Annotated in this window: 57 protein-coding genes and 1 pseudogene (2 of these 58 running past the window's edge); 40 read left to right on the forward strand and 18 right to left on the reverse strand. The window is 37.4% G+C overall.

From position 1 onward, the window contains the following. Window positions 1-722, forward strand: partial view of an AEC family transporter gene (locus ACK2M2_RS05090; protein WP_419346390.1) — the 3' portion only. The gene continues 202 nt to the left of window position 1, outside the view; the window shows 722 of its 924 coding nt (coding positions 203-924); its start codon lies beyond the left edge, outside the window; it ends in the stop codon at window positions 720-722. A 101-nt stretch (window positions 723-823) separates the two neighbouring features. On the opposite strand, the gene ACK2M2_RS05095 is transcribed toward ACK2M2_RS05090, so the two are convergent. Beyond that, window positions 824-1,612: a tetratricopeptide repeat protein gene (locus tag ACK2M2_RS05095; RefSeq protein ID WP_419346392.1), complete on the reverse strand. Its 789-nt coding sequence runs from the start codon at window positions 1,610-1,612 to the stop codon at window positions 824-826. Window positions 1,613-1,949: 337 nt separating this feature from the next. Here ACK2M2_RS05095 and ACK2M2_RS05100 point away from each other — a divergent pair, with 337 nt between their 5' ends. Then, window positions 1,950-2,195 carry a hypothetical protein gene (locus ACK2M2_RS05100; protein ID WP_419346393.1) on the forward strand — a complete coding sequence of 82 codons (246 nt, stop codon included), beginning with the start codon at window positions 1,950-1,952 and terminating at the stop codon, window positions 2,193-2,195. A gap of 51 nt (window positions 2,196-2,246) precedes the next feature. Here the strand turns inward: ACK2M2_RS05100 and ACK2M2_RS05105 are convergent, their stop codons facing one another. Continuing rightward, a complete protein-coding gene (locus ACK2M2_RS05105; protein WP_419346464.1) occupies window positions 2,247-2,567 on the reverse strand; it encodes a low molecular weight protein tyrosine phosphatase family protein in 321 nt (106 codons plus the stop codon). Between the two features lie 142 nt (window positions 2,568-2,709). On the opposite strand from ACK2M2_RS05105, the gene ACK2M2_RS05110 reads away from it, so the two are divergent. After that, window positions 2,710-3,888, forward strand: coding sequence for a PQQ-dependent sugar dehydrogenase (locus ACK2M2_RS05110; protein ID WP_419346395.1), 1,179 nt, complete (start codon window positions 2,710-2,712; stop codon window positions 3,886-3,888). Window positions 3,889-3,939: 51 nt separating this feature from the next. Here ACK2M2_RS05110 and ACK2M2_RS05115 read toward each other — a convergent pair whose 3' ends face one another. From ACK2M2_RS05115 to ACK2M2_RS05125, 3 genes and pseudogenes are all read right to left on the reverse strand, one after another. Continuing rightward, window positions 3,940-5,397, reverse strand: a complete 1,458-nt coding sequence (locus ACK2M2_RS05115; protein ID WP_419346465.1) for an ATP-dependent nuclease — start codon at window positions 5,395-5,397, stop codon at window positions 3,940-3,942. Between the two features lie 311 nt (window positions 5,398-5,708). Then, window positions 5,709-5,859: pseudogene (locus ACK2M2_RS05120) on the reverse strand (hypothetical protein); the annotation flags it as partial. Between the two features lie 56 nt (window positions 5,860-5,915). Further along, window positions 5,916-6,638, reverse strand: coding sequence for a YgfZ/GcvT domain-containing protein (locus tag ACK2M2_RS05125; RefSeq protein WP_419346397.1), 723 nt, complete (start codon window positions 6,636-6,638; stop codon window positions 5,916-5,918). A 236-nt stretch (window positions 6,639-6,874) separates the two neighbouring features. Between ACK2M2_RS05125 and acnD the strand changes: the two genes are divergently transcribed. The 21 genes from acnD to ACK2M2_RS05230 all read left to right on the forward strand — a co-directional run bounded on the left by acnD (window position 6,875) and on the right by ACK2M2_RS05230 (window position 24,697). Beyond that, a complete protein-coding gene (gene acnD, locus ACK2M2_RS05130; protein WP_419346398.1) occupies window positions 6,875-9,493 on the forward strand; it encodes a Fe/S-dependent 2-methylisocitrate dehydratase AcnD in 2,619 nt (872 codons plus the stop codon). A gap of 75 nt (window positions 9,494-9,568) precedes the next feature. Next, on the forward strand, window positions 9,569-10,993 hold the full coding sequence (locus tag ACK2M2_RS05135; RefSeq protein ID WP_419346399.1) for a hypothetical protein: 1,425 nt from the start codon (window positions 9,569-9,571) through the stop codon (window positions 10,991-10,993). 94 nt (window positions 10,994-11,087) lie between these two features. After that, on the forward strand, window positions 11,088-11,318 hold the full coding sequence (locus ACK2M2_RS05140; RefSeq protein ID WP_419346401.1) for an antitoxin: 231 nt from the start codon (window positions 11,088-11,090) through the stop codon (window positions 11,316-11,318). Beyond that, on the forward strand, window positions 11,318-11,737 hold the full coding sequence (gene vapC / locus ACK2M2_RS05145) for a type II toxin-antitoxin system tRNA(fMet)-specific endonuclease VapC (protein ID WP_419346403.1): 420 nt from the start codon (window positions 11,318-11,320) through the stop codon (window positions 11,735-11,737). The genes ACK2M2_RS05140 and vapC overlap by 1 nt, the downstream gene beginning before the upstream one ends. Before the next feature lie 193 nt (window positions 11,738-11,930). Then, window positions 11,931-12,068, forward strand: a complete 138-nt coding sequence (locus tag ACK2M2_RS05150) for a hypothetical protein (protein WP_419346405.1) — start codon at window positions 11,931-11,933, stop codon at window positions 12,066-12,068. A 231-nt stretch (window positions 12,069-12,299) separates the two neighbouring features. After that, a complete protein-coding gene (locus ACK2M2_RS05155) occupies window positions 12,300-12,536 on the forward strand; it encodes a zinc ribbon-containing protein (RefSeq protein WP_409510876.1) in 237 nt (78 codons plus the stop codon). Window positions 12,537-12,646: 110 nt separating this feature from the next. Continuing rightward, window positions 12,647-13,225 carry a DUF4126 domain-containing protein gene (locus ACK2M2_RS05160; protein WP_419346467.1) on the forward strand — a complete coding sequence of 193 codons (579 nt, stop codon included), beginning with the start codon at window positions 12,647-12,649 and terminating at the stop codon, window positions 13,223-13,225. Between the two features lie 116 nt (window positions 13,226-13,341). Then, complete coding sequence (locus ACK2M2_RS05165) at window positions 13,342-13,551, forward strand: hypothetical protein (RefSeq protein ID WP_419346406.1); 210 nt, start codon at window positions 13,342-13,344, stop codon at window positions 13,549-13,551. Window positions 13,552-13,907: 356 nt separating this feature from the next. Further along, window positions 13,908-14,369: a hypothetical protein gene (locus tag ACK2M2_RS05170; RefSeq protein ID WP_419346408.1), complete on the forward strand. Its 462-nt coding sequence runs from the start codon at window positions 13,908-13,910 to the stop codon at window positions 14,367-14,369. Window positions 14,370-15,300: 931 nt separating this feature from the next. Next, window positions 15,301-15,765 carry a hypothetical protein gene (locus tag ACK2M2_RS05175; RefSeq protein WP_419346409.1) on the forward strand — a complete coding sequence of 155 codons (465 nt, stop codon included), beginning with the start codon at window positions 15,301-15,303 and terminating at the stop codon, window positions 15,763-15,765. A gap of 806 nt (window positions 15,766-16,571) precedes the next feature. Further along, window positions 16,572-17,414, forward strand: a complete 843-nt coding sequence (locus ACK2M2_RS05180) for a GGDEF domain-containing protein (RefSeq protein ID WP_419346411.1) — start codon at window positions 16,572-16,574, stop codon at window positions 17,412-17,414. A gap of 109 nt (window positions 17,415-17,523) precedes the next feature. Then, on the forward strand, window positions 17,524-18,189 hold the full coding sequence (locus ACK2M2_RS05185) for a pseudouridine synthase (protein WP_419346412.1): 666 nt from the start codon (window positions 17,524-17,526) through the stop codon (window positions 18,187-18,189). A gap of 132 nt (window positions 18,190-18,321) precedes the next feature. After that, complete coding sequence (locus tag ACK2M2_RS05190) at window positions 18,322-18,696, forward strand: ribonuclease E inhibitor RraB (protein ID WP_409510882.1); 375 nt, start codon at window positions 18,322-18,324, stop codon at window positions 18,694-18,696. A gap of 154 nt (window positions 18,697-18,850) precedes the next feature. Next, window positions 18,851-19,210 carry a DUF488 domain-containing protein gene (locus ACK2M2_RS05195; protein ID WP_419346414.1) on the forward strand — a complete coding sequence of 120 codons (360 nt, stop codon included), beginning with the start codon at window positions 18,851-18,853 and terminating at the stop codon, window positions 19,208-19,210. Window positions 19,211-19,311: 101 nt separating this feature from the next. Then, window positions 19,312-19,656, forward strand: coding sequence for a zinc ribbon domain-containing protein YjdM (locus tag ACK2M2_RS05200; protein WP_409510884.1), 345 nt, complete (start codon window positions 19,312-19,314; stop codon window positions 19,654-19,656). A gap of 119 nt (window positions 19,657-19,775) precedes the next feature. Beyond that, the gene (locus tag ACK2M2_RS05205; RefSeq protein WP_419346415.1) at window positions 19,776-20,447 is read left to right on the forward strand and encodes a hypothetical protein; all 672 of its coding nucleotides are present in this window, start codon (window positions 19,776-19,778) and stop codon (window positions 20,445-20,447) included. 213 nt (window positions 20,448-20,660) lie between these two features. After that, the gene (locus ACK2M2_RS05210) at window positions 20,661-21,002 is read left to right on the forward strand and encodes a YegP family protein (RefSeq protein ID WP_419346417.1); all 342 of its coding nucleotides are present in this window, start codon (window positions 20,661-20,663) and stop codon (window positions 21,000-21,002) included. A gap of 262 nt (window positions 21,003-21,264) precedes the next feature. After that, complete coding sequence (locus tag ACK2M2_RS05215; protein WP_419346419.1) at window positions 21,265-21,738, forward strand: YybH family protein; 474 nt, start codon at window positions 21,265-21,267, stop codon at window positions 21,736-21,738. 228 nt (window positions 21,739-21,966) lie between these two features. Next, window positions 21,967-23,142, forward strand: a complete 1,176-nt coding sequence (locus ACK2M2_RS05220) for a low temperature requirement protein A (protein ID WP_419346421.1) — start codon at window positions 21,967-21,969, stop codon at window positions 23,140-23,142. 12 nt (window positions 23,143-23,154) lie between these two features. Continuing rightward, a complete protein-coding gene (locus ACK2M2_RS05225; protein ID WP_419346423.1) occupies window positions 23,155-23,559 on the forward strand; it encodes an NUDIX hydrolase in 405 nt (134 codons plus the stop codon). A gap of 58 nt (window positions 23,560-23,617) precedes the next feature. After that, the gene (locus tag ACK2M2_RS05230) at window positions 23,618-24,697 is read left to right on the forward strand and encodes a DUF1176 domain-containing protein (protein WP_419346425.1); all 1,080 of its coding nucleotides are present in this window, start codon (window positions 23,618-23,620) and stop codon (window positions 24,695-24,697) included. A gap of 71 nt (window positions 24,698-24,768) precedes the next feature. On the opposite strand, the gene ACK2M2_RS05235 is transcribed toward ACK2M2_RS05230, so the two are convergent. From ACK2M2_RS05235 to ACK2M2_RS05245, 3 genes are all read right to left on the reverse strand, one after another. Next, window positions 24,769-25,701 carry a tRNA dihydrouridine synthase gene (locus tag ACK2M2_RS05235; RefSeq protein WP_409510891.1) on the reverse strand — a complete coding sequence of 311 codons (933 nt, stop codon included), beginning with the start codon at window positions 25,699-25,701 and terminating at the stop codon, window positions 24,769-24,771. 128 nt (window positions 25,702-25,829) lie between these two features. Beyond that, a complete protein-coding gene (locus ACK2M2_RS05240) occupies window positions 25,830-25,964 on the reverse strand; it encodes a hypothetical protein (protein WP_409510892.1) in 135 nt (44 codons plus the stop codon). Between the two features lie 266 nt (window positions 25,965-26,230). Further along, window positions 26,231-27,040, reverse strand: a complete 810-nt coding sequence (locus ACK2M2_RS05245) for a cytochrome C assembly family protein (protein WP_409510893.1) — start codon at window positions 27,038-27,040, stop codon at window positions 26,231-26,233. A 142-nt stretch (window positions 27,041-27,182) separates the two neighbouring features. On the opposite strand from ACK2M2_RS05245, the gene ffh reads away from it, so the two are divergent. Together ffh and ACK2M2_RS05255 are read left to right on the forward strand one after the other, a co-directional pair. Beyond that, the gene (gene ffh, locus ACK2M2_RS05250) at window positions 27,183-28,592 is read left to right on the forward strand and encodes a signal recognition particle protein (RefSeq protein ID WP_409510894.1); all 1,410 of its coding nucleotides are present in this window, start codon (window positions 27,183-27,185) and stop codon (window positions 28,590-28,592) included. A gap of 129 nt (window positions 28,593-28,721) precedes the next feature. After that, a complete protein-coding gene (locus tag ACK2M2_RS05255) occupies window positions 28,722-29,309 on the forward strand; it encodes an RBBP9/YdeN family alpha/beta hydrolase (RefSeq protein WP_419346427.1) in 588 nt (195 codons plus the stop codon). Window positions 29,310-29,436: 127 nt separating this feature from the next. Here ACK2M2_RS05255 and ACK2M2_RS05260 read toward each other — a convergent pair whose 3' ends face one another. Continuing rightward, window positions 29,437-30,183 carry a type III pantothenate kinase gene (locus ACK2M2_RS05260; protein ID WP_409510896.1) on the reverse strand — a complete coding sequence of 249 codons (747 nt, stop codon included), beginning with the start codon at window positions 30,181-30,183 and terminating at the stop codon, window positions 29,437-29,439. A 37-nt stretch (window positions 30,184-30,220) separates the two neighbouring features. Next, the gene (locus ACK2M2_RS05265; RefSeq protein ID WP_409510897.1) at window positions 30,221-30,976 is read right to left on the reverse strand and encodes a biotin--[acetyl-CoA-carboxylase] ligase; all 756 of its coding nucleotides are present in this window, start codon (window positions 30,974-30,976) and stop codon (window positions 30,221-30,223) included. Window positions 30,977-31,005: 29 nt separating this feature from the next. Between ACK2M2_RS05265 and ACK2M2_RS05270 the strand changes: the two genes are divergently transcribed. The 5 genes from ACK2M2_RS05270 (at window position 31,006) to ligA (ending at window position 39,351) form a co-directional block, all read left to right on the forward strand. After that, window positions 31,006-31,815 (forward strand): sulfite exporter TauE/SafE family protein, encoded by an 810-nt coding sequence (locus ACK2M2_RS05270; RefSeq protein WP_419346429.1) that lies wholly within the window; start codon window positions 31,006-31,008, stop codon window positions 31,813-31,815. A 172-nt stretch (window positions 31,816-31,987) separates the two neighbouring features. After that, window positions 31,988-32,683 (forward strand): GntR family transcriptional regulator, encoded by a 696-nt coding sequence (locus ACK2M2_RS05275; protein ID WP_409510899.1) that lies wholly within the window; start codon window positions 31,988-31,990, stop codon window positions 32,681-32,683. 27 nt (window positions 32,684-32,710) lie between these two features. Beyond that, entirely contained in the window at window positions 32,711-36,163 is a 3,453-nt protein-coding gene (gene smc, locus ACK2M2_RS05280) for a chromosome segregation protein SMC (protein ID WP_419346431.1), read from the forward strand. Window position 36,164: 1 nt separating this feature from the next. Further along, window positions 36,165-37,220, forward strand: a complete 1,056-nt coding sequence (locus ACK2M2_RS05285) for a cell division protein ZipA C-terminal FtsZ-binding domain-containing protein (RefSeq protein ID WP_419346432.1) — start codon at window positions 36,165-36,167, stop codon at window positions 37,218-37,220. Between the two features lie 103 nt (window positions 37,221-37,323). Then, on the forward strand, window positions 37,324-39,351 hold the full coding sequence (ligA, locus tag ACK2M2_RS05290) for an NAD-dependent DNA ligase LigA (RefSeq protein ID WP_419346433.1): 2,028 nt from the start codon (window positions 37,324-37,326) through the stop codon (window positions 39,349-39,351). Between the two features lie 92 nt (window positions 39,352-39,443). Here the strand turns inward: ligA and ACK2M2_RS05295 are convergent, their stop codons facing one another. Beyond that, on the reverse strand, window positions 39,444-40,517 hold the full coding sequence (locus tag ACK2M2_RS05295; protein ID WP_409510903.1) for an SDR family oxidoreductase: 1,074 nt from the start codon (window positions 40,515-40,517) through the stop codon (window positions 39,444-39,446). 408 nt (window positions 40,518-40,925) lie between these two features. Between ACK2M2_RS05295 and ftn the strand changes: the two genes are divergently transcribed. Then, entirely contained in the window at window positions 40,926-41,390 is a 465-nt protein-coding gene (ftn, locus tag ACK2M2_RS05300; protein WP_409510904.1) for a heteropolymeric bacterioferritin subunit Ftn, read from the forward strand. Window positions 41,391-41,555: 165 nt separating this feature from the next. Here ftn and ACK2M2_RS05305 read toward each other — a convergent pair whose 3' ends face one another. Beyond that, window positions 41,556-42,566 carry an AraC family transcriptional regulator gene (locus tag ACK2M2_RS05305; RefSeq protein WP_409510905.1) on the reverse strand — a complete coding sequence of 337 codons (1,011 nt, stop codon included), beginning with the start codon at window positions 42,564-42,566 and terminating at the stop codon, window positions 41,556-41,558. A 210-nt stretch (window positions 42,567-42,776) separates the two neighbouring features. On the opposite strand from ACK2M2_RS05305, the gene ACK2M2_RS05310 reads away from it, so the two are divergent. Together ACK2M2_RS05310 and ACK2M2_RS05315 are read left to right on the forward strand one after the other, a co-directional pair. Next, the gene (locus ACK2M2_RS05310; RefSeq protein ID WP_419346436.1) at window positions 42,777-43,895 is read left to right on the forward strand and encodes a CaiB/BaiF CoA transferase family protein; all 1,119 of its coding nucleotides are present in this window, start codon (window positions 42,777-42,779) and stop codon (window positions 43,893-43,895) included. A 283-nt stretch (window positions 43,896-44,178) separates the two neighbouring features. Next, the gene (locus ACK2M2_RS05315) at window positions 44,179-45,174 is read left to right on the forward strand and encodes a DUF2804 domain-containing protein (protein WP_419346438.1); all 996 of its coding nucleotides are present in this window, start codon (window positions 44,179-44,181) and stop codon (window positions 45,172-45,174) included. Between the two features lie 138 nt (window positions 45,175-45,312). Here ACK2M2_RS05315 and ACK2M2_RS05320 read toward each other — a convergent pair whose 3' ends face one another. Next, window positions 45,313-46,188 (reverse strand): metal-dependent hydrolase, encoded by an 876-nt coding sequence (locus tag ACK2M2_RS05320; RefSeq protein ID WP_419346440.1) that lies wholly within the window; start codon window positions 46,186-46,188, stop codon window positions 45,313-45,315. Window positions 46,189-46,243: 55 nt separating this feature from the next. Continuing rightward, window positions 46,244-47,125: a metal-dependent hydrolase gene (locus ACK2M2_RS05325; RefSeq protein ID WP_409510909.1), complete on the reverse strand. Its 882-nt coding sequence runs from the start codon at window positions 47,123-47,125 to the stop codon at window positions 46,244-46,246. Between the two features lie 145 nt (window positions 47,126-47,270). On the opposite strand from ACK2M2_RS05325, the gene ACK2M2_RS05330 reads away from it, so the two are divergent. Then, a complete protein-coding gene (locus tag ACK2M2_RS05330; RefSeq protein ID WP_409510910.1) occupies window positions 47,271-48,314 on the forward strand; it encodes an AraC family transcriptional regulator in 1,044 nt (347 codons plus the stop codon). A gap of 85 nt (window positions 48,315-48,399) precedes the next feature. Here the strand turns inward: ACK2M2_RS05330 and ACK2M2_RS05335 are convergent, their stop codons facing one another. Next, a complete protein-coding gene (locus tag ACK2M2_RS05335; protein ID WP_419346442.1) occupies window positions 48,400-49,737 on the reverse strand; it encodes a Na+/H+ antiporter NhaC family protein in 1,338 nt (445 codons plus the stop codon). A 372-nt stretch (window positions 49,738-50,109) separates the two neighbouring features. On the opposite strand from ACK2M2_RS05335, the gene trpA reads away from it, so the two are divergent. The 4 genes from trpA to ACK2M2_RS05355 are packed head-to-tail and all read left to right on the forward strand — an operon-like array spanning window position 50,110 to window position 54,102. Then, entirely contained in the window at window positions 50,110-50,913 is an 804-nt protein-coding gene (gene trpA, locus ACK2M2_RS05340) for a tryptophan synthase subunit alpha (RefSeq protein WP_419346443.1), read from the forward strand. After that, the gene (gene accD / locus ACK2M2_RS05345) at window positions 50,910-51,806 is read left to right on the forward strand and encodes an acetyl-CoA carboxylase, carboxyltransferase subunit beta (RefSeq protein ID WP_409510913.1); all 897 of its coding nucleotides are present in this window, start codon (window positions 50,910-50,912) and stop codon (window positions 51,804-51,806) included. The genes trpA and accD overlap by 4 nt, the downstream gene beginning before the upstream one ends. Next, window positions 51,803-53,104 (forward strand): bifunctional tetrahydrofolate synthase/dihydrofolate synthase, encoded by a 1,302-nt coding sequence (gene folC, locus ACK2M2_RS05350; RefSeq protein ID WP_419346444.1) that lies wholly within the window; start codon window positions 51,803-51,805, stop codon window positions 53,102-53,104. Before accD ends, folC begins: the two co-directional genes overlap by 4 nt. Beyond that, window positions 53,095-54,102 carry an SPOR domain-containing protein gene (locus ACK2M2_RS05355; RefSeq protein WP_419346445.1) on the forward strand — a complete coding sequence of 336 codons (1,008 nt, stop codon included), beginning with the start codon at window positions 53,095-53,097 and terminating at the stop codon, window positions 54,100-54,102. Before folC ends, ACK2M2_RS05355 begins: the two co-directional genes overlap by 10 nt. A 23-nt stretch (window positions 54,103-54,125) precedes the next feature. On the opposite strand, the gene ACK2M2_RS05360 is transcribed toward ACK2M2_RS05355, so the two are convergent. The 3 genes from ACK2M2_RS05360 to ACK2M2_RS05370 form a co-directional block, all read right to left on the reverse strand. Next, window positions 54,126-54,650, reverse strand: a complete 525-nt coding sequence (locus tag ACK2M2_RS05360) for a dual specificity protein phosphatase family protein (protein ID WP_419346468.1) — start codon at window positions 54,648-54,650, stop codon at window positions 54,126-54,128. A 164-nt stretch (window positions 54,651-54,814) separates the two neighbouring features. Beyond that, window positions 54,815-55,630: an MBL fold metallo-hydrolase gene (locus ACK2M2_RS05365; RefSeq protein ID WP_419346446.1), complete on the reverse strand. Its 816-nt coding sequence runs from the start codon at window positions 55,628-55,630 to the stop codon at window positions 54,815-54,817. A 224-nt stretch (window positions 55,631-55,854) separates the two neighbouring features. Continuing rightward, window positions 55,855-56,499: a peroxiredoxin gene (locus ACK2M2_RS05370; RefSeq protein ID WP_419346448.1), complete on the reverse strand. Its 645-nt coding sequence runs from the start codon at window positions 56,497-56,499 to the stop codon at window positions 55,855-55,857. Window positions 56,500-56,836: 337 nt separating this feature from the next. Between ACK2M2_RS05370 and secA the strand changes: the two genes are divergently transcribed. Continuing rightward, window positions 56,837-57,671: the start of a preprotein translocase subunit SecA gene (secA, locus tag ACK2M2_RS05375; RefSeq protein ID WP_409510918.1), read on the forward strand. The gene runs 1,904 nt beyond the window's last position; 835 of the gene's 2,739 nt are visible here — the first part of the coding sequence; the start codon lies at window positions 56,837-56,839; its stop codon lies off the right edge, out of view.

Here is a 57,671-nt window from a genome sequence, read left to right on the forward strand (position 1 = left end):
CAGGCATGACTTTTTTATTATTCTGCTTAACATTTTGGGTTGCAAAGAAAGTTTTCAAAAATACCAATCAGGCACATACTGCGATTTTTTCGATGGGTGCTTGTATGTCAAATACAGGGCTGATTGGAACCGCAGTGTTGAGCCTATTAATGGGACACCAAGCCACTACTTATATCTCATTGGTCGTAATTATTGAAAGTGTATTGCTGATTCCTGCTGTTTTAATTCTTGCCGAAATGGGGTTGCAAAAGCAGTCCGATTTATGGTCTGTTATAAAAAGTACCGCACGTACTTTATTGACTAATCCATTGTTTATTGCAGTGATTTTAGGAATCGGTTGTGCAACCTTAAAGATTCCATTACCTAAATATTTAGATCAAGTACTTGGTATGTTAGGACAAGCAGCATCACCTTTGGCATTGTTTGCGATTGGTGGTAGTTTGGCTGGGTTAGGAATTCGCTCTATTAATGTACAAAGCATTTGGTTAGTCTTTTCTAATAATATGCTGATGCCATTAGGTGTGTATTTAGGATTATCTGCTGTGGGTGTGAGTCAGGAAATGCTGTATGCAGGTACGTTAATTGCTGCAATGCCAATGCCCACATTATTTGGCATATTGGGACAGGGTTACGGCTTAAGAGAAGAAGTGTTAACCCCATTGATGCTCAGTACAGTGGTGGGTTTTATGGTGGTTAGTAGTCTAATTGCGTTGTGGTGGTAGTTTATTAAATCTAATATTCAAGAGTCATAAATAAGTATCATAAAAATGGCTCATTATCATGTTTGATACTGAGCCAAATAAATCAGTCATTTTCAAGATTTTTATTTTTTCGGTGCAGGCTGTTTGGCTTGCTCGGCAAGCAGTTTATTGACGACATCTAAAGATTCTTTCGCTTTTGGAATATTATCTTTTGCCAAAGCAGTATAGATCTTTTTCGCTTCAGGTAAGTTCTGTTCAATAATATTGCCATTAGTCATCATATTTGCCACAGCCATGAGCGCAGGCACATAGCCTTTTGTCGCAAGGTCACGAATGGCATTCAAGCCTTGTTTTACCAAAGTTTCATTTTTGGTTTTATAACCTTGAGTGATGTCATATAGCGCTTTGGTATGAATGGCCTGTGAATTGCCTTTTTTAATGAGCGGATCAATTCTTTGTAGTGCTTCTTTGTCTTTACCTTCTGCAAAAGCCATGACTGCAAGTTCAAGTGTTGCATCATCAAAACCTTGTGAAGATGCTTTTTCTAAGTAGGTCTTAGATTTTTTCGCATCTTTGGTAAGCCCTAATTCACCTGTAGCATAGCTTTGAGCCAAAACATAACTTGCGACTGAATAGCCTTTATCTGATGATTCTTGATAAAGTTTGAGTGCTTTACCATTATTCTTTGCTGTGCCTTGACCCATTTGGATCATATATGCCTGATTGTACATGGCTTGGGCATTGCCTGCTTTTGCCATAACATCTAGTTCGGTATAAGCCGCCGTGTAATTTTTTGCTTGTAAATACTGTTGAACTTTGGCAAAGGCAGGATCAAGTCCACTTTGATCAGGTGCTGCAAATGCAGAAATTGAAGTGAGTGCAAGAAGTGATGCGATCAGAATTTTTTTCATCGTTGTAATAACCTTATTGTGACTGCGACATAATTCCATTTATGTAGTGGAACACATGTTTTAGATAGATTTTAATCATAATTTGAAATTTATGAATGTAAACATCTCAATTGTATTTGTTGATGCATTTATGTGATTTAGTTATTGAAAATACGTAAACTTATGAATATTACAATGAAACTGAACAACCTAAAATTATGAATTTCTTTCTTAATTTATATTCATTTTGAATATACAAATAAACAGTATTTTTAGACTGATTAAATTTTTCGATAAGGCTTTGCAGATGAGTTGGAATTTGTTTAAATCGCAGACTAAATGAAATTTGAGAAGATGTATGTTTATTAAAGGCATTAAGCGTAATTATTTAAGAGTGCTTGAAGATGAAAGTATTGCCGATGAAGACAAAATTGATGCTTTGCTGATGAGACTTGGTGGTGAGTTTTTAGTCAGTAAAGAAGACCGTGTTTATATTTTTCAAAAGGGTGAAGTCACTGCAAAGTTTGATGCCAAACATGCCCGTGCATACCAATTTAAAGACTATTTATGCAAAGACATGAATAAGTTATTTCATGGATTTTGATGGGAACATTTTTAAATATTCTGATTGAATATTTTGCTTAAAAATATAGATTTAATCGATATAGCTTTGCATAGATTGTTTGAGTATTTCGATTAAATCTTCATCCATATACTGATAATCATCAGGAATATCTAAAACAATAATTTTCTTATGTAATAGCTCTTTAGGAAATTTTTCTTTAATCCATACTTTATGTTTTTGTTCCATGACACAGATATAATTTGCCCAAGCAATGTCTTTAACGGTTAAGCAATGTTTTGCATGACGACTCGTTCCTGCAGAACGAGTATGAATACCATAACCCACTGCAAAAATACGCTCTGCTGTTGGACTTCGCCATTGATTACGGCTACAAATAAAAAGATAGTTAATGAGGATTTCTCACAATTTATTGTTTGTGGATGATTGTTTTTAAATATATTCTTTAAAATATATTTCAGCCAAAAGTATTTCATTTATATCACATCAAAAAGCTATTTTTTGTAAGATAAGATGAGTCGGGACGGATTTAAAAATGATAAAAATACTGTCGATTTTATGCATAGGTTTAATTTGCTCAACAGCAAGTTTAGCAGAGCAACCTAAGCTTATTCCGCATCCAATAAAATTAAAAAATGGAAAGTATTTTTCTTTAAATCTTCCAATAAACTACGACATCATTCCTGCGGCAGAAGGCTTAAAACGAGTACGTTTTTTTGCTAAAGCACCCGATGGTAGAATGTTCGTCACAGATATGTACGATTTGTCTGATAATAAAAAAGGCACTGTTTACATTTTAGATGATTGGAATGCTACAACAGGAAAATTTGGTAAAGTTATTTCCTATATGACAGGTTTAAAAAATCCTAATTCTGTGCAGTTTTATACAGATACCAATGGACAGGACTGGTTATATATTGCAGAAACGCATCAACTCACCCGAAGAAAATTTAACAAAGGTGAAATAAAACCAACAAGTACGGCGGAGATACTAGCGACTTTTCCTGATTATGGACTTAGTTATAAATATGGCGGTTGGCATCTGACACGAACCATCGCAGTCGGTGGTAATGGTAAAATTTATGTTTCAGTTGGATCTAGTTGCAATGCTTGTGTAGAGAAAGAAAAAGTTCGGGCAAGCGTTTTAGAAATGAACCCTGATGGTTCAGAACAAAAGATATATGCTTCGGGTTTACGCAATGCTGTGGGCTTGAAATGGGTCGGTAAATTTTTATTTGCCACCAATCAAGGGGCAGACCATTTAGGGAAAAATAAACCTGATGAAACCTTTTATGCGCTGAAACGTGATGCGGATTATGGTTGGCCGTCATGTTATTCGTCGAATGGTAAAATTTTTGCAGACCCAAAATTCAAACGTGCCTCAGGCTGTAAAAATATACCATCGCCTTATGCTTATTTTCCATCACATTCGTCAGCACTTGGTTTTGATTATTTTGATGATCCGAATACAGATGACACAATCAAAAATGCTTTTTTAGTCGCTTTGCATGGTTCAACTGATGAATCGATCGGGCATGGATATAAAATTGCCATTATGCGCAAAGGGCAAAAACTTGAAACATTTATGGATGGATTTTTAGTGGGTAAAACAGTGAATGGGCGACCAGCAGATATTTTTCGGATTGATGCAAATTCCTTTTACTTTTCAGATGATCGGGCAGGGGTTATTTATTATGTGAGGCGGAAAGAATAGTTATAAAAAAGCCAAAGCTTTTTAAACTTTGGCTGATTAATGAGAATAGATTTAAGAATTACACTTTTCAATATGTTGAAAAATATGCTCACAGAGTTGTTTCGCTTTTGGTGTTAGTTGCCAATCAGGATTTTCATCAAAATCCTTAATGATTTCACGGCAGAATTTTAATTTATCCTTAATTGTTCCTACGCCTAAACCATCGGAAAAAGCTGTTTTATTAGAGGTTGATTTTGGTTTTTTAATTGCTTGGTCAAGGAGTTTCCCGATACCAAACTCACTGTGATCAAAGTAGTTTTCATCAGTAATATTATCAATTAATAATATGTCATAACTTTTTTTAGTATCCTTGTTTATTCTCGCGAATTTAACTTTAGCTACATTAATAATTGAATCTTTGGGTAAGGTATTTTCTGTTTCTTTACATTTAAGAATGTAATAATTTTCTTTTTTTAGTTCTTTCTGTAATGCTTTGACACGTTCGGGTCTAGTTTGAATATCATCATCAGCAATAAGTAGCATTTCACTTGCTACGGCTTTTGCGCTGAGTCCTTTATCATCGAGATGATCTGTATAATCATCACTAAATGACCAATGAGTTAAGTTGCTTCCTGCATACTCCACAAATGTATAGTGATAATTTGGCATAAAACGACGATATTTTTTATAAAGCTCAGGATCAGAGTCCTTTAATTCAGCTAAATATTTTTCCATATATTTAGTGATATATAAGCGGTCTATAATACCTTCAACCCAAATTGTACAATTGGCTAAATAAACAGAAGAAGGCTTTACACCCAATGAAGCGAGTAGGTCGCGATCTCGGTCACAGCGATAAATTTTAAAATCAAATTCCTTTGAATTTTCTTTAGGCTCTTTTACAAATTTTTGTATGATAACTTGATCTGATTCATCAGCCATATCTAAAAGATGGTTGGAATGTGTAGTAAAGAAATAATAGTGATTGGTTTCATTTAGATAGAAGTTCATGAGTTGACGAACCATACCTGCGTGCATGTGAAGTTCAGGTTCTTCTATAAAAAAAGCATAAGTTTGCTTATTCCCATATTCATCATACTTTTTAATATATGTTTCATAGGTCAGAATGATTGCTTGTTGTAGTCCATCTCCAAGCTCATAAATAGGGCGCTGTTTATCTTCACCTATTTTGATATTCACTACATCTTGGTCATGTTTAGGGATAAGCGTAACAGTTTCATTATCAAAGAAATATTGGCTTAATTTTTCTTCATATTTTTTAATAATTTCACGTTGTTCGGGTTCGCCAAGTAAATGAATTTTGAGTTCATGATATAGGCATTTACCTGTAATGATATTTTTTGAATCAAATTTTTGGCTATTAGAGAAGTAATCTTTTTGTGCTCTTTCTATATATGGTTGCTTATTTACTGTTTCTGTAACAGGGCGCATACCTCTTAAAATAGGAATATATAGATTTTTATTTTCAGGGAGTTTTTTAAAATTAACTAATTCAGAAATTTCGGTAATAGCATCCTTAAATAGTAGATCTCGATTTGGCTTCTTTTTATAAATTATAAGTTCATCGTGCAGTTCTTTTAGAGCAGTGATGTACTTGTTTTTATCATATTTACTTAAATTTAGCTTTTGTAATATTGTTCTTATAATGGCTTCGTCTTTATTTGGAGTTGTCGACGTTAGATCACCTAGAGTATATGAAGAAAAATTGTCCCTACTTTGGATTGTCCGAACAGCACCTGATAATTTAGAGATTAAATTATCTTCTATATTGGTTTTAAATAATGTCAAAGAATAATCAGAAATTTATTTTTCATTTAAAACAAGATTTCTCAAAAAACGACTCTTCCCAGCATTATTTTTACCAATAAAAAAATTCAGTCGTTTTATTTCTATAATTTGGTCATAATCTTGTTCATTATCAGAACTATAACCATCTAAATTTTCTGCCCAATAGTATAATTTTCCAGTCATAAAAAAGCCCCTAAACTTAGAGGCTAATGTATCACAACATTTTAAAATTTATAGAGTTATTGCGGTCTAGCCACCTCACCACTCAAATACTTAGGCAAGTCTAAAACAGTGACTTCTAACTCTGCCAAAGCATCAGGACGAGCCACCACAAGGGCAATAAAACCATCCTCAAAAGCAGCACTATTCACCACTTGAATACCTTTGTGAAGTTGGTCACCCAAAGCAGGCACATCACCTGAACCCTGAATCACATGCAACCATGCTTTAGGCTTCGCTTTAAACCATAAACGTGCAATAACTTCCTGACCCAAATAACAACCTTTGTCATATTGAATCCCTTCACGTTGATGCAAACGAAGCTCTTGAGGTTGAAACAAACCTTGCGTGATTTGAGTGATAAAAGCTTGCCCATTTTGAATGGCTGATACTTCCCAAGCAGTAATATCGGTCGTTTCTGCTGAAAAATTAGTCGTATCATCAACGAGTGTTGGAAAAACTGAACCCATGAGTTCTAGTTTCATTTTAGCGAAAGCACCATACTTTTTAATGTGTTTAGAAAACTCATCTGCTTGGTCGGCAGTTGTGACAATTTCGAAGTGTTCAGGATTGACCTTTTTTAGCCACAAACCGAAGTGGATACGACCTTTCAGATCACAAATAGCGGTATAACGCGTGACATTTTCAGCCAATGCTTCTGTATTTAAAGTGACCTGTCCTTGTAGAAATTTTTGTGCATCCACACCAATTAAAGTGAATGAAGAGAAAGCCAATTCGCTCATGAAATACTCACTTATCTAAAATCTAATACTAAAGAATGAATTCTATTTTCCGCTATTTTTCAGAAAAAAGCACATTTAGTGTAAATATTCCAATCAAGTTGTTACCAAATATTTCCAAACCCCCTGTTTTTATATCTAACTATATGAAAAATAAACGATTTGGGAAATGGCTTTTCGACAGTGTAGTATTCAGCCATTAGACATGCTGTACATAATGATGCAAGAGGCACAAAGTAATGAATAACAACTACCGTAAATCTCTGACAGATACCCAGCTCGAATACTTCGATGTGCGTCAAGCCGTAGAAGACATCCAGCAAGGCGCATACGCAAAACTTCCATACACATCAAAAGTATTGGCTGAACAATTGGTTCGTAAATGCGACCCAGCCATTCTTGAACAATCTTTAAAAGAACTGATTAACCGTAAACAAGACCATGATTTCCCTTGGTATCCTGCACGTGTAGTGTGTCATGACATTCTTGGTCAAACTGCACTTGTTGACCTTGCAGGCTTGCGTGATGCAATTGCAGAACAGGGCGGTGACCCGTCTAAAGTCAATCCAGTTGTGCCAACACAGCTTATTGTTGACCATTCTCTCGCTGTAGAGTTTGGTGGTTTTGACCCAGATGCTTTCGAGAAAAACCGTGCGATTGAAGACCGCCGTAATGAAGACCGTTTTCACTTCATTGAGTGGACTAAAACAGCTTTTGAAAATGTCGATGTAATCCCTGCGGGCAACGGCATCATGCACCAAATCAACTTGGAGAAAATGTCTCCAGTAATTCAAAATCGTGATGGTTTAGCATTCCCAGATACTTGTGTAGGTACAGACTCGCACACTCCACATACAGATGCACTTGGCGTGATCTCAATTGGTGTAGGTGGACTCGAAGCTGAAAATGTAATGCTCGGTCGTGCATCATGGATGCGTCTTCCAGACATCATCGGTGTAGAATTTGTGGGTCAGCGTCAGTCAGGCATTACGGCAACAGATATCGTTTTAGCATTAACTGAATTTCTACGCAAAGAACGTGTAGTTGGTGCATACCTCGAATTCTTCGGTGAAGGTGCAGACAGCATGTCAGTGGGTGATCGTGCAACGATTTCCAACATGACCCCTGAATATGGCGCAACAGCGGCTATGTTCTACATCGACCAAAACACTATTGATTATTTAACGCTAACAGGTCGTGAAGCGGATCAAGTTAAACTTGTTGAAAGCTATGCCAAAGAAATTGGTCTTTGGGCATCTGATATGACACAAGCGGAATATCCACGTGTATTACGTTTTGATTTATCGCAAGTAACTCGTAACATTGCAGGGCCGTCAAACCCACATGCGCGAGTGTCTACGGCTGACTTAAAAGCCAAAGGTATTGCAGGCAATTTAGAAGCGGCTCAAGCAGAAGAAGCAGCAGGCTTAATTCCTGATGGTGCGGTAATCATCGCAGCAATTACCTCGTGTACCAATACTTCAAACCCTCGTAATACAGTGGCAGCAGGCTTGCTTGCACGTAAAGCCAATGAACTTGGTTTAGTGCGTAAACCTTGGGTGAAATCATCATTTGCACCGGGTTCTAAAGCAGCTGCTTTGTACCTTGAAGAAGCAGGCGTACTAACAGATTTAGAAAAACTTGGTTTTGGTATCGTGGCGTATGCATGTACCACTTGTAATGGTATGTCAGGCGCATTAGACCCTGTAATTCAAAAAGAAATTATCGATCGTGATGTGTACGCAACTGCAGTACTTTCAGGGAACCGTAACTTCGATGGTCGTATCCATCCTTATGCAAAACAAGCATTCTTAGCTTCGCCTCCGCTTGTTGTAGCGTATGCGATTGCAGGAACAATTCGATTTGACATCGAAACGGATTCATTGGGCAATGATAAAGATGGTAATCCAATTTATTTAAAAGACATTTGGCCATCAGATGAAGAAATCGATGCACTTGTAAAAGTTGCGGTTAAGCCTGAACAATTTAAGAAAATTTACATTCCAATGTTTGATTTGGGCGTGAATGCTAAATCTGAAAGTCCGTTGTATAACTGGCGTCCGCAAAGTACTTATATCCGCCGTCCGCCGTATTGGGAAGGTGCTTTGGCAGCGCCACGTACTTTGGCAAACATGCGTCCACTTGCAATCTTGGGTGACAATATCACCACGGATCATTTGTCTCCATCAAATGCGATTGTGTTAGACAGTGCTTCAGGTGAATATTTGAAGAAAATGGGCGTACCTGAGGAAGATTTTAACTCTTACGCAACGCACCGTGGCGACCATTTGACTACGCAACGTGCAACATTTGCTAACCCTAAACTGTTCAATGAAATGGTGGTTCGTGCTGATGGTACGATCAAGCAGGGGTCGAAAGCACGAGTTGAACCTGAGGGCGAAGTAATGCGTATGTGGGAAGCGATTGAAACTTATATGAATCGTAAGCAACCGCTGATTATCATCGCAGGTAAAGACTATGGTCAGGGTTCAAGCCGTGACTGGGCTGCTAAAGGTGTTCGTCTTGCAGGTGTTGAAGTGATTGTTGCGGAAGGTTTTGAGCGTATTCACCGTACCAACCTTGTCGGTATGGGTGTGTTACCGCTTGAGTTTAAAGCAGGCGTTGACCGTAAGACGTTAAAGCTTGATGGTACTGAGTTGTATAGCGTGATTGGAAATATTGCACCTCGTTCTGACTTAACTTTGGTGATTGAGCGTGCGACTGAAGATGGTAAGAGTGAAATTGTTGAAGTCGCTGTAACTTGCCGTTTAGATACGGAAGAAGAAGTGCATGTGTATGAAGCGGGTGGTGTGTTGCAACGCTTTGCACAGGATTTCTTGGAAGGGAATGTGGCTTGAGACTTTAAGCTGATATAATTGATTTTGTTGTAAAAAGACCCTACATTTATGTAGGGTTTTTATTTTGAGAATAACATGACAATTAGTTTTGCTGATTCATATAATATTGATGGTAAGGCTTACGAGACCGAAGGAGCACTTGATCCAATCTTGGGTATAGATACAAGGTTATTTATAGATCCTTTATTAGTGAAGAACACAAAAATTCCAGAGTTTAAAAATGCTTCAGATAAAATTGAAACATATTTCGAAAGTATTTTGAGGTTATTAAAAGCTAGTAATGTAGAAAATGATTTATTTTGGAACAAAGCATTAAAAATCTTTAAATCTAGTGAAATTAATGGGCTTTCAATTGGCTACGGAAAGGATAATGAAGGTGGTGGCGGGATTGGAAAGATAAAGAAAATAGAGATATTCAGAAATTTAAAAAAAATATTAGAAGCTGGTACAGATGATCCATCAATTTTCGAATTAATAGGCGGTTTTCAGGATGGTATTGGTCCAGATCTTATTAGTGATTTAATCTCAAATATTTTGATTGAGAATTTAATAGCTTATACACAGCGAATATGCTCAACGTTTGAAATAAAATTAGTCCCATTGTCCTTTTCAAGAAATCACTCTACAGCTGATCTACCCGAAAATATATTAAATGGTAAGCCCGTAATTCTTGTGCCAAAAGAGTTTTTGAGAGACTTACCTATTGCTGATAGCTTTATGGATATTGATTGGATCTGTAAGCATAATGAGCAACTCCGAAACTACTTAAATTCTGTAATAGAAGGGTCTTTTAAAAAAATAACTATTAAAGAGCAAAAGGGGCATATTCGTAAGGCAATTTTGGATGACCCCGAGTTTTTAAAAGAAATTTTACGGGCTTATAAATCTGCGCCACTTGAATATTATGATTTCTTAGATGATCCAACTGGAGAAACGATTTGGTATCAGGCAACAAAAGCTTTTGCTCAAGAATATCCATTACAATTAAAGTTGGCTAATAATCCTTCACTTGATGATGTGTATTTATTAGTTGAAAAAATTTGTGAGCATTTCAAGGTACTGGTTGAAGACAATCAATTGTGTAATTTACTTTATGACAAGGATGGGAAAAGAAAGCATGAATCTGCTGCACAACTTTTATTTTTTGGTATAGCAGATAGTTATTGTAAAGCAAATAAAATTGATCTAAGTCCTGAGTCTGATGCAGGTAGGGGACCTGTGGACTTTAAATTTAGTAGTGGATCTGATAGCAAGGTACTTGTTGAAGTGAAGTTAACTTCTAATAGTAAATTGGAAAAAGGATATTTATCACAACTACCTATTTATTTAAAAGCAGAGAAATCTTTAAGAGGTATTTATTTAGTAATTCATAATATGAATATATCTGATAAAAGATGGGAAAGATTTATCAAACTTACGAATGAGTGTGGTATTAAAAATTTAAAAATGGTTGATGTTAACGCTATTCCTAAAGATTCTGCTAGTGTTGCAGATGAATAGTGAAGATAGTTTAGAATTAAATTTATAAGGCTGGTTGAAAAACACTCAAAAAATACCTATCATAAGATATATACCAAAACTATTGGAGTAGCCCATGACTACAGCAAAAGTTTTTATGACAGGTCGTAGCCAAGCCATTCGTTTACCGAAAGAATTTCGCTTTGAAGGAAAAGAAGTCGAAATCTTTCGCCGTGGTGACGAGGTCATATTGCGTGAAAAACCTGTGACAGCAGACTATTTGTTTAAAGTATTGGCACAGATGCCTGAAGACTTCTATGTAGAAGAAAGAGTGGATGAACCACCACAAGAACGAGAAGAATTCTAATGTCGACACAATACTTATTGGATACAAATATTTGTATCTATATCACTAAGCATCAACCTGAAATTGTCCGTCAGCATTTTGAAAAGCATTTGCCAGACCGTAGCATTTTAATGTCAGTGATTACTTTAGGCGAGTTACGTTTTGGTGCTGAAAAAAGTCAAAACAAAGAAAAGGCTTTAAAAGTCATAGATGAATTAAGCGCAATCATTCCTGTTGTTGAACTGGATGAAACAGTTGCTGAACATTATGCACAAATACGAAAAGACTTAACTTTAAAAGGTCAGATTATAGGTAACAATGATTTATGGCTTGCAGCACATGCGAGAGCAAATGATTGGGTCATGGTGACCAATAATGAAAAAGAATTTTTACGAGTCAATCAATTAAAAATAGAAAATTGGGTAACAAAAGCGATTTAGAGATTTAATGAGAGTTGGTCTATATTTGTTTGCACATAAGAACTTTCAATAAAATATAAGCTAAGAAACTCATGCCAAAAAAATCCCCTGAACAAAAAGCCGAAGAAAAACATCGCTATATTGTAGCAAGTGGTGCAGCCAATACAGCAAACTTGAACCATTCCTAACAGAGCCGAATCAAGCGATTCGAGTCATGGTAGCAATGAACCCTGATGCAGATGCTGAAATACTTGACCGCTTTGCAAACGACAAATTTTGGGGGAGTACGCATAGAAGTGGTGGGTCATCCGAATGTCAGCGAAGAAACATTACGCAGATTATTCGAAGCTAAGGTTAGCAAAAAGGAGTCATCCATCACGCAGCACATGCAAAGCTACTCGAACGAGGCATTGAGTTTGGTGAAGATAGAATGCTACTTGATATGAGAAAATAAAAGAAAGACTTAAATAGAAATTTCGATTCATTTCTTAAACATTAACGAAGAAAACATAGCAAACTCTAAAACCACATCACAAAATCTAGATAAATTCCCAAAAATTAGAGTTTTATATTTCTTGCAAAAATGACACCATTTTTATTTAAAATAACCAATAGACAAACCTCAAAAATTGATTATACTTTATTCACCATTTCTAAAAACCTATGGAGAACAAAAATGGTTACTGCTGGCGAACAACCCGGAACAGGCTTCTATTTTTGTGTCCAATGCGGACATCGCGCTTACTTAGAAATTGGTACAGACCGTTTACCCCCGTGTACCAAATGCCTTGGCAATCAATTCAACAATAAGAATGCCTAAGCAGCACAAATAAAACAGTTACTCACTGTTTAAAAAAAAGCCCTATTACTCAATAGGGCTTTTTGCTACCTTATTTAATAATTTATAAAAATAAAGGTAGATGCACAATGATTGAAACAATACTCAGCCTATGCATAGGCATTGGATTAAGTGCAGCCTGTGGCTTTCGTGTCTTTGTTCCATTACTGGTGATGAGCGTTGCATCACTGACTGGATTATTTGAACCCATGAAAGGTTTTGAATGGTTGGCAATGCCGTCAGTTTGTATCGGGCTTACAGTGGCGACCGTTTGTGAAATTGGGGCTTATTACATTCCGTGGGTAGATAACGCTTTAGACAGCATTTCTACACCTGCGGCGATGATTGCAGGTACACTGACCACGATGGCAGTGAGTACAGGAGAAATGTCACCCTTTGCAAGTTGGGCAGCTGCAATTATTGTTGGAGGTGGAACAGCATCAGCAGTACAACTCAGTACCGTTGCAGTCCGTGGCTTATCTACAGCAACGACAGGAGGGATTGCTAATCCATTGGTTTCTACAACTGAATGGATCAGTGCATTGCTGATCTCTGTCTTATCCTTTTTTGTTCCTGTATTCGTGGTCATTGCTGGGATTATTCTGATGATTATTGGAATCCGCTGGATTCGTCGTAAAAAACAAGAAAATTTAAATCATTCAGCAGTATAAAGAAAATAATTGCTCATTTAGTTTGATTTTTATCCAAGATCAGTTTAGTTTTATAAAGACATACTTTTTGTATGGGATTATTTTAAATTGAACTTTAAAGTATTGGGGAGAGTGCTATGATCAAATTTATTATCAATGAAAATCCCTCAGCCAATGGGGTCTATCAAATACATAATGCAACAAAGGGTTGTGAACACTTGCCTAATTCGAGCCAACAAATTCTGATTGGGTATTTCGCAAATATTGAGCTTGCTTTGAAAAGAGCCAAAATGAATTGGTCGAAAGAAAAAATTCAGCCCTGTACAGCTTGTTGTACAGAGCAATGATATTGGTTTTTTAGCATCATCAATTTAATTTTAAATGTTGTTAAACTCAGCTTTTAGGCTGAGTTTTTATATTTCTAAATATGTTTATATCAAAAATGATGAAATAAAAAGTATATATTGAGGAACATAAAATTTTTAAAATTTCTATGTGCTTCAATATAAAAAGATTTATAAAAAAAGTATGATTGATATTTCACCTAATACTAAAGGCGTATAAAAAATACGTGTATATTTGTGAATTTAAACACTAAAAATTGATTAAATTTTAATAAAGTCACGTATTAGGCTGTTTTTAAACAATAAGATAAGTGTTATTAATAAACAACAATACTTAAAACACATGGATTAGTGAAAGCATGAAAAATTTTGAAGTTGAAATTACTTTATCTGAAGGAAATGGGGCGGAGCAAACGGAAAGCTTTGAATCACAAGATATAAATTTAATATTACGTAAGTTTTTTAATATCAATTGGCGTCGTCAATTATTGAAACAATTACAACAGATGGAAAGCGAAAGTACTTTTAGCATAATGAACGTTGAGACTGAACAATATATAAGTATAACGTTAAACGCACATAGTACTCAGACTGAACCACAGTTTCATATTGACAGTAATATTGAGTTTAGCGTGGTGAGTAAGGAGTTATTAGGGTTGCTCAAACGAACCAAAAATTATACGGTAATTTATAAAAATTTAAATCAAAGCCAAGTTGTTGAACAACTTTCAGTTTTTTTAGATGGGCATGTTGATTCAATGATTGAGCATTACAAACAATTACTTCATAAAAAGTCACTGCAAGAATATCGCATCGCTTAATTTGAAAACAGTACAAGATACTCAGCTTAAATGAGGAGTATCCTGTACTGGGTTTATTCAATTTGAATAAATCATTTGAGTAGTGATTTGGAAAAAAAGCAGTGCTTTTTAACTTTAAAATGATAAAAAAAGCAGTAAAAATATTTTTTTTGGGAAATTATTTTTATTTTATAGTAAACAATGAAAAATATTCCTAAAAATATTGGAAATGAGTAAATCTTCGGAAATTAATTCCGTATAGCTTTAACTATTATAGCTTTCAAGGGTGTGATGGGATCGAAAAGAGTAGCATGCTGTGAGCGGCGCAAAACGCGAGTGCAGTACAAACCCACAAGGTCTCGATTCGGCTTAGGACGCTATAGATCAAAAGTTTATAGGCTAGAAGGTCATTTCTTACCAAGAGTGATAGTTGAAGTAAAACATCAGATTTTCCCTCACCCCTTAAAAATTTTGCTTCATCAGTAATTCTGCGTCATCTTCATCAAAAATTCCAAATATCATTTCACTTCAAACTTGAAGCACATTTTATAGATCGCTCTCGTCTTATTTTTGCTGCTCAGCATGTAAAATAGCATTCAATTTTGTCATGTATTTATAGCAATACATTCTTCATGCATTTGTAAATAAAAACACTTTAAGTTAATTAAAATAAATTCAAAGTATTTGAGTCGGTTTTAACTGTTTTAATGAAAACATGTATATGAGTCTATGTTTTTGATTTGAAGAATGAAAAGTATCGCAAAAAATATTTTTGTTCCGTAAAAATGGATTAAGCATAGGCAGATCATGATTTCTTAGACTAAATGTGATAACACTCTTGGAAAGTCTGTATATTCAACGATTAAGAATAGATAATCATCGAAAATCCCGTAGGCAAAAGGGAAAATACTCCTGCTAGTATCTCATTGCTAGGGTATAGGAATAAATAATAATGAAAAACTTTGAAGTAGAAATACATTTTCCGGGTCGAAAAAATGTATTAGATTCTGAAGTATCTCCTGACAATACAACCCAGGAAGTATTGGCAAAATTTGACTCACTCAATTGGCGTGGTTTACGTATTTTACAGTTGCAAATGGACGGTTCAAATTCTACATTTTTTGTGAGAAACCAAGAAACTGGAGAATATTTAAACATTACACTTAATGCATTTTCAGTCGGTGATGCGCTTGAGTTTCGCTTAGAGAGCAATATTCCAATGATGGTTCCATTTAAAGATTTATTTGGTCTAATTACACGTCAATCTAAATCTGTACTTGGTTATAAAAGTATTGGTTTTGAACAATTGACTCACTACTTAACTGCGTTTGTCTGTGGTGAGCGTGATCAGATGAGAGAATATTATATGCAGTTACTTCAAGATAAAGCAGCGCAAGGTCGTATGGTCGCCGCTTAAATAGGTTGATCGAACAGGGATTGAAGTCTTGGGGAGCTTGCCTTGTTCGATCGAAATTTGCTTCAGGCGCAAGAACACTTCGGTGTTCTTTTTTTTATAAAATTTAAAAGTATCAAATGTACATTTGGTAGAATATTCGTATGATAAATTTCTGAATAAATATAGTTTATATGTAGTAAAACTTCTTTATTTAAATTAATTCAGGAAAAAATACTTTAAAGATGTCTAATTGCAGAAAATAATCCTAAATCAGTTTGAAATCAACTGGTCTTAGGGAAATAATTCCGACGCCTTTTGGCTACTATAGATTTCAAGGGTGTGATGGGATCGAAAAGAGTAGCATGCTGTGAGTTACGTATAACGTGAGTGCAGTACATACCCAAAAGGTCTCGATTCGGCTTAGGACGCTATAGATCACAAGTTTATAGGCTAAAGCTAGTCGCTTACAAAGCGATCGTTGTTGAAGTAAATTAAATTTTCCCAAATGCCCCAAGAATTTTTTATCTGTCTTATCTGTAGATTGTATGGCTTATTTTAACATTCACAATATAAAATGACCCAAACCAACCATTACAATAATCTTTATATCCAGTATCAATTTTTCCTTAGTTGTTTTGTACTATGTTTCATATTTATTGACATATTTTACGGTTTGCCTTAAGACTATTTTTTCATGAGCTTTAGTATTTAAAAGCGTATATTCAACCCATCATTGAATTTATCTAATCATGACAGTTAATCTTAAAAATTGTGAAAATTCAGTGATTCAGGTTATCCTAGAAGCGGTCTAAGCCGAACGGTATTACATGAAAATTTTAGATTATTTACTAACGACTCATGTCTATTTTCGTCGTATTTTTATTCTTATTAGCTTACTGTTGATAGGATGGCTCGACCTTGCAACAGGGTTTGAATATTCTATTACGGTATTTTATTTAATCCCCGTTTCTATTGCCGCTTGGTATGAGCCAACACGCATTGCATTGAGCGCAGTGATCTTGTCAGGTTTAATTTGGTTATATAGCGATTTTCATACAGGGCATATTTATAGTAGTCCAATCATTCCCTATTGGAATGCAGGCGTACGGGTAATTTCATTTGCGATTGTGGCATTTTTACTGATTCGAGTAAAAACAGTGCTTGCCAAAATGACGTGTATGGCAATGAAAGATTCATTAACGGGCTTAAATAACTTCCGTTCATTTGAGATTCAGTATGAAATTGCCTATCGTCAACGTAGTAAAGAACAGCAGTCAGCCATTTGTGTCATTGATCTTGATGGTTTTAAGCAAGTCAATGATCGACTTGGGCATAGTCAGGGTGATGAGGTGCTTATTCGCTTTGCTCGCGTATTACAAAAATCAGTGTCTTCTGCAGATATTGTAGCGCGTATGGGCGGAGATGAGTTTGTAGTATTATTGAATGATACTAATCAGCAAGCGGTTGATACTTATGAAGGGCATCTTCGTCAATTATTTTCTAGAACGGAAATGAAGCGAGATTTTGGTGTCGATTTTAGTATGGGGATTAGCCTGTTTTATGAGTTACCTCATAAACCTGATGACGCAAAACATCATGCTGATGGCTTAATGTATCAGTCTAAAGATCTAGGTAAGGCGACAACAACCGTAAAATCAGTTGAAGTATAAAAAATCAGAATGTTTTAACACCCAAATACAAAATAATGGCACTACAAAGAGTAGCGAATATGATCAGGACTATTTAAAATCTGATTTGAAATATTTTGAACCCGCCCTTATGCCTTTGAACACCCATTTTGTTTATGCTCCGCCACAGAAAGCCCTTGTTATTTTGTATGAAGATGATGATTTGGTGATTATTGATAAACCTGCGGGGCTGTTGTCTGTACCAGGGCGTTTGCCTGAGCATCATGACAGTGCTTACTTACGAGTAGTTGAGCAATTTCCTTTAGCTAAAATTACCCATCGTTTAGATATGGCGACTTCAGGTATTTTAATGTTTGCGAAACACCGTGATGCGGAAGTTGCGGTGAGCAAAATGTTTCAGGCAAGAACCGTCAAGAAAAATTATGTTGCTTTGGTTCAGGGTAAACTCGAAAAACAGGGTCAAGTCGATGTTCCACTCATTACTGATTGGGAAAATCGTCCACGTCAAATGGTGCATTATGAACTCGGGAAGTCCGCACAGACGTTATATGAACGTGTTGAATATTATGAAAATCAGGATATTAGCAGAGTGTTGTTGACTCCAATTACAGGACGTTCACATCAACTTCGTGTTCACATGATGCATATTGGGCATCCAATTACAGGTGATGAAATTTATCATCCTGAGCCGATAAAAAGTCCTTTAGGGCGTATGGCTTTACATGCGTGTTTACTTGAATTTAAGCAACCGTTGAGTGGCATTGACTTAAAAATTCAGGGAAGTGTTCCGTTTTAATAATATCCTTTGTTGCAAAATTGAAAGTGAACGCTAATTTATCGCCTGAAGTGAGATTTAATCTGCAAAATGCAATAATTTTGCGCTAATCTAGAATCAATAATCACCGTCTTTCTGTAAAAGGATAATCTCATGACCCGCAATTACGAACTCTACCCAGATGATGACAATGGCAACGTACTGTGGCAAATGCATACAGATGGTGATGACCTGACTGAACCACATGAAATTGAATATTCAATTGCATTTAAAAGTGAGGAACAAGCGGATCAGTGTGCGTTATATTTGCTAAAAGAAGAACAAAAAATCAGTTTGTTTGAAGATACCGAAGGCGAAAGTTCAGAGTGGATTATCACGATTTACGTCTATATGGAACCTGAGCATTCAGATATTGTCGATTTAGAAGAATGGTTTACCAAAATTGCAGAACAGCATGGTGGTGAATACGATGGCTGGGGTTGCATGGCGTACGTTTACGATGATGAAGACGAAGAAGATGAAGCCTAAACATATTTAAGCCAATCGTCTTAAATGAAAATTAAAAAGAGATGTTCAACATCTCTTTTTTTATGGGCTTTTATTGGTTTAAAGCCCGCTGTAATATAAATTTTACATGTAAATGGATAAGCTTAATTCGACAGGTAAAGTCGAGGAACAATACATGAACATTAAACAAAAAAGAATTTATGATGAAATATTAGTAACTGATGGCAAAAGAATTTTGTTAGATCGACTTTGGCCTAGAGGAATTAAAAAAGAAGTAGCTCAGATCGATTTATGGCCAAAAGGATTAAGCCCATCTAATGAATTACGAAAATGGTATCATGAAGCGCCAGAACAGCGTTGGGATGTATTTCAGCAGCGTTATTTGGAGGAGTTGGCAGAGCAAAGTCAGGATCTTGATGAATTGTGGAATTTTATGACGAGAGAGAAAACAGTAACTTTTCTGACAGCATCTAAAAATACCATGCAAAATCATTTAACAGTGATAGTGAATTTATTCAAGCAAAGAGAAAACTGAGCGGTATTTTTATTGCCTTACAATAAATATGTGATTTAAATTTTTGAAAATTATAAAAATGTTATAATTAGTTTTTGCCTTTTTAATTTTTGAGGTGGCTTATGTCTTTGCCTAATTGTCCAAAATGTCAGTCTGAATATACCTATGAAGATGCAGGTGTACTGATTTGCCCCGAATGTACTTATGAATGGAAAGAAGGTGAGGTACTTGCAGGTGATGAGATCAGCATCATTAAAGATGCATTTGGTAATGTCCTTGCAGATGGTGATGCAGTCACTGTGGTTAAAGATTTGAAATTGAAAGGTTCATCATCAGTTGTTCGCCAAGGAACGAAAGTCAAAAATATTCGTTTAGTTCCTGATGCAACAGATGGTCATGATCTTGATTGTAAAGTTGATGGGATTGGAAGCATTAAACTGAAATCAGAATATGTTAAAAAAGCTTAATTGCTAAAGATGATAATTCATTAAGATGTCAGAAATAAGGTAACAAATTTCAACTGGATTTGTTGCCCTAAAATGCTTACAAATAATTGAAAATAAAATTGAATCACAGAAGAATAAAAATGTCTGAATATTTATCAAAATCAGCACACCCAAGTGTAAAGCAGCAGTCGGCAATTCATTCGAAACGGCTTTTACAACTCTTTTTCCAACCAAAGCGTTATTTTCAAGATTTACCCCATCTAGATCGGAGCAAAGTTTATTTGCTTGCCTATTTACTTGGTATCTTTGTGGTTATGGACCGTATTGATACTCAAATGATTAAAGCTGAATTAAATTCTAGCTCTAATATCCTTGATTTTACTGTAAATAATTGGATCAATTATTGGGGATTTGTATTAACGGTTGGTTTGTTCGGTGGTTTTATTGCATGGCATTTATATGGATGGTGGTATGAATTTCGCTTAAAAAGAAGTGGGGTATCATCCCCCGATCTTACCTTGGCAAAACAGGTGAATGTCTTACAGTGGATGAGTGCAGTTGTTCCGATTATTGCTGTTACCATTATTCAAACTTTACTGTATCAAAACTATAACGAGGCATATTATGCAGATGAAATCTGGAGTGTAATTATTGTTCTGGTTACTTTAATTTACTCTTGCTTGGTGAGTTTTATTGCAGCTAAAACTGTATTTCAAGTCAATCGTTGGGGCATTTTTTGGTTTTTGATTTTACCTTTATTGTTTTATTCAACAGTGATTTTTGCAGTTGCCGTGATGTTTATAGCAGAGTGAAGATTTTTTAATTATTAATATAATAAATATCAATAAGATGTTTATTTTTTCAGATATTAGCAAAGTCCTTCATTTAAAGTTGTAATTGAGTTGTTAAAAGCAGTTGTGAAAATACAGTAAAGTCATTTATATTTTAGTGCACGCGCATATTTTTATGCAGATAAAGCACGATTTCGAAACAATAAATGTAAAAATAACTAGAGGAAAATCAATATGTCAGGATGGTATGAAATTAGTCAGGCAAAAGATGATCAATATCGTTTTGTATTAAAAGCAGGTAATGGCGAAGTGATTTTGACGAGCGAACTTTATAAAGCCAAAGCTTCTGCACAAAATGGGATCGAGTCAGTTCAAAAAAATAGTCCTGAAGATGGGCGTTATGAGCGACTTGAAGCTAAAAATGGTAAACCATACTTTAATTTAAAAGCAGCAAACCATCAGATTATTGGTACAAGTCAGTTCTATTCGAGTGAAGCTGCACGTGATAATGGCATTGAGTCAGTCAAGAAAAATGGTTCATCTGATAAAATTAAAGATCTGACGATAGAGACTTGATACTCAAGACTTAAATTAAAGATCAAGCCAAGTTTTATCGGATTTATTACAAAAGAGCATGTAAATACATGCTCTTTTCATTTTGTTATAATTTAGTAGATTGTTATTGGATTGTTTAGAATTTCAGTATGGAGTGTTCATTTTTTTAAACGCAATTTAAAAATTTCAAAAAATAACAAAAAAAAATCAAATCAATTAACAAAATATCATTAAAAGTGTTAAATTCATCACGTTAATAAAAATAATGTTGAGGAATTCCTCTATGAATATAGGTCATATTGAAATTGTAGGTAATCATATTATTGCAGAAGAAGTTCTACAAGTCATTCAGGCTTGGGATCAGGCATTATTGGGTCAACACGTTGATGATTTAATGCAACAGTGCGCTACCGATATCAGTATGTTTGATGTCAGCTCTCAGCTTGATGGTGTAAGACAATACAAAAAAGAATGGGAAAAATTTAGTCCTTATTTTAATGAAGAAATGAAAATCTCTCGCCGTGAAGTTCGTTTGTATGCAGCAGATGATTTGGTGGTAATGCATTGCCATTCTAAAGTTGAAAATCCAATTTTGAAAGGCAAATTAGATATGCCTTGGTGTCGTACAACGCTATGTTTACAGAAGAAAGATGATGCTTGGCTTGTTGTACATCAACATATTTCGATGCCTGTTGATCTGCTAACAGGTCAAGCGATTGTACTTAAAAATAAGCCCAAACTCAGATTAGTGGTTTAAATTATTTTAAGATAGAAAATTTGATCAGGAAATAATGTTATTAAACTGACCTATTTCTTTGATAAATCCTGTTTGAAGACAGGATTTTTTTTATTTTTAGAGAAGAAATATTTTAGTCATATGATTCACAAAATTTAAGATAAGTGCCAATAACATATAAAATATGACTTGTGTTCTGTGAAACGATTTGAAAAAATTCACTGAAAATAAATCGAAGAAATATTACTTATGTCAAACTCTGTTCCTACTCGCCCTACGTGGTTGAAACCTCTTTTACCTCGAAATCCGCACGAGTCGCATCGTGTGGCGACATCGCTTGAACTCTTATTTGATTTGATTTTTGTGGTCGCTATTGCAACAGCAGGTGTGCAACTGCATCACAGTATGATTGAAAACCATTTAAGTACAGGACTTGTGCATTATTTGATGGTGTTTTTTGCTTTGTGGTGGGCATGGATGAACTTTAGTTGGTTTGCCTCTGCCTATGACAATGATGATGCTTTTTACAGAGTTATGACCTTTGTACAGATTATTGGTTCATTGGTGATTGCTGCGGGCATTCCCATGGCATTTCAAAAAGATGACTTCGATGTAATTGTCGCGGGTTATGTGATTATGCGGCTTGGTTTGGTTGTTCAATGGCTTCGAGTGGCAGCAAGTGATTTAGAACGTAGAAAAACTGCAATACGCTATGTGATTGGTATTGTTATTGTACAACTTGCATGGCTATTGTTTCATTTTGCCCCAATTGATTTAACTTTATTTATTTTTGCTGGATTAGTGTGTGCTGAGTTGAGTGTGCCACTTTGGGCGGAAGCTGCGAGTAGAACACCATGGCATCCGCATCATATTGCAGAGCGCTATTCACTTTTGACCATCATTGTATTAGGTGAATCGATTGTGGGCTGTTATAGCGCAATTGCCGATGCACTACAAAGTCAGCTACTGAGTACTGAGTTAATTTTCTTAATGGTTGGTGGCTTGATTATAATGTTTACCATGTGGTGGGCATATTTTGATAATGAAGTGGGCGATACTTTAACTACCCGAAAACGTGTGTTTTCTTGGGGGTATGGACATTTCTTTATTTTTATTAGTATTGCCATGATTGGGGCAAGTCTTGCAGCAGCTGTTGATGTTGCGACTCATCAAGCACATATTTCAGATCAAATGGCGGGGTGGCTCGTGGCAATTCCATTGGTCATTTATACGGGAAGTTTGTGGGCACTGCATGAAGCACATACGCTTAATGGCATGAAAAAATGGTTCTATCCATTAACAACAATAATTGTGCTGTGTATTCCTATATTTTCTCCTGACATTGGTTATAGCGTTTTCGCCATTGGTGTCGTGTATGCTTTACGTCTATTCTTAACAAAAACTTATTTAATTAAACGATTCTAATAGGCAGATTGTATGGGATTTCATGATTTTTACCGACTGAGTTCTCATGCGGTCATTTGTAATACAGTGGGTCAGATTTTATTGCTGAAAGCTACTTATGCTGAGCATGCATGGGGCTTGCCTGGTGGTGGTTTGGACATGGGGGAAACCATTCATGATGCATTGTTTCGTGAATGCTATGAAGAATTAGGTTGTGAGATTGAACTTGATTATTTATCGGGTGTTTATTTTCACAGTGCGGTGACTTCACATGCTTTTATTTTCAAATGCCACTTCAAGGAAAATACAGAAATTAAACTCAGTGTAGAACATTCCGAATATCGTTGGTTTAATGTTGATGAGTTGTCCGAAATACAACGCATACGTGTTGAAGATTGTTTAAAATTTCAAGGTCAAGTTGTTAGCCGAGCATTTTAATATTATGGACGACAAGAGTATGGATCATCAAAAAATAGCGCATTTAAAAGGACAGAAAATGAAAAATACTAAGATGAAAGATGATATTAAAAGTCATTTAAAAACAATTTTATTGATCTGCTCGAGCTTCGCTAGCACAAGTATATTTGCTGAAATTAAAGGGATTTCATTTAGCCATGGTGATTGGGAGCTTGCTTGTGACAATACCGGAACATGCCGAGCAGCGGGATATCACACAGATGAAAATAGCTTTGAAAATATGGTCAGCGTTTTATTGACTCGAAAAGCAGGTACAAATACACCTGTAAAAGCTGAATTTACTATGATGGTTGGTGATGAAAAAGCGGTCATTCCTAAGCAATATATTTTAAAAATTAATGGTCAATCTTATGGCAAAGTTTCAAATCAGGAAGAGAACTCAACAACTTTAACACCTCAACAAATTCAAGCTTTATTGAAAAGTGCAACGCAAAACAGCGAAATTATTTTGGATGCAGGAAAAAATAGTTTGGTTCTTTCAGGCAGTGGTATGAGTGCTGTTTTGCTGAAAATGGATGAGTTTCAAAAGCGAGTAGGGACATCATCAGCCCTGATTAAAAAGGGAAATCGAGCAAATGAAAATGTATTACAGCCTGAAGCAATCCCTGTTGTCACAGTGCAACCCGCTATAAAAGGTAAAATGATTGAATATAAATCACCTCATATAGAGGTGGAACGTATACAGAATATTTTAAAACGTACGACCACCGAGGAAGATTGTTATATTCTTTTTAATGAACAGGATGCTGATGTTCGTCAGGTTATTGTGACCCCTTTGACGAAAGATAAAAGTCTAGTCAGAAGCCCGTGTTGGAGTGGGGCTTATAATTTTGGTTCAGGTGCTTGGGTAATGGATCACAAACTAACAAAAGTGTATCAAATGGTGAGTAACTCGATTAGCGATGGTGATTCAGTTATGTTGAATGCTTCGCATAAAGGGCGTGGCTTGGGTGATTGTTGGTCATCGGAGGAATGGGTGTGGAATGGACAAAAATTTATTCAAAGTTATGAAGCTGCAAATTTACAATGTAAAGGATTCCCTGGTGGTGCATGGACGATGCCCACCAAAATTTCCAATATAAAAGAATCAGCTCGATAATTTTTTGCTTTTTTGAAGCCAAAAGATGATTTAAATGGCTTAAACAGAGCGAGTCATTGATTTAAAATGATTTAAGCCGGATTTTTCAGCTTTTCAATGAGTTCATCAATTTTTTTGGCACGTTTCACTTCATTCCATAGCAGTTTTGCTTCAGGATAATGCTTCGACATCATACCAATCCACTGTTTATAACGCCCAACCATATTGATTTCTTTTTTATAAGGTCCACTAAGGAAACGGATTTGTAACTTGAGTAACTCGTCCCAAGTCAGTAAGGCTTCATCAGTATTTTGACGAATACATTGGGTTAAATCGGGTGTAGTGACTGCACCACGTCCAATCATTAAATCTTCACAGCCCGATTCAAGTTGACATTGTTTGGCATCAGTATTTGTCCAAATTTCACCATTAGCAATGACATTAATTTTGAGTGTTTCTTTGATCGGTTGTAACACATCCCAAAATGCAGGTGGAGTATAACCATCTGCTTTGGTGCGTGCATGTACAGTTACCCATGAAGCACCAGCATCTTCAATCGCATGAGCATTTTCCATGGTGAAATTTCTGTCCATATAGCCGAGGCGCATTTTTGCAGAAACAGGAATGTGTGCAGGAATCGCATCACGAACCGCTTTGACCAACTCATAAACCACTTCGGGTTCATCAAGGAGTACCGAACCCCCACGATGACGATTCACTGTTTTTGCAGGGCAGCCAAAATTCATATCAATGACAGGTGCGCCCAACTCAACTGCTCGAATCGCATTAGCAGCGAGCATTTCAGGATCATTTCCTAAAAATTGCACATGTACAGGTGTGCCTGATGCCGTTTTTCCGCCATTGAGGAGTTCAGGGCAGTAGTGATGATAAACATGATCCGGTAATACCGAGTTGGTAATACGAATAAACTCAGTCACACACCAGTCAAAGCTACCTACAGACGTGAGCACATCACGCATGATTGGGTCGGTTAAGCCTTCCATAGGTGCAAGGATGAGTTTCAATGTCGTTACCTGATCTATCAATTTGAACAGGAGCGTTATACGGTTTTTTTGTGAGGATGTCTAGGTGAAGTATTTCGGAATAAAATAAAGTTATTGAATATAAAAGGTTTATGTCTTAAGTGGATACGTTATTTAGATTGTACAATAAAAATCGTAATGATTTTTTCTGACTGCTGTTGAATCCACTGCCAATCTTTTAAATGTAACCTTTGGAGTTGATCATCTAAAAGTACCTTTATTTCAGGTTCCATAACCGATTGCATAAAACATGTTCTTGCTAGTGCAACGTCTGTATTAGAACAGCGTATTAATGTGGTTACTTTGCCCTGTTCATAAAGCGATAATCCTTATTAATTTTAAGGGTAATAACATAGGTTTTATTTTTCTAAAGTTCTAAAATAAATATAAAATATCTTATACGAGATTTATTTGAATGAATCATTTCAATTCATTCAAATAAATTAAAAAAGCCTAATTGATTAAAACTAGGCTTTGGGATGGTTTTTCACTTTTTAAATTTTTGTTTGCATCAGCGGTTTAAAATCATTTCCAAAACAAATTTAGAACCAATAAACCCCACGGCCAATAAGAAAAATCCAATAATGGTAAAACGAATCGCTTTTTGACCACGCCAACCAAACTTATAGCGACCAATCAGCAATGCGCCATATACAAACCAAGACACAATACTAAATGCTGTTTTATGGGCAAGATGTTGAGCAAAGAAATTATCAATGGTGAAAAAGCCAAAACCAAGAGCGAGAGTAAGCAGAGTAAAGCCTGTCATCAACATATCAAATAATAAAGATTCCATGGCTTGAAATGAAGGTAAAAAACTCACCCAAATACGTTTTTTTTGTTTTTTCTTTAATTCACGATTTTGTAACCACAATACCACTGCATGAATAGTTGCCATGAGTAGAACGGCATAGGCAGATAACGACAAAATAATATGAATGTCTAAGCCTAAGGAATGCTGTTCAATGAACTGATGAGGTTTACTAAAACAAAAACCTAAAATCAGTCCAAAGCCTGCAACAGGAATTCCTAACAAGTTGAGCGATAAGACGGGACGATAGGTGCTATAAAGTAGACTGAGCAGTAGCATGAGCCCTGCTGTAAAAGACATTAGATTGAAAACATCATAGTTAATGCCTTGTGGCGTAACCATGTCAATATAAAGTACACTTGCATGTAGAATCAGTCCCAAACTTGACACGATCCCGATAAACCAAGGGTTATAAGCACGTTTTGACATTAAATGCATCACCAAATACCAAAATACAGAGGTATAGGCAATTAATGCTAAAATCGTATAAACCAAGGGTAGGCTAATCATGTCAAACCTTTTTCAGGATGATGAATAATCATGTTATAAGATATAAATTCCATGTGAACTACAGTATCCTATAGCATCTTATGCATAAAAGTTCTATTTTTCAGAAGATTTTTTGCAACAACTATTTTAAGCGGATTTCGCAATGTTTGATACCTTAACAGAACGACTCACGCAGAGTCTAAGAAATGTTACCGGCTCAGGACAACTGACTGAAGACAATATTAAAGACACGTTACGTGAAGTGCGTATGGCACTGCTTGAAGCCGATGTGGCTTTGCCTGTAACCCGTGAGTTTATCGCGAAAGTTAAGGAAGAAGCATTGGGTCAAGAAGTGATGACACAGCTGTCTCCAGGACAAGCTTTTGTCAAAATTGTCTATGACGAACTCACCAAAATGATGGGTGCGGCAAATGAAACCCTAGATTTGGCTGCTAAGCCACCTGTAGTCATTTTGCTTGCAGGTCTACAAGGTGCAGGTAAAACCACTACAGCTGCTAAACTTGCGCGTTTCTTAAAAGATCGCCAAAAGAAAAAAGTTGCAATGGTTTCTGCAGATGTTTACCGCCCAGCGGCAATTAAACAACTACAAACCGTTGCTGCTGAAGTGGGTGCTGATTTTATTGAATCAGATGCTTCGGAAGATCCAATCAAAATTGCGCAACGTGCGATTGGTCAGGCAAAAATTAACTTTAATGATGTCTTGATTGTCGATACTGCAGGTCGTTTGCATATTGATGCAGATATGATGGATGAGATCAAAGCATTACACGCAGCGATTGGTCCAACCGAAACACTATTTGTTGTCGATGCGATGACAGGTCAGGATGCTGCAAATACTGCAAAAGCATTCAATGATGCACTGCCTTTAACAGGCGTGATCTTGACTAAAACTGATGGTGATGCCCGTGGTGGTGCTGCACTTTCAGTTCGTGCAATTACAGGTAAACCAATCAAATTCTTAGGTATGGGTGAAAAACTCGATGCCTTAGAGCCATTCCATCCTGAGCGTGTTGCACAGCGAATCTTGGGTATGGGTGATGTCCTTTCTTTAGTCGAAGAAGTTGAACGTAAAATCGACAAAGAAAAAGCTGAAAAAATGGCGAAAAAATTGCAAAAAGGCGGAAGCTTCAATTTTGAAGATATGCTGATGCAGTTTGAACAAATGAATAACATGGGTGGCATGATGGGCTTCTTAGATAAGTTGCCTGGCATGAGCAATTCAGGAATTCAAGATGCAATTGCACAAGCAAACCCTGAAAAGCAAGTGAAAAAAATGGAAGCGATTATCCAGTCGATGACCATTAAAGAACGCCGTAATCCTGATTTGATGAATCCAAGTCGTAAAAAACGTATCGCTGCGGGTTGTGGTATGGAAGTTGTTGAGGTGAATAAGCTCATTAAACAACATGCGCAAATGGCAAAAATGATGAAAAAATTTGCCAATCCATCGGGCATGGCGAAAATGTTGAAATCACTTGGCGGTATGCAAAAGCAATTTGGTGGTGGCGGTGGTATGGGACCCTTATTTGGTAACAATGAACCGAAGAAATAAAGGTTAAACTTTTAAAATCAAAAACATAAAAGGTGATATTTATCACCTTTTTGTTTATAAAAATAATACAAATTAAAAGAATTGTTAAATTATAATAAACTTAAGTAAATAATTATTAGAAGAATGCTTATGAAAGTTTTTATTATACATGGGTATCAATCTTCACCTGAGCAACATTGGTTTCCATGGTTAGCAACAAAAATTGAGCAAATGGGAAGTCAATGTGAGATTGTTCATTTGCAAGGCAGTGATCAGCCTGATTTTGCCACATGGCGTCAAAATTTGGAGGCACAAGTCTATCCTTTAAATGAGCAAACCATTATTGTTGCGCATAGTTTAGGGTGTATTAGCGTACTAGATTATCTCTCTGAAGCACTTAATGGTCGTTTAATTAAAGCGATATTTATGGTCGCAGGTTTTAATGAAAAGCTGACAGCTTTGCCTGAATTGAATCAGTTTGTTCAACAAGCCAAACTCAATGATGCATTACTCAGATTTAGAATTCAGCAACGTTATTCATTATTTTCCTGTAATGATCCATTCGTTCCTGCACCATTGAGTATTCGTTTTGGTCAATTATTAAATGCACAAATGATTGAAGTGAAAAAAGCAGGTCACTTTATGCAAAGTGATGGTCTTAGCGAGTTCCCACAGCTCTGGGAAAAGTTAGAAAAACTATTGGTCGAACAGTCGGTTACTCAAGTAGTGACTATATAGAAATAGAAAATCGCATTTTTTTAAAAATTGAGATTTTATTGAAATCGAAATTGAGGATGTTAAAGCATCCTCAATTTTTATTTATTTGATAAGGTTACACGTTAAATGCTACTTGATAACTTTAAAATCATGTTGCATGTTCAATATAGAAACGTAAACCTTTGAGTAGTAAGTCTTCTTCAACTTGTGGTTCAAACTCTTCAAGAAAACGTGCAAATAAAGGTGCATCACCACCTGTAAGTATAAGTTTACGTGGTGACTGTTGCATAACTTGGCGAATAGTACTGAGTAAGCCAAGAAAAATACCGTGATGTACTGCATCAATGGTATTGCGTCCTGGAGTGAGTTCATCAAAGGCAACGTCAGGAATTTTAATGCCTTTAGTATTTTGAATAAGTGAGTCTCGTTGTAAATATAAATTTGGCAAAATATATCCACCCAAATGTTGTAAACCTTGTGTTAAATCAATCGTTAGTGCAGTCCCACAACTAATAACACATAAGTCTTGTTCAACATTAGCGACAGCCAATACTTGAAGCCAACGGTCAATACCGAGTTGTTCAACATGATCATAGCCACATTTTAAACCCGCATATTCGGCATGTACTTTTGCAAAGGTCATAGGAATATCGAGTAGGTTTAAAATCTGTAAAATACGTTCATTATTCTTTTGATCTTGGACTGACGAAATGCCAACACAATCAATCTCACTATTTTTAAAATGTTGAATCAAACCTAACAAGAGATCAGCAGGAGATTGCAGATGTAATTCTGCGCCATGCTCAATAACATGTTGCTCTAATGTTTCGAGATCGGTCGTGGTAATCCAATATTTTAGACGTGTATTGCCAATATCAAGCCATAAGTTTTTCATGGAAGTGTTGATCGTCCTACTAATTTTTAATGTTGATCTATTTAACCGATTTTAGACGTAAACGTCCTTGATAATAGCTTTGTAATCCTTGTTCATTTTCAATTTGAATTGCTCCATCTCGATCAATGCCTTTAAAAACACCTTGAATAGTATCTTTTGTTTGTTCAAATTCAACCGTTTGTCCCATAAATGCTGCGACATTATTGAAGCGAGCTGCAAGGTTGTAGCAGCCATGATCAAACCATTGCCCCGCTTGCAAAATGGCTAAATATACGTCACTAATCATTTGAATACGGTTGGGATATTGCACACCCAATTGCACGACAGAAGTTGCTTGTTGTGAGAGTTGTTCAGGTGGTACAGGCAATAAGTTGATCCCCACACCAACAATGGCTTCATGTGCTGATAATGGTTCAACGAGTATCCCTCCCCATTTTCCTTGTGGGCTATATAGGTCATTGGGCCATTTAACTTGTAGATTTGGCAGGGTTTTTAAACTTGAAATTTGTAGAATATTTAATGCAATTTCAAGTGCAAGGCGTCCGTCAAGGGGTGTTTTGGTTTTCAGCAATGTGCTTAAATAAATATTCCCGATGGGAGAGACCCATTCTCGTTGATGTTGCCCCCGTCCCTGACTTTGTTGTTCACTACACACAAGGATGCGATTTGCGCCTTGTGCAAGCTCACGTACATCATCATTGGTCGATGTTGTATTGTGTTTAAGTAAAAGAATTTCAGGTAGTTGCTGAGCATCTGTTAAAAGCTGTCGAAGATGACGAGTCTCTAAATCCATATTGAATCTGAGAAGAAAGGAAAGTAGTGATGGAGTTAATCATATATTTGGTCATTGGTGCAATTGCAGGATTTGCCGCAGGACTATTTGGTGTTGGTGGCGGTTTGATTATTGTCCCAATTTTATATGTGGTTTTTACTCAAATGGGTTATGACCCAACGGTTGTGATGCATATGGCATTGGGAACATCATTGGCAACAATTATTGTGACATCACTAAGTTCAGTTTCAGCGCATCATAAAAAAGGTGCGGTTATGTGGCATGTGGTTAAAAACCTTGCACCAGGTTTAGTTCTAGGCTCATTTTTAGGTGCAGGTATTGCCGATGTTTTATCGGGTGGGAATTTGCAATTGATCATTGGTGTATTTGCTTTATGGGTGGCATTTAAAATGTTTAAGGGCGCTAATGTTCAAGTAGATGTGTCCAAACACTTACCTCCTGCACCGATGCAAATGCTTGCAGGTGGTGGTATTGGAGTAGCATCGGCAATTTTTGGTATTGGTGGGGGAAGTTTGACAGTGCCATATTTAAATAAATATGGCGTAGTGATGCAAAAAGCGGTAGCGACTTCGGCAGCATGTGGTTTACCGATTGCCATTGCAGGAGCAATTGGTTTTATGATTTTTGGATCACATGGTCAAGTTGAAATTAAAAATGCGATTGGTTATGTGCATATTTATGCCTTTATTGGTATCAGTATTATGAGTTTTATTACAGCAAAACTCGGTGCAAAAGTGGCACATCAATTATCACCTGCAATGTTGAAAAAATGCTTTGCAGGTTTGCTGGTTTCAGTCGGAACTTACTTTGTATTTCAGGGCATTAAAATATTTTTTTAAATTGGCTGATAGCTAAAGTTTTAGATCAATGACACTATTGTTCACAACAGGATTGGCTTAAAATCTTAAAAATTGTCTAACAATGACATGGAAATGCAAAGTCTGAATCAGTTATATAAGGAAGATAATGATTCAGACTTAATCTAAATAAAACTAATAAAACAGGATTTATATGCATTTGGATGATGTAGATAGCCTATCGGAACAAATCGCAAGGCATATAAGCGAACAAATCATCAGTGGTGAATTGGTGGAGGGTGAGCGCATACAAGAGTTACGCATTGCAAAAGAACTTGATGTCAGTCGAGGTTCGGTGCGTGAGGCTTTGTTGTTGCTTGAACGCACGCATCTGATTGAAATTTTCCCACGTCGTGGCGCAATTGTGTCAGAAATGTCAGCACAGCAAGTGAGAGCGTTATTTGATACTTGTGCACTTCTATTGGGTCAGATTGTTCATAAAATGAGTGAGACGTGGCGAAGCCATGAAGCTGAAGCGCTACAGCATTTATTAAATGATTTAATTGAGCATGTAAAACAGGGCAATACTGAAAAGTTTTATGATGGTATTTTTCATTTTTTGTCTGAACAAAATGATATGGTTGGCAACTCTTATTTGATGAAATTTTATAAGGAACTGTTGCCTTCTTTACGTCGTAGCTATTTTTTAACCTTAAATACTTCAAGACGAGAGCTACAAGAAGCGTTAGAATTGTTCCGCTTGGTGATTGATGCGATTTTAATCCGAAAATCACAACAAGCTACTTTATTTATGGATGATTTTTGCCGACACTTACGCAACTTAGTGTTGGAATCGCTGACACGAATGAAACAAATCGAACTTGCTTGGGCGCGGAGATCACGTCGCTAAGTAACGTGAGTAAGTAATTAGGACATTATGCGTTTAAGCAGCTTAAAATTGTCTGGCTTTAAATCTTTTGCCGACAGCACGACATTACAATTCAAAGAGAACCGTACTGCGGTAGTGGGACCTAATGGCTGTGGTAAATCCAATGTGATTGATGCCATTCGTTGGGTCATGGGTGAATCAAGCGCACGTCAGTTACGTGGCGGAACTATGCAAGATGTCATTTTTACAGGAACGGCAAAACGTAAACCTGTTGGTATGGCAAGTGTAGAACTACGCTTTGAAAATACCTATGGCAAGCTCGGAGGGGCGTATAATGCCTATAGTGAATTGGCTGTACGCCGTCAGGTCAACCGTGATGGAAAATCTGAATACTTTCTTAATGGAACGAAGTGCCGTCGCCGTGATATTACCGATATTTTCTTAGGGACAGGCTTAGGTCCTCGTTCCTATGCCATTATTGAGCAGGGTATGATTAACCGCTTGGTTGATGCTAAGCCTGAAGAAATGCGGATATATATTGAGGAAGCTGCAGGCGTATCACGTTATCAGGCGCGTCGCCGTGAAACTTTACAACATTTAGAGCATACGACACAGAATCTTGAGCGTTTAGAAGATATTGCCTCTGAATTGAAAGGACAGTTAAAAACACTCAAGCGTCAATCTGAAAATGCGGTTCAATACAAAACACTTGAAAATGAAGTTCGAACTTTAAAAATAGAAATTTTATCTTTCCAATGTGAACAAAGTAGCCGTTTACAAGAAGAATATACCGTTCAAATGAATGAACTTGGTGAACATTTCAAACTCGTGCGCTCGGACATGACTACACTTGAGCATGATTTGACATCGACAAGTGAATTATTTCAACGTCTGATTCAACAATCGACACCTTTGCAAAATGAATGGCAACATGCGGAAAAGAAACTCGCTGAATTAAAAATGATGCTTGAGCAAAAACAAGCATTGTTGAATCAAAATACTGAATCTTTAGCAAAGCTCGAAACACAAAAAATTCAAACCAAAGAACGTATTCAGCTCATTGAATTACAGCTCGATACCTTACAGGCACAGTTAGATGAATATGCTGAAAACTTACAAAGTGCCGAAGCTGACAGTCAACAGCGTGTGCAAGTCTTTGCTGATTTAAAAGCGCAACAACTACAAACGCAACAACAATATGAACTGATTAAAATTCAGGTTGAAAAACAGCAACAGCAAAAAGCTCAGATGCAAGCGCAAATGGAGCAACTGAGTAAAAATGTTCAACGTATAGAGCAGCAAAAAGACACCTTAAAAGCTCAAGCTGAACAGGTAAAAAAGCAGTTTATGACGGAGGATTTGAGTCAACTTGAACAAGATCAATCCAAAGCTCAGTGTGAAATTGTACAGTTAGAGCAAAACATTGCTCAAACTAAAACTCGTATTGAGCAAACGCAAGAACACGTCAATCTACAAAAAGTACAAATTTCAGCACTAAAGTCTGAAATTCAAGTGTTACAGTCTGAGCAGAAAAATCTCAATCAGCTGATGGCGAAAAGTTCAGTTAAAACATCAGAAAATGCTCTACAACTCATGCACGTTTTAAAACTCAATGAGCAGGGTAAAGCACAAGCGAGTTTGGTTGAAAAGCTCCTTGCAAAATGGCTGTCTGCAGATATTGTTGATACAAATTCTGATTTTCAAGACAGTCTTGCTCGTCAGTTAAAAAGCTCAATTTCAATGGATAAAATCCAAATCAATGGATTATCTTGTTTAGCAGATTGGGTTGAATCACCTCAATATTCATTGTGGAATCAGGTAGCGATTACTGAAAACTTAACGCAGGCGTTGAGTTTTCAAAAACAATTAACCGTTGGGCAGAGTCTTCTGACACTCGATGGTTATTATGTCGGTCAAGATTGGGTCATTGGCTTATTCTTCGATGAATCCAGTCAAGCCGCACAAGGCGCATTGAGTCATCGTATTCGTTTAGAAGAAATTGAGCTTGCGCTTATAACTGTATTACCTCAATTGACTGATGCTGAAGTAGTATTACCTTCAATACAACATCAGTTGGCTGAGTTACAGAAGCAGATCCAAGCAGATCAAACAGCTTTAAAAACACAGCAAAATATTCAACAGCAAGTAAATGTGCAAATCGCTAAACAACAAAGTGCAATGCAGGCATTTGAATTGCAAAAAGTTCAGCTCAATAGTCAGTTACAACAACTTGATGAGCAACTTGAAGAAGATGCCATGCAGAAAGATGATCTTGAAATTGATCTACATTCATTGAGTATGAAGCTAGAACAGCATTTACCTGAATATAAAACTTTGCAATATAAGCTGGACGAGCTTAATGAACAGGTTGAAGAACAACAGCAACAATTACAGCATAAACAGCAAGATGTGGAAGCATCAAGGCGTATGGCAGAGCAAAATAAGCAACAGATTGAATTGCTTGATAAAGATTTGAATTTTTCTAAAGTGAGTTATCAGCAGATTGTGCAGCAAATGGAACAGGCTCATCAATTTGTTGATCCGATACAACTCGAGTTGCCAAGCCTAGAGCGCCAGTATGCTGAGCAAGCTGAGCAAGCGGAAAAATTGCAAAAAACTTGGGCAGATTGGCAAGTTGAATTGAATAATGTTCAGTCAAAACAGCAACAGTTAACCGAACTGCGTCTGTTACATCAACAAAATGATGAGCAACTACGTACCCAACTCGAAGCAAAGCGCTTAGCATGGCAGTCAGCGAAGTCTGATTTACAGCATTATTCTGATCAGCTCAAAGAGATGAATGCTGAGATGAAATCAGGATTGATCATTGATTTACCTACGCATCAACAAAACTTTGAAAAAGCTCAGCGTCAGTTTGAAAAATTGGGTGCGGTCAATTTGGCGGCTTCAGAAGAGTATGAAGACGTGTCAAAGCGTTTTGATGAATTGATGCATCAAATTCAAGATTTAGAAAATACAGTGGAGCAACTGAGAGATGCCATGAAGAGCATTGATCAGGAAACTCGTAAATTATTTATGACCACGTTTGATCAGGTCAATGCAGAATTACAAAATCTGTTTCCAAAAGTCTTTAATGGTGGTGAAGCAACATTAAGTCTTGAAGATGATTGGCAATCGGGTGTACGTTTAATGGCTCGTCCACCGGGCAAGAAAAATAGTTCATTGGCATTGCTGTCGGGCGGTGAAAAAGCATTGACGGCATTGGCATTGGTTTTTGCAATTTTCCGTTTAAATCCTGCACCATTTTGTGTGCTTGATGAAGTTGATGCGCCACTTGATGATGCGAACGTTGGGCGTTTTTGTAATCTTGTAAAAGAATTGTCGGAGCAGGTGCAATTCATTTACATTACACATAATAAAGTTGCTATGACCATGGCAACTGATTTATTGGGTGTGACGATGCCTGAACCGGGCACATCAAAACTCGTCACAGTGAATTTGGAAGAGGCAAGAGAGTACGGTTTAGCCGCGGAGTCCTAGTATGGAAATCACAACAATTATTGGCATTGTCCTTGCGGTTATTATCTGCCTTGTGGGTTTGATTATGATGTTGCGTAAGTCAGATGATGCAGCGCCATCGCTTGATTCAGCATTGCATATTAATGAAGACAGCAATCAGCCAGTCATTCCACGCCATGTACGTGATCAGTTGCGTAGCTCGACAGAAACAGAACGTGTCGAGCCAAATTTAACGATACTTGAAGATGTTGATGTTAACGCATCTTCAACTGAAAAAGCTGAACCAAAACCGACTGAGGCAAAGCAAACTGAAACAGTGACTGCGGAAGTGACTGAAGAAAATATCACAGCACATATTGATCAAGCGGATGATACAACTAAGCTGAAAATTGAAAAGGTTGAGCCAACACTTGATTTACAGACGGCTTCTGTTGTGGAAAAAACTGAAACGTCCAATCAAGAAGATATAACAAAAACTGATACGGCGACATCGACATATGTGACGAAACCGCAAGTTGAAGCCATTGAAGCATTCACACCGAATACACAGGTTGAAACTGTAAAAATTCAAGAATTTGAAGATGAAAGCAGTATTCTTGATGTGCATTTGAGTGAGCAACAACGCCAAGATGATCAAAGTATTTTGGCAAATGCTGAGAGAATTATTGGCTTAAATGTTTATCCTGATCCACGTCGTGCCTTGTCAGGTGATAAAACCCTGAAAGTAATGATGAAATATGGTTTACGCTTTGGTGAAATGAAGTGTTTTCACCGCTATGAAGACCCTGAAAATGAAAGTTCATTGATGTTTTCAGTATTACGTATTATTGACTCAACACCAGCCGGCTTTGATTTAGAGGCCTTGTCTATGGAACAGGTGCAAGGTTTGGCATTCTTCCTTGCTTTGCCACATCCTGATGTGCAAAAAGGTTTTGATACCATGGTGAGCATTGCAGGTTTAATTGCTCGTGAGATTGATGGGACGGTATATGATGAAAATAATCTGGAATTTACCCCACAGTTAAAAGAACACTGGCGTCATCAAGCCATTGATTTTCGTTCAGGACAAGCGGTCTGATCATCAGATCAAATGCTGATATTATTTTGAGACTGATTTAAAATGAAATGGGCGGAATTATCCGCCCATTTATTATGGTAAAAGAGTTTTGGTGAAAGAATTTATGGAAAAAAATGCGATCGTCGCTCAAATGCGTCAATTGATTCAAGTCCTTGCACAACATAATCATGAGTATTATGTGATGGATCAACCGAGCATAGAAGACAGTGAGTATGATCAGCTCTTTCATCAACTTAAAAGTCTAGAACAACAATATCCAGATCTGATACAACCCGATTCGCCTGTTAGTCGTGTAGGCGGAAAGCCATTATCAAAGTTTGAAAATATTACCCATACTGTGCCCATGCTGTCTTTGGGTAATGTCTTTAATCAAGATGAGTTGTTTGCTTTTGCGCGTCGTATAGAAGAGCGTTTGCCGAATCAAAAAATTGAATATGATGTGGAACTTAAATTTGATGGTTTAGCGATTTCACTGTGGTACGAAAACGGTATATTGATTCGTGGCGTGACCCGTGGTGATGGTGAAACAGGGGAAGTAATTACACAAAATGTGAAAACAATTCGTAATTTACCGAAAGTTTTAAGTTCTGAAACAATAGAAATTCCGACATTGCTTGAAGTGCGTGGCGAAGTACTAATGCCAAAAGCAGGTTTTGAAAAACTGAATGCTGAAAATGAAGCGAAAGGTGAAAAGACCTTTGCAAATCCACGTAATGCAGCAGCAGGTAGCCTACGTCAGCTTGATCCTAATGTTGCAGCCTCACGTCCTTTAGCCTTCTATGCCTATGGTATTGCACAATGTGAACCACCTCATGGGCAAAATACCATGTCTGAAAGTTTGGAGTGGTTAACGCAGTTCGGTTTTGCGGTGGGTGAGCGTCATTTTGTTTGTCAATCTATTGAAGAAGTTCAAGAAAAGTATGAGCAAATCAACCAAGAACGTCCACATTTATTGGTTGAAATTGATGGTATGGTCGTTAAAGTCAACGACTTGAAACAACAGCAACAATTGGGTTTTTTAAGTCGCGAGCCACGTTGGGCAACGGCTTATAAATTCCCTGCTGTAGCCGCTTTAACCACAGTCGACAATATTGATTGGCAAGTGGGGCGTACAGGAACATTAACGCCTGTTGCACGTTTAAATCCTGTTGCTGTGGGTGGTGTTACCGTTTCTAACGTAACTTTACATAACATTGGTGAAATTCACCGTTTAGATGTCCGTGTCGGCGATACAGTCAGTGTTTACCGCAGTGGTGATGTGATTCCGAAAGTGGAAAAAGTTTGGCTAGAGTTTCGTCCGAATGATACGGTTGAAGTGCATTTACCTGAAAACTGTCCTGTTTGTGCTTCGCCTGTCGTAATGCCTGAAGGTGAAGCTTTAGCACGTTGTTCGGGTGGATTGTATTGTTCAGCACAGCGTATTGAGGCGATTCGCCATTTTGTTTCACGTAAAGCGATGGATATTGAAGGTTTGGGAGATCGATGGGCGGAATCATTATTACATTTAGATTTACTCAATGATGTGGCAGATATTTATCATTTACATGAGCATCGTGAAAAATTATTGACCATTGAGAAAATGGGCGAGAAGTCGGTTCAAAACTTGATTGATTCGATTGAAAACAGTAAAAAAACGACACTAGCTTCTTTTATTTATGCGCTTGGAATTCGTGGTGTTGGTGAAACTACAGCACGTATGTTAGCTAATACTTTTCAAACTTTGGAGGCTCTTCGTCAAGCGGATTTAGAAGCCTTAAAGAAAACACCTGATGTTGGTGATATTACGGCTGAATGGATTGTGGACTTTTTTCAAGCACCACATAACCTTGAAGTGGTAGATCGCTTACTTGCAGCAGGAATTCATTGGGATGCACCTGTCGCACCGAGCCGTCAGCCACTAAATGGTGAGAGTTGGGTAGTCACAGGCACACTCAGTACCATGGGACGTGATGAAGCAACTCAATTGCTCCAAGCCTTGGGTGCACGTGTTAGTGGTAGTGTGTCGAGTAAAACTAAATGTGTTGTTGCAGGTGAAAAAGCAGGCTCTAAATTAGAGAAGGCTGAAAAATTGAATATTCCTGTTTTAAATGAACAGCAATTTTTAGAATTCTTACAACAATTTTCTGCATAATTGATTTACTTGAATATGTAGACTATTGATCATAAAAAACCACTGTTTAACAGTGGTTTTTTATTGGGTTTCATTCAAGGATTATTTGGAAGTTATTTGAGAAAAATAAACCTCTTCACCAAACCATCATTGATCATTTGTTGGAAATGTTCAACCAAACTCACTTCAATGTCGCGATAGGTCATACCTAATTCTTTTCGACTTTTATTGGCATTAAAGAATATAGGATAACCCATATTTTTATCGACAAATGCACGGCTAAAACCAATTATGGGGCCAAAGGCTTTAAACGCAATTTTTGGCAATTGATTACGTGGAAATGGATAAGCATTGCCAAAATTTTTGCGTAGAATTCCACCCATTTCCATGAGGCTGAGTGACCCCCCACTAATGATGTAGCGCCCCGAAGCTGTGGTACTCAATGCAGCAGCAATATGGGCATCAGCAACATCACGAACATCAACAATACCATTCCACATGGCAGGTACGCCCGCAAGCGTCATGCCATTGGCAAACTGTTGTAAAACTTCAACGCTTCCTGACTGTGTACCAGCTGTAAGTGAAGGGCCAAGTACAAGCGCAGGGTTAATACAGATTAAATCCCAACGATCTTGAGCTTTTGCCATGTCCCAGGCTTTACGTTCAGCCATGACTTTTGAATAAGGATAAGGCTGATGTGTTGTTGAACTAGTCGTATTCCAATGTGATTCATCAAAAATATTTTGTGAAGTTTGTAAAATATCAACCGCATCACCATAAGTTGAAGCAATACTAGACGTCACGATCACACGCTTCACCGACGCCGTTTGATTGACACTATTCAGCACATTTTCAGTGCCTATAATGGCAGGTTCAATAATGTCTTTGATTGCATCTTTATAATTGGTCACGACAAAAGGCGAAGCCATATGTAAGACAATTTCACAGCCTTGCATTGCGGTATCAAAAGAGCCTTCAGTAAGTAAATTTGCCTCAAAAAATTTGAGCGTGCCAGAGGTTTGAGCTGCAATTTTTTCTAAATGTTGATAGCTCGTTTTTTTTGCCAAGCTACGAACCGTTCCATGTACCGTGAAACCTTGTTCGAGTAATTTTTGAATCACCCAACTTGCAATATAACCTGTCGCACCTGTAACCAAAATGGGTGCAGTGGTGTTTCCCTCTGACATGATATGTTCCTTTTATTCTAAGTGGTGAAGCTCAAAGTGATTAAGATCAAATATATAAAGATCATCGTACTTTATGATCATGTAAATTCTAACATTAACGCATGTGAGAACGTATGCGTTTAAAGTGAATAAATTATGTCGTTGTAGTCAGCTATTTTAATGCTGAATAAGAAGCATTGTGAATAGTTACAAAAATGAATCAATATGAATTTTTTAAAAAATAAATAGAGTTAACGGTTCGAAGATTTCGCAAAGGTTTATTTTATATATGGAAAATAGCTAATTCATACTGCAAATGCGTATGTTTCTCATTTTAATTTTATAAAAATCATAAACTTACAAATTTATTGTTTTGCAATATCGATCAAAATTGTCCATAATGCTGAAAAAGGGTATGGAGTATTTGAAATGCGTGGCAATCCAGAAGTTGTAGATTATCTAAATATGTTGATCGGTGGTGAACTGGCTGCTCGTGATCAATATTTAATTCATTCTCGTATGTATGAAGATTGGGGTTTATCTAAAATCTTTGAACGTATTGACCACGAAAGTCAGGAAGAAGGTGCGCACGCAGATGCATTGATTCGCCGTGTGTTGTTTCTTGAAGGAACGCCAAATATGGATCGTGATGGTATTGAAGTTGGTACAGATGTTGTGAGCTGTTTAAAAGCAGATCTTGCACTTGAATATCATGTCCGTGAAAAATTGGCGCAGGGTGTCAAATTGTGTGAAGAAAAGGCAGATTACATTACTCGTGATATGCTTCGTCAGCAAATGTCTGATACAGAAGAAGATCATACTTATTGGCTTGAAAAGCAAATGCGTTTGATCGAGTTAATTGGTTTGCAAAATTATATTCAGTCACAAATGTAAGTTGTGTTGAATTTAAAAAAGCTCAGATAAATCTGAGTTTTTTTATGTCTAAATTTTTAACTCAAATGTGAATATCAGTCTAAGTTATAAAATAAAAAAAGCCTAGCAGTAATACTAGGCGGGAAAACTGAAAATACTAAAATCTATTCAGTCAGTGTTCAAAAATTAATGATAACCATGTAATTGGCGATATAGACCTGGCGTTACACCAGTCCATTTTTTAAATGCGCGGTGGAAGGTACTAGTTTCACTAAAGCCAACCTGTTGTGCAACATCTTCAAGAGTTAGATCAGGATTGAGCAATAAGTGAATGGCTGCATCACGGCGTAAAGCATCTTTCACACCTTGATAACTCTTACCTTCAGCGGCTAAACGACGACGCAAGGTTTGTGGTGATAAATACAGCATCGAGGCTACATCATTCAATGTTGGCATTTCTTCACCAATTTGACTTTTCAATACTTCACGAATACGTGAGGTCAATGAATTGGTATTTTTGAATTTCACCAATAATTGTGCAGGTGCTGCTTTTAAGAATTCTTCCAAACTTGCTTCATTTTGACGAATCGGCAAATCAAGGTAGTCAGCCGCAAAGGTGATTTCAGTGCGTGGCATATCGAACTGCATGACGGGTGCAAAGAAGAGTGCATCGTACTCATCGGCATGATTTGGACGTGGATAGCCAAAATGTACACGCTCAAGTGGAATACGGCGCTCAATGAGCCAAGAAGCTAAACCGTGCCAAATCATGAGCATACTTTCAGTAATAAAATGATCTGGATCTAATGTTTTTGGAATGAGTGGAACTAAACGAGCTTCGTGTTTGTCACGCTCGACAGACACTGACCATTCATCGCCAAATAATTTGTAAAATTGTGATGAAAGCTCTAAGGCTTCACCCAAAGTTTTAGCATGGATAATCAGCTGACACATAATGGCGAAAGAGCCAAGTCGACGGGGTTGAATATCAAACCCAACGTGCTCATCCTGAGTCACCATCCACAGCATTTTAATGAAACGGGTATATTGTTCAGGAGAAATACGTGCTTTAGGCTGACGAAGGAGTTCAGCTTCAATTCCGACGTGCGAAAGTAAAGTTTCGACATCCATGCCAAGGCGTTTAACCCCGGTCAGTGCCGCATTGACAAAATGGATACTGATCGTATCACGACTCATGTTAAATCCTTCAGTCTCTTTGATGTTCACGTATACCTGACCTAAATGACGCTAAAAAAAATATAAATAGCAATTTACAACAGCGTAAATCTACTTTTTACATAATAAATTGCCGAAATGATCAAGGTAAATGGCTGAACATGACATTGTTATGTTAGTTTTATATTTCTAATATGACATAAAAATCAACCTTAAATTGGTAAAAATAATATGACAGCTGCTTTGAAAGGATTGAAAGTACTCGACTTTTCTACATTATTGCCGGGTCCATTTGCGACCATGTATCTTGCAGACTTGGGTGCAGAAGTGATCCATATCGAGTCACCGACTCGTCCTGACTTGGTTCGTTTACTGCCGCCCTACGCCAATGGGCAGGCAACTTCACACAGTTATTTAAACCGTAATAAGCAATCGATTGCACTCGACTTAAAAGATCCTAAAAGTATTGAATTGATTAAACAGAAAATTTCGGAATATGACATTGTCGTTGAACAATTTCGTCCGGGTGTCATGCAACGTCTAGGCTTGGATTATCATACTTTGGCGGAAATTAACCCTAAATTGATTTACTGCTCGATTACAGGTTACGGGCAAAGTGGTCACTATAAAGATAAAGCAGGGCATGACATTAACTACATTTCACTGTCAGGGATCGCAGGGCACAGTGGTCGTCAAGACAGTGGTCCGCCACCAATGGGCATCCAAATTGCCGATGTTGCAGGTGGTTCATTACATGCAGTCATTGGCATTATGGCGGCAGTTATTGAACGTCAAACCAGTGGTCTAGGACAGTATGTAGACATTTCTATGACAGATTGTGTTGTGAGCATGAATAACATGGCAGCTTCAGCAAGTCTTGCAGGAGGACAACATCAGCAAGTGGAAGGTGAACATTTAAATGGTGGTACATTCTACGATTATTATGAAACTATTGATGGTCGATATATCTCAATTGGAAGTTTAGAACCGCAGTTTATGAGTGGTTTAGCGACTGCACTAGAATTGCCAATTTTGCTCGAAAAAGGAGCTTCGTTTGATACTGAAGATCGTAAAATTGTGAAGAAAGCACTACGAGAAAAAATAAAATCGGAGTCGTTTGATGTTTGGAAATCGTTATTTGCCCAACTTGATGTTTGTGTAGAACCTGTCTTAAAACTTGAAGAAGCATTGGATTCAGCTTTGGCGAGAGAGCGAGAATGGGTCGTGAATGTGCCCTTAACTAGAGAGAGTGATGCGACTGAACCACAGTTGGCATTGCCAATTAAATTTTCACGTTCAAAAAGCCGTTACGACTTTATTGGTCAGCCATTAGGTGCAGGTGAGTGGTAATACTCTTTTATTACCTAGTGTGAAAAGTGATAAATAAATGGAAAGTCGGCATTCGTCGACTTATTTATTTAGATAAAAATACAACTTGAGCGTTATTGAATTGATAAATATATTGATATTTTGGTCTATTTTATGAATTAAATTGTTTATATACCTTTGTTTTTAATGTGGTTTGGCTTTGAATTTTATGTACAAATATTGCACTTTTTGTGGAAAATAGGTCATAATTAAATCATCGACTAAAGTCTATATTTAAACAGTGACCACGGATGGAAAGGTTGGAATGGATTTAATACAAAGCAATGGTCAACCTCGTTATGGACGTTTTGAGCAGATTCCAACATCAATTGATGTGAATCGCTATGAATACAAAACGCCGTATGGAAAAACGCTTAAAGGATGGCGTAAACAGTTAAAATATAAAAAATTTAAATTTTGTGGTATTCAACATGCAGAATATACCATTGGCGTGGCTATTGCAGATATTGGTTGGGCAGGGCATGGGTTTATTTATGTCTATAATCATGAAACCCAAGAAGTACTTGAGTGGAATGCCAATACGATTTTAGGTCGAGGTACAACGGTTGATGAGCAACCACTTTTTAGTCAAAGTCACTTTTTAAAATCGCCATTCGAACTTGAAATGCAACATGCCAATGGTGTGCGTTATATCACTGTAAAAAAGCATGGTGAAGTACAACTGAAAGCTCGAATTTTCTGTGCAGGGATATCACCGCTAAGTTTATGTAGTCCAAATGGTATTAATGGTTGGACGTATACACAGAAAAAAACCACATTGGCTGTGGAAGGTTTTTTTATTAATAAGAAGAAACAAACCATTGAATTTAATGAAAAGAGCTTTGCTTCATTAGATGATACTTGTGGTTTTTTACGACCTGAAACAGCATGGTTTTGGTTATCATGTAATTTTTGGGATGCCAATGGTCAGCGTGTCGGACTGAATTTGGCGTCAGGGGTGAACGAAAGTTTTGGTAATGAAAACTGCTTATGGGTCAATGGTGCTTTGTATGCTGTTGCAGATGTATTATTTGTAAAACAAGATAATCAACATTGGACAATCACTTCGCTCGATCAAAAACTAAACTTAACCATTGAAACAGGATGGCGCCGTTTTGAGAGTTTAAATCTACGTTTGGTTGGTAGTCAATTTAGTCAATGGCAGTCGCGAGTGAGTGGGACAATTCAAACTGAACAAGGTGAAATAATTCATTTAAATCGTGAATATGGTTTACTCGAACAACACTATGCAAAATGGTGAGTCAATAAGATGATCTATGTAAATCTACCAATCATTTTTGAAGAATATTAAATAAAACATGTAAAAAAGGCGAATGTTATTTACATTCGCCTTTTTTTACATCCGTCATTTTAGAATGAGCTCAAGTCATTTCTGCCATTATAAAGCCGCTTGCCAAAAAGCCTCACCAGCGGCAATAGGATCATCGGTTTCAGCCAAAGCATCAATCCACGTTTGGTATTGGCGAATGACAGGATGTTGACTCGGATGAAAGTCTGCTTTAAACCAATCTTTATAAGATGAGCTCATTGCGCTGAGCGTACCTTTTTGACCAAAGAACCATGGCAAACCTTGGATTGCAAATTTGGCACGTTCTAAGCGATTAAAGCCATCATGCTTGAGCATGACATTGGCACGGTAAAATGTGAATCCAAACATTTGGATGGTGATAAAAGTCAGTGCAAATTTACGTAAACGTTCAGAAACTTCTCCAACCTCTTGCATGACATCAAAAGCCACATCACGATGCTCCATTTCTTCAATTGCATGCCAAGCAAAAAGCGCACGAACATAAGGATGGACATCTATAAGCGTTTCTTTCTTACTATAAAATGTTTCCGCCATCAGTGCTGTCAAATGTTCTGCGGCAGCGGTCATAGCAATGTTGTATTGCTTTGAGCGATTTTTAATTAGATAAGAAAATCGATCATCCATAAATTTTACAAAGTCATCGACAGGCATACCTTGCTTTTTCATTTCATTATTCATACGGTCATGGGCAAGACCGTGTTGTGCTTCTTGTTGAATAAAATCGGTGACTTTTTGCTGTAATTCATCATCTGTTATGCGGTCACGTAAGGCACGAACACTTTGAATAAAATAACGCTCACCGACAGGGAAAGTCAGACTTAAAGCATCAAACATACGCGTGCGGAATGGGTCTCCCCCAAACCAAAAGCGAGGAATTTGATCGAGTTTGAAGTCGAGGTTCTTACGCACGACAGGATCGACTTGATGTTGAAGATAAGCATTCATGATTCTTTCCTATTTTTATATTTTTCAGTTTGATCAACTTGATGAAAATGACCAATTAATTACTTAAACCTGCTTGCCAAAATGCTTCACCTGCTGCAATCGGATCGTTGGTTATTGCTAAAGTGTCAATCCAAACTTGATACTGTGCAATGATTGGGTGCTGACTTGGGTGGAACATTGGCTTATACCAATCCATATAGGCAGAGCGCATACGTGTCAGCATGCCCTTTTTCCCGACAAACCACGGTAAGCCTGTATACGCCATTTTTAAGCGCTCCATAGGTGTAAATCCATCGGCGCGTAACATGACATTGGCGCGGTAAGAGGTAAATCCAAGCATCGCAACTGTGGTCAGTGCGAGGCTAAATTTACGAATATGTTCAGGGACTTCACCGACTTGTTGCATAACATCAAAAGCTACATCACGATGTTCCATTTCTTCAATAGAATGCCATGCAAGTAGAGCACGGACATAGGGATGAGCATCTGCAAGTGTTTCTTGATGACTATAAAAAGTATCTGCCATGAGTGCTGTAAGATGCTCTGCTGCAGCGGTCATAGCAATATTGTATTGTGGAGAACGGTTCTTAATTTCGGACTTAAATAAACGGGTTAAAAAGCTGATGAATTGATCAATGGGCATACCTTGATTACGCATAACCTGATTCATTTTGTCATGTGCCATACCGTGTTGCGCTTCTTGGCGAATAAAATCGGCAACACGTTGTTGTAAATCTGGATCTTGAATCTTGTTGCGGAACAGGCGTACAGATTCAATGAAATAACGTTCACCATCTGGGAAGGTTAAGCTGAGTGCGTCAAACATACGAGTGCGAAATGGATCTCCACCAAACCAAAAGCGAGGAATTTCATCGAGTTTAAAGTCGAGCTGGGTGCGAACTACAGGTTCAGCTTGATATTTCACTAATGCATTCATTTTATTTTACTGGCATAGCTAGAATGATTTCAGTATGTCGGGCTTTTACAATTTTGTTTTGACAGTGTCTGCTATTTTTTATACATTTTACGACAGAATGAAAATTGAACATGTCAAAATAACATTATTGTATGAGTGTTGGTGTATGCAGGACTTACATATTCCCAATGGGTATTTCCATCTTTGGCAATTGTATTTGTTAGAGCAGGGTATAGATGCGCTGAACGCAGATTTTTTACACGATGATCATGAAAATTTACAACGGATTTTGAACCTACCCATAGATGCTCAATCACCGTATTTATTTTTTCATCAATTGATTGAGAAAACACGAATTATATTGAATCGTCCAAATATCGTCTTTGATATGGCAGAGCATGTACGACCTGAACATTTTGGAGTTTTGGGCTATATGGCTTCACGTAGTACTACGGTTGCCGAGGCATTACAAAATATATTACGTTTCAGTCGTTTAGTGATAGATGGTGATCACATCATTCCGATGAAAATGCATCATTATGGACATAATGTGCATATGGTTTGGCCATTTCATCATGAAAAATACATATTACTCAATGAGTTGACCACAGCATTGATGATGTATTTAGCAAGAAAAATAGTGCCTGAAGACCAGTTTCCTTTACGCAGTGTGCATTTTGCTCATCCGCCACAAATGGCAATGTATCATTATCAAAAATTTTATGCTTGTGAAGTATTGTTTCATCAAAGTGAATACTGTTTTGTTTTAGATTTAGATGGATTAAACCTGAAAATTCAACAAGCTGATCCACCACTTATGCAAATGTTAGTGCGCCAAGCCGAAGAGGCAATTGCCTCAAAGCCACGTTATGAAACTATTGCCGAACAGTTGCATTTGATTGTGGCAGAGTATTTACGCTTAGAAGAGCAAGCACCGAAAATTGAACAAATCAGTCAAGAGTTGCATATTTCAAGTCGAACACTACAACGACAACTGTCCGACTTGGGTACATCATTTAAAAAAATTATTGAATATGAACGTATGAATCGTTGTGAGCAATTGTTGCAAGATCAGCGACATTTGACCGATATTGCGATGAAGTTGGGTTATTCAGATCAATCTGCATTAGCTAGAGCTTATAAGGCCTATAGTGGACAGACTTTATTGCAGAAAAAACAACAGTTGAAAAATGCCATTAATAGTGGCTAATACTATTGAAAAATAATTCATAAAATTGCTAGGTTAAAATAAAAAGGTGACCCGAAGATCACCTGAATTTTTAGATTAATGCTGTTTACAGCGAAGCTGATTTTAATTTTGGAAAACGAAATACAATTGCGAGTACCGCAAAAATGGCTAAAATCCAACAGTAATAAATTGAACCAATCAATTCAACAGGAGATATTTTTGCAATTGAACAGGCTAAAAGTAGCTGAGCACCATAAGGAATAATACCTTGAACGATACAAGAAAAAATGTCCATAAATGCAGCGGCACGCTTAGGATCAACACCATAAGCATGTGCGACCTCTCTTGCCATATCACCCGATAAAATAATTGCAACGGTATTATTTGCCACAAATAAATTGGAAAAAATGACTAAAAAACTAATACCAATTTCACCTGCACGCTGTGTACCGACTTTAAATAAACCAGTTAGGACATAAATGCGCTGAATTAACCATTCTAAGCCACCTTCTTTTTGCATAATGGCAGATAAGCCACCTAAGAGCATTGATAGTAATGCGACTTCAAACATGCTCACAAAGCCATCATAAATCGCCGTATTGAATTTGAGCATGCTAAATTCAGGTGTAGATATTAGTCCTATGATACCTGAGATTAAAACGCCAAGACTCAGTACCGCAAGTACATGCAACCGTGTAAATGCTAAGAAAAAAACAGCAACATAAGGCAAAATCAACCAAATGTTATAAGCTTTATATTCAATGTGTTGTGATGAATGACTTGAAAATACGTAGATCAATATCGTGATGATTGCAGCAGGTAAGGCAATCCAAATGTTGACTCTAAATTTATCTCGGAGTTCAACATTTAAACTACGAGTTGCAGCAATCGTGGTGTCTGAAATCATCGACAAGTTATCGCCAAACATTGCACCACTCACCACTGCACCAATGGTATAAATTGCGGTTAAATCGGTTGCTTGTGAAAATCCAAAAGCAATGGGTGCACAAGCAGCAATAGTACCCATTGAGGTTCCCATCGCAGTGGCAATAAATGCTGAAATGATAAATAGCATTGGCAAGACAAAGGTTGGTGGAATAATGGATAAGCCAAACTGAACTGTTGCATCGACACTACCAATGGCACTTGAAACACTCGCAAAAGCGCCAGCGAACATAAATACCATAAACATCAAAATTAAATTGGGGTGACTTGCACCTTCTAAAAATTGATCAATCGCATGGTTGAGTTTCTTACGGTGTAACAGTACTGCTAAAAGTAAGGCAGGAAGAATCGCCACAGGTGCTTTTAATTGATAAAAAGCAAACTCAGTACCAATAATGGTATGGTAAATACCGCTACCTAAAAAGACAGTCAAAAAAACCATCAATGGTAAAAGTGCAATTGCACGAGCTTGTACCTGATGGTGTGGGAGAGTGGACATAAATAAAAAAATTAAAAGAAAACTCATACAGTATAAACAGCTTTTGCTATTTCTTAAAATCGCTTGATTCAGCTCATGAGTCATGTGTTTTTAGTTATTTATTTGATTTAAAACAAAAATGATCATTATTTTTAAAGTTTTAGCTTAGCTGAAAATAGGAAGCTTTGATCATTGTCCTGAGCACTGAAATAGCGCTAAATAATGTCATTGGGTTGTGGTCTTATTTATGTATAAATACGGCTTTGTATTGTGCTACTGTGACAGACTATTCTTTGTGTAAAAAATAGCGTTACAATTGACATTTAAAATGCAACGACTTGTATTTTTACATTAACTCCTCAAGTTTTAACAATTCAAGGAAAGTACACTGCCATGTCACGTTTAGCCACCCGATTTGCACAGCTTAAATCTCAACAGCGTAAAGCTTTGGTTTCTTATGTGATGGCGGGTGACCCACAACCTCATGTAACCGTTCCATTGTTACATCAGATGGTGGAAGCGGGTGTGGATGTACTCGAATTGGGATTGCCATTTTCAGATCCAATGGCTGATGGCCCCGTGATTGCACTTGCCGCAGAGCGTGCATTGGCTGCTGGCACCAATACCTTCGATGCTTTGAATATGGTCAAAGCCTTTCGTGAAAAAGACACCACAACACCAGTTGTTTTAATGGGCTATTTAAACCCTATTGAAGTAATTGGTTATGAAAAGTTCGTGGCATATGCCCATGACTGTGGTGTCGATGGTGTTCTTCTTGTGGATTTACCTCCTGAAGAAGCAAAAGATTTAGATGCTGTATTGCAAAAATATGATATGAATCAAATCTTCTTGCTTGCACCAACATCGACAGATGAGCGTATTGCACATGTGGTTAAACAGGCATCAGGTTTTATTTACTATGTTTCGTTAAAAGGCGTTACAGGTGCAGCAACATTGGATACCGCTGAAGTGGCAGCACGTATTGAGAAAATCAAAACTTTTACTGATATTCCTGTTGGTGTGGGTTTTGGTATTAACGATGCAGCCTCTGCAAAAGCAGTGGGTGCGGTTGCTGATGCCGTGATTGTCGGAAGTGCGTTTGTTAAGCCATTTGCCAACCTGGCACCCGAGCAAGCCGTTGAGCTAGCGGTGAACAAAGTCAAGGAGCTTCGAGCAGCGCTCGATGAGTTAGTATGAATCAAGAAGTGAAAACAGGGAAAACTCTCAGTCCATCAACGCCATGGACAGATCGTTCGATTCCTGGCATTTTAGCGCCAAATCAACAGCAAACCGTTAAAGCTACGTTTACTGAACCAACGATTGAATGCCCTGAGTGCCATGCACTCGTTACACGCACAGCAATGTCATTTAATGCCTATGTTTGTCCATCATGTGATGAACATTTGAAAATGAAAGCACGTGACCGCTTAAATTGGTTCTTTGACAATGTGACGGCTGAACTAGGTCAAGAGTTTGTTGTAAAAGATCCATTGCAATTTGTGGACAGTAAACCGTATCCATCACGTATAAAAGAAGCGCAGGATAAAACTGGTGAAACTGAAGCATTGATTGTGATGCAAGGTCAGTTAAAAAATATTCCGATGGTTGCTTGTGCATTTGAATTCGACTTTATGGCGGGTTCAATGGGTACAGTTGTTGGTGATCGTTTTGTACAAGCAGCAGAAAAAGCCATTGCAACAAAACAACCACTCATCTGTTTTGCAGCTTCAGGTGGTGCACGTATGCAAGAAGGCATGTTGTCTTTGATGCAAATGGCGCGTACATCGGCCGTGATTCAAAAAATGAAAGATGCACGTTTACCGTATATCGTAGTACTCACCAATCCTGTTTATGGTGGCGTAACGGCATCATTGGCAATGTTGGGTGATGTACATTTTGCAGAACCTAAAGCTATGATTGGTTTTGCTGGTAAGCGCGTGATTGAGCAAACAGTACGTGAAAAATTGGAAGAACCATTCCAACGTGCAGAATTCTTGCTTGATCATGGTGTAATCGATCAAATTGTCCATCGTCACGCATTACGTGATACTGTATCTCGTATTGTAGCGAAACTGATGAATTTGCCTTGAATGACACTGCACCATTAAGCAATACACCATCAAATATTGATGATTTACAAACATGGCTCAATTATTGGGGTCATGTTCACGTTACGGGAATCGATTTAGGTTTAGAGCGCGTCATTCCCGTGGCTGAACAACTCGGTGTTATGCGCCCGAATGCTAAAGTCATTACGGTTGCGGGCACCAATGGTAAAGGCTCAACCACGACTACCTTGGCGGCTATTTTAAATGCACAAGGTCTGAATGTTGGGCTGTATCAATCACCACATATTTATCGGTTCAATGAGCGTGTCAAATTACAAGGTAAAGAAGTTAGCGATCAAACGCTGATTGATGCCTTCGTTCAAGTTGATCAAGCACGCCGTTTCTGTAATTTAACCTTGTCTTTTTTTGAAGCAACCACTTTGGCTGCTTTTGTTATTTTTAAACAGCAGCAATGTGATGTTTGGGTGCTTGAAGTCGGTCTAGGCGGTCGCTTAGATGTGGTCAATGTAATTGATCCAGATGTTGCTGTGATTACCAATATTGGGCTTGATCATACCGATTGGCTCGGTGACACCATTGAAAAAATTGCATTTGAAAAAGCAGGAATTATTCGTTCAAATATTCCAGTGATTTTTGGTGGTCAGCAAGATATTCCGCAAGCTATTCAAAACAAAGCGGATGAGAGCCAAGCAACACTGTATGCCATTCACCGTGATTATTTTTATAAAGATTCGGAAGACGGTCAAACTTGGAATTTTGCAAGCTCAGGTACAACACTCAAATTGCCTCTAGGCACACTCGCACTTGAAAACATTTCGACCGCAGTCGCAGCAATTTTGGTCAGTGGATTAAATATTTCTCAACAAGCGATTGCACAAGGCATTGTAAATGCGAAGCTACAAGGGCGGTTTGAAGTTCGTCAAATTCAAAATAAAACAGTGATTTTTGATGCCGGACATAATCCGCATGGTGTAGATTTTTTGTTAAAGCAATTGCGAAAATTCTTAGAATACAATAAACAGTACACAGAAGTGATTGCAGTTTTTTCAATGTTGGCAGATAAAGATATTCAATCTGTTGTAGAGTCATTGAAAAACACCGTCAAAATGTGGAAAATTGCGCCAATGACTGTGCCTCGAGCCGCGCCATTGCAACAATTAGAAACAGCGTTGGTCGGTGAAGCAGTTCAACAATTTAATAATGTACAAGCAGCATTTCAGTCAGCCATTGAAGAGACAAAAAATAATCAGCTGATACTGGTGTGCGGTTCGTTTCATACTTTGGAAGCGGTCTGGGAGTATCTGGAAGAATGTCAATGAATAACAAACAACGCTGGATGGGTGGTGTTGTTTTATTGGGTGGTGGCGTTTTATTGGCAGCATTGCTTTTAAAAGGTCAAGAAGAGATTCACCAGAAACAAACACAGACAGTACCAACAGGACAGACTCAGAAAACAAATCAAGTTGCACCTGTGGGTGAAGCTGTTCAGTTGCAACCTTTAACTGTAGATGTCGCAACTGAAAAGCGTTTGCTTGAAGAGCAGAAACGTTCACGTGAGCGTGCAGTTGCAGAGCAAGAAGCTAAAGCAGCAGAATTTTTACGTATGCAACAGCAAGCAGAAGCAGATGCGGCGCGTAAAGCAGCGGAAGAATATGCAGCAATGAATGCACGTCGTAATGCTACGGCTGTTCGAGAGGGTACAGATTTACCACCTGAAATGACTCAAGATGATAAAACCAAAGCACAACAAAAAATAGATGATCAAAAAAAATTAGAGGCACAGAAAAAGGCCGATACTGAAAAAAAGTTGAATGAGCAGAAGCGTCAAGCGACTGAAGCAGAAAATAAAGCTGCAGAGGAAAAGAAACGTAAGGCTCAGGAAGATGCTAAGAAAAAAGCAGATGCCGATAAAAAGGCTGAAGCAATGAAAAAAGTAGAAGCTGATCGTAAAAAAGCGGAAACAGATAAAAAAGCGGCTGACGAAATAAAGCGTAAAGAGCAAGAAGCAGCAAAAAAGAAAGCGGAAGCTGAGAAAGCCCGTAAGCTATTGGAAGATGGTGACCGTGGTCATAAGCAGTGGATGGTTCAAGTTGCTCTTGCTGCCAATGAAGACAATGCAGATGCCGTAGCTTCAAAGTTACGTGCAAAAGGTTATAAAGTTACGCAAAGTAAAACGTCCAAAGGTATTCGTATTATGGTAGGACCGTCTAAAGACCGTGATGCAGCAGATGTAACACGTAAGAAGATCAATGCAGATGAAAGCTTAGGGATGAAATCTGCATGGATTAATGAATGGACGCCTTTAGATAAACGTTAATATATTTATATAACTTGTTCAATTTAAGATGGATTCGCGAGTTGCTCACGGATCCATTTTATATTTTCAGGGGTAAATAATGCTTCAATATTACGCCAAATGGGATGAAAACCATAACCACCATGTTTCATTTCATTTAAAGCATCGTCTGTTGACCAATTTTGAAAAATAATTCGATACATCGCAATACTTCCACCTGTACGATCTGAGCCATGATAGCAATGCACTAAAACTTTCTGATTATTTTGTTCAGCTTTTTGTATGGTCTGCATGACAGCGAGTAAGTCATTACGGTCAATTGCCCATGTATTGATAGGAATATGTACTTGTTGAAAAGGTTGGTTTGCCAATACCGTTTTATCTTTATTTCGATTACGTAAATTAATCACGATATCAATTTTATTTTCTTTGAGTAATGGAATGAGTTCTGCATTTGGTTGTTCACTACGATAAACCATCTCACTGATTTTATAAAAATTACTTTTTGTATTGAGTAAATTTCCCCATTGGGTTGGGCGTTTGTCTGCAGGTAATGCATCTGTGGTCATACAACCACTGAACAGTGAGATACTGAGTACAGTTGCACTGAGTATAGGAAATTTAAAGATACTTGCTGTCTGAAGATTAGGGTGAGTTAGATTTGACATATAAAGCCTTATTGCCTTTATTTATTACATGATGAAAAAATATGAAAAATGACTTCATTTAAAAATTAAGATTGTATATAGCGATAAAGCTCAACGGGATCATGAGCGCAGATAATTTCAATTTCAGGATGCGTACTTGCAAGTGATTGAATAGATTTTAGCGTTTGTATGCGTTGTAAATTATCATAAGCGAATAATCGCTCCGTAATTTCTAAAGCAGGTAGTCTATGTTTTGGATCAAGTTCCAAGTGTGTGTAATAGGCATCACCACAGAATAATAACCAATTGTTCTGCTGTTTAATGGCAATACCACAATGTCCTGCTGTATGTCCTAAAAGAGGAATAAGTAAAATTTCATCTTTAAAGAGACTTAATTCTTGTACATTGCTGAAATTGAACCAAGCATTTGTGGCAATCGGCTCAATAAAATTCCAATGCCGATGTTGTTTAAATTGTTCTTGCCGATAACGCAGTTTATTTTTCCAATGAAATGAATGTGCTGCATTATATTCAGTCGACAGAATATGCACGGTTGCATGGGGGAAATCAGAAATACCGCCTGCATGATCAAAGTCTAAATGACTGACAAAAATATGTCTGACATCAGTCGGTTGAAAACCGAGTTGTTGAATTTGTGCAATTGCAGTGAGATTGAAATCAAATTGAATGGCGCCCATTCGTGTAACAGCATTGCCTAAGCGTTGTTTCGGGTTTAAGTAGTCTTGAATACCATAGCCTGTATCAACTAATACTAAGCCTTGATCGGTTTCAATGAGTAAGCAATGACAAATGATTTTAGCTTTTAAACCCTTTTGCCCAAAGAGAGGGGCACAGGTTGGGCACATAGTACCGCAGTGCAAATGGTGTACGTTGTAGATCATAAATGATTTATTCTTAAAATGTCTTGATGGTTTTATAACCTGAAATAAACAAGTCACCTAAGCTTTTTGTGATTGTTTTTGTGAAGGTTTTGAGTAACACCCGATGACATTCACGATTGATGGCTAAGTTCTCAAAAAGAACCCATCCGAAGATGGGCATTGGAGAAGGTAATCTTTTACTTTTATTGTTTTTACTTGAGATTATTTTTTATTAATTTTTCGATTTAGCTTGTTTTATTAGGTTGCGGAGTCAGTCTTAAGTAAGGTGTAACTGCTGTATAACCTTGGGGAAAACGTTGCTTGATTTCATCTTCATCTTTTAAAGAAGGCACAATGACGACAGCCTCACCTTCTTGCCAATTGGCAGGTGTGGCAACTTTGTAATGGTCAGTAAGTTGTAGCGAGTCAATGACGCGTAAAATTTCATGAAAATTACGTCCTGTTGATGCAGGATAAGTAATGATGAGACGAACTTTTTTGTTTGGATCAATAATTACTAAAGAACGGACTGTTAAAGTTTCACTCGCATTGGGATGAATAAAGTCATACAAAGTCGAGACTTTACGATCTTTGTCAGCAAGAATAGGAAAATTTACCGTTGTATTTTGAGTTCTATTGATGTCTTCAATCCATCCTTTATGTGATTCAACATCATCAACTGACAAAGCAATTGCCTTAACGCCACGTTTTTGAAATTCATCATGCAGTTTTGCGGTATAACCAAGTTCTGTTGTACATACAGGCGTATAGTCAGCAGGGTGTGAAAAAAGAATACCCCAACTATCACCCAAATATTCATAAAAATGAATATTACCTTGACTCGATTGTTGTTCAAAGTCTGGTGCTGTATCGCCAAGTCGTAGTGTCATGTGAGCTGCCTTAAAATTTAAAATTGATATTGATGGTTCATGTATTGAATATGGCGTAGTTTTTTTATATTTAAAAATAGTGTTTTTTTCTTTGGTTATACGTTTTATTGATATATTGAAATGATCAGTCATAAATTTTTTAAGCTTTTCATTAACTTCAGCTATGTTATGTGTAGATTAAATTTGCTACATTAATTTGCCTTAGATTTATGATGTGAATGTTGATATAAAGATTTTTTTTACTCGGTTTTGTGCAAAACCCTTGTACTTCAAATTTCAAGCACCATAATATCGTCTGAGAAAAAATTATTTATTCAGCAAGTTTTAGAGAGTTTATATGTTGGCAAGTCTGATCGGAGGAATCTTCGGTACTAAAAACGAGCGCGAACTTAAACGGATGCGTAAAATTGTCGAGAAAATTAATGCGCTCGAGCCGACGGTATCAGCCTTAAGTGATGCAGACTTATCTGCGAAAACTGAAGAATTCAAACAAAGATACAATAAGGGCGATAGCCTCGATAAATTATTACCTGAAGCATTTGCAGTCTGTCGTGAGGCAGGTAAGCGTGTCATGGGTATGCGCCATTATGACGTACAGTTGATTGGTGGTATTACCTTGCATGAAGGTAAAATTGCCGAAATGCGTACAGGTGAAGGTAAAACCCTCATGGGTACTTTGGCTGTATATCTCAATGCAATCAGCGGTCAAGGCGTTCACGTAATTACCGTGAATGATTACTTGGCACAGCGTGATGCTGAGTTAAACCGTCCTCTTTATGAGTTTTTAGGTTTGACTGTTGGTGTAATTTATTCCATGCAGGCACCTTTTGAAAAATCAGAAGCGTATCGTTCAGACATTACGTACGGTACCAATAACGAATTTGGTTTTGACTACCTACGTGACAACATGGTTTTCTCGATGGCTGAGAAAAAACAGCGTGGTTTAATTTATGCGATTATCGATGAGGTCGATTCGATCTTGATTGATGAAGCACGTACTCCGCTGATTATTTCAGGTCAAAGTGAAGATTCATCACAGTTATATGAAGCATTCAACAGCATTCCACCAAAATTACATCCACAGAAAGAAGAAAAAGTTGCCGATGGTGGACATTTTTGGATTGATGAAAAACAACGTTCAGTAGAAATAACTGAGGCAGGCTTTGAAGCTG

The sequence above is a fragment of the Acinetobacter sp. TY1 genome, assembly GCF_048551395.1.
Taxonomy (GTDB): Bacteria; Pseudomonadota; Gammaproteobacteria; order Pseudomonadales; family Moraxellaceae; genus Acinetobacter.

What these genes read in the sequence shown, in the direction of transcription:
- ACK2M2_RS05095 (WP_419346392.1), bottom strand. Translation starts at nt 1,612, where the DNA reads ATGAAAAAAATTCTGATCGCATCACTTCTTGCACTCACTTCAATTTCT.
- ACK2M2_RS05100 (WP_419346393.1), top strand. Translation starts at nt 1,950, where the DNA reads ATGTTTATTAAAGGCATTAAGCGTAATTATTTAAGAGTGCTTGAAGAT.
- ACK2M2_RS05110 (WP_419346395.1), top strand. Translation starts at nt 2,710, where the DNA reads ATGATAAAAATACTGTCGATTTTATGCATAGGTTTAATTTGCTCAACA.
- ACK2M2_RS05125 (WP_419346397.1), bottom strand. Translation starts at nt 6,638, where the DNA reads ATGAGCGAATTGGCTTTCTCTTCATTCACTTTAATTGGTGTGGATGCA.
- acnD (WP_419346398.1), top strand. Translation starts at nt 6,875, where the DNA reads ATGAATAACAACTACCGTAAATCTCTGACAGATACCCAGCTCGAATAC.
- ACK2M2_RS05135 (WP_419346399.1), top strand. Translation starts at nt 9,569, where the DNA reads ATGACAATTAGTTTTGCTGATTCATATAATATTGATGGTAAGGCTTAC.
- ACK2M2_RS05140 (WP_419346401.1), top strand. Translation starts at nt 11,088, where the DNA reads ATGACTACAGCAAAAGTTTTTATGACAGGTCGTAGCCAAGCCATTCGT.
- vapC (WP_419346403.1), top strand. Translation starts at nt 11,318, where the DNA reads ATGTCGACACAATACTTATTGGATACAAATATTTGTATCTATATCACT.
- ACK2M2_RS05150 (WP_419346405.1), top strand. Translation starts at nt 11,931, where the DNA reads ATGGTAGCAATGAACCCTGATGCAGATGCTGAAATACTTGACCGCTTT.
- ACK2M2_RS05155 (WP_409510876.1), top strand. Translation starts at nt 12,300, where the DNA reads ATGACACCATTTTTATTTAAAATAACCAATAGACAAACCTCAAAAATT.
- ACK2M2_RS05165 (WP_419346406.1), top strand. Translation starts at nt 13,342, where the DNA reads ATGATCAAATTTATTATCAATGAAAATCCCTCAGCCAATGGGGTCTAT.
- ACK2M2_RS05170 (WP_419346408.1), top strand. Translation starts at nt 13,908, where the DNA reads ATGAAAAATTTTGAAGTTGAAATTACTTTATCTGAAGGAAATGGGGCG.
- ACK2M2_RS05175 (WP_419346409.1), top strand. Translation starts at nt 15,301, where the DNA reads ATGAAAAACTTTGAAGTAGAAATACATTTTCCGGGTCGAAAAAATGTA.
- ACK2M2_RS05180 (WP_419346411.1), top strand. Translation starts at nt 16,572, where the DNA reads ATGAAAATTTTAGATTATTTACTAACGACTCATGTCTATTTTCGTCGT.
- ACK2M2_RS05185 (WP_419346412.1), top strand. Translation starts at nt 17,524, where the DNA reads ATGCCTTTGAACACCCATTTTGTTTATGCTCCGCCACAGAAAGCCCTT.
- ACK2M2_RS05190 (WP_409510882.1), top strand. Translation starts at nt 18,322, where the DNA reads ATGACCCGCAATTACGAACTCTACCCAGATGATGACAATGGCAACGTA.
- ACK2M2_RS05195 (WP_419346414.1), top strand. Translation starts at nt 18,851, where the DNA reads ATGAACATTAAACAAAAAAGAATTTATGATGAAATATTAGTAACTGAT.
- ACK2M2_RS05200 (WP_409510884.1), top strand. Translation starts at nt 19,312, where the DNA reads ATGTCTTTGCCTAATTGTCCAAAATGTCAGTCTGAATATACCTATGAA.
- ACK2M2_RS05205 (WP_419346415.1), top strand. Translation starts at nt 19,776, where the DNA reads ATGTCTGAATATTTATCAAAATCAGCACACCCAAGTGTAAAGCAGCAG.
- ACK2M2_RS05210 (WP_419346417.1), top strand. Translation starts at nt 20,661, where the DNA reads ATGTCAGGATGGTATGAAATTAGTCAGGCAAAAGATGATCAATATCGT.
- ACK2M2_RS05215 (WP_419346419.1), top strand. Translation starts at nt 21,265, where the DNA reads ATGAATATAGGTCATATTGAAATTGTAGGTAATCATATTATTGCAGAA.
- ACK2M2_RS05220 (WP_419346421.1), top strand. Translation starts at nt 21,967, where the DNA reads ATGTCAAACTCTGTTCCTACTCGCCCTACGTGGTTGAAACCTCTTTTA.
- ACK2M2_RS05225 (WP_419346423.1), top strand. Translation starts at nt 23,155, where the DNA reads ATGGGATTTCATGATTTTTACCGACTGAGTTCTCATGCGGTCATTTGT.
- ACK2M2_RS05230 (WP_419346425.1), top strand. Translation starts at nt 23,618, where the DNA reads ATGAAAAATACTAAGATGAAAGATGATATTAAAAGTCATTTAAAAACA.
- ACK2M2_RS05240 (WP_409510892.1), bottom strand. Translation starts at nt 25,964, where the DNA reads ATGCAATCGGTTATGGAACCTGAAATAAAGGTACTTTTAGATGATCAA.
- ACK2M2_RS05245 (WP_409510893.1), bottom strand. Translation starts at nt 27,040, where the DNA reads ATGATTAGCCTACCCTTGGTTTATACGATTTTAGCATTAATTGCCTAT.
- ffh (WP_409510894.1), top strand. Translation starts at nt 27,183, where the DNA reads ATGTTTGATACCTTAACAGAACGACTCACGCAGAGTCTAAGAAATGTT.
- ACK2M2_RS05255 (WP_419346427.1), top strand. Translation starts at nt 28,722, where the DNA reads ATGAAAGTTTTTATTATACATGGGTATCAATCTTCACCTGAGCAACAT.
- ACK2M2_RS05260 (WP_409510896.1), bottom strand. Translation starts at nt 30,183, where the DNA reads ATGAAAAACTTATGGCTTGATATTGGCAATACACGTCTAAAATATTGG.
- ACK2M2_RS05265 (WP_409510897.1), bottom strand. Translation starts at nt 30,976, where the DNA reads ATGGATTTAGAGACTCGTCATCTTCGACAGCTTTTAACAGATGCTCAG.
- ACK2M2_RS05270 (WP_419346429.1), top strand. Translation starts at nt 31,006, where the DNA reads ATGGAGTTAATCATATATTTGGTCATTGGTGCAATTGCAGGATTTGCC.
- ACK2M2_RS05275 (WP_409510899.1), top strand. Translation starts at nt 31,988, where the DNA reads ATGCATTTGGATGATGTAGATAGCCTATCGGAACAAATCGCAAGGCAT.
- smc (WP_419346431.1), top strand. Translation starts at nt 32,711, where the DNA reads ATGCGTTTAAGCAGCTTAAAATTGTCTGGCTTTAAATCTTTTGCCGAC.
- ACK2M2_RS05285 (WP_419346432.1), top strand. Translation starts at nt 36,165, where the DNA reads ATGGAAATCACAACAATTATTGGCATTGTCCTTGCGGTTATTATCTGC.
- ligA (WP_419346433.1), top strand. Translation starts at nt 37,324, where the DNA reads ATGGAAAAAAATGCGATCGTCGCTCAAATGCGTCAATTGATTCAAGTC.
- ACK2M2_RS05295 (WP_409510903.1), bottom strand. Translation starts at nt 40,517, where the DNA reads ATGTCAGAGGGAAACACCACTGCACCCATTTTGGTTACAGGTGCGACA.
- ftn (WP_409510904.1), top strand. Translation starts at nt 40,926, where the DNA reads ATGCGTGGCAATCCAGAAGTTGTAGATTATCTAAATATGTTGATCGGT.
- ACK2M2_RS05305 (WP_409510905.1), bottom strand. Translation starts at nt 42,566, where the DNA reads ATGAGTCGTGATACGATCAGTATCCATTTTGTCAATGCGGCACTGACC.
- ACK2M2_RS05310 (WP_419346436.1), top strand. Translation starts at nt 42,777, where the DNA reads ATGACAGCTGCTTTGAAAGGATTGAAAGTACTCGACTTTTCTACATTA.
- ACK2M2_RS05315 (WP_419346438.1), top strand. Translation starts at nt 44,179, where the DNA reads ATGGATTTAATACAAAGCAATGGTCAACCTCGTTATGGACGTTTTGAG.
- ACK2M2_RS05320 (WP_419346440.1), bottom strand. Translation starts at nt 46,188, where the DNA reads ATGAATGCTTATCTTCAACATCAAGTCGATCCTGTCGTGCGTAAGAAC.
- ACK2M2_RS05325 (WP_409510909.1), bottom strand. Translation starts at nt 47,125, where the DNA reads ATGAATGCATTAGTGAAATATCAAGCTGAACCTGTAGTTCGCACCCAG.
- ACK2M2_RS05330 (WP_409510910.1), top strand. Translation starts at nt 47,271, where the DNA reads ATGCAGGACTTACATATTCCCAATGGGTATTTCCATCTTTGGCAATTG.
- ACK2M2_RS05335 (WP_419346442.1), bottom strand. Translation starts at nt 49,737, where the DNA reads ATGTCCACTCTCCCACACCATCAGGTACAAGCTCGTGCAATTGCACTT.
- trpA (WP_419346443.1), top strand. Translation starts at nt 50,110, where the DNA reads ATGTCACGTTTAGCCACCCGATTTGCACAGCTTAAATCTCAACAGCGT.
- accD (WP_409510913.1), top strand. Translation starts at nt 50,910, where the DNA reads ATGAATCAAGAAGTGAAAACAGGGAAAACTCTCAGTCCATCAACGCCA.
- ACK2M2_RS05355 (WP_419346445.1), top strand. Translation starts at nt 53,095, where the DNA reads ATGTCAATGAATAACAAACAACGCTGGATGGGTGGTGTTGTTTTATTG.
- ACK2M2_RS05360 (WP_419346468.1), bottom strand. Translation starts at nt 54,650, where the DNA reads ATGACCACAGATGCATTACCTGCAGACAAACGCCCAACCCAATGGGGA.
- ACK2M2_RS05365 (WP_419346446.1), bottom strand. Translation starts at nt 55,630, where the DNA reads ATGATCTACAACGTACACCATTTGCACTGCGGTACTATGTGCCCAACC.
- ACK2M2_RS05370 (WP_419346448.1), bottom strand. Translation starts at nt 56,499, where the DNA reads ATGACACTACGACTTGGCGATACAGCACCAGACTTTGAACAACAATCG.